Genomic DNA, 57671 nt, shown 5'->3' on the forward strand with positions numbered 1-57671 from the left:
GCCATCAGAGATGTGTATAAGAGACAGGGTTTCCTCGGAGGCCAGCTCGTCCAGCGATTCGTCGATATCCGCGTCGTCTGCGTAATCTGATTTCTGTTGAGACATGTTGTGTGGGTGTGTCAGCATCAATACGGAAGTGTAGCTCCCCCAAAAGTACTCGCGGACACCGGTGTCAGGTAGTTACATCGATGATACCTCGATTGCCTGTCAGGATGTGACACATGGCTGTACTCTGTCCGGAAACAGCACGGGGTATCCGATTGATAACTGCGATATCAAATACTGAAAACCGGGGGGTAGCATATATTGCCCTCCATTCATCATGTTACGCTATCAATGCAAATGGCTCGTAAGGAAACTACAGACACTATCGGGACACCCTCGAAAATGGTACTGTTCTGTCCGGACTGTGATTTTGAGAGTGGTATGATCGGGGGAGACTGGGACGTTTCGAACACTGGATATACGACGATTTATCACTGCCCGCAGTGCAAGCACTCGTTCAGCGTTTCCAATCGCCGGTGACGCCTGAGCAGAGCACGGACGACGGATAGCGGCTCGATATTTCACGGGCTAAACATCGTACACACCGTGTTAGGTCGAAAGGGAGGAATCACTAATCTGTTTTAGGTTCACGTGAAAAGCGATGACACGTAGACGTGAAGTTCTTGCAGGTAGTACCGGATTGGTGGCTTCCCTCGCCGGTTGTTCCAGTGTGGGTTCCGATGATAGGGGAACCACCAGAGGCGGGACCGTGAGTTCCCAAATAGACTAGGCCGAAGCCACGGTAGATACCGAGCAATCGACTCCGGAAAATCCAACGCCGTACACCGTCGAAATTGAGCCCCACGGTGAGTTCCCGTTCGAAGACGTTCCGGATACCAATCGGGAGCCATAAGCAGTGACAGCACTACTCAAGCAACACAGAATCGACATCACTGATCTTGTCATCAGACGGACCGGTGAGTACGACTACTTGTTTGTTGAGATAGCCAAACGGTTCCCCCGCTTCCGGCTTCTCTATGTCTGTACGGCCTGGTCGCTCACCGTTGGATGAGTGCATTTGATACCACCGAAAATTAGGTTCCCACGGGAAGCGAGTCTCAGTCGTCGCTCGGCACGGTCTCGACGGATTGCTGTCCGTCGTCCTGCCAGCTAAAGAAGCTTGCCAGCGCCGGCCCGGTGATGTTGTGCCAGACGCTGAACAGCGCCGGAATGAGTGCGGCTGCAGGCTCAAACAGCGTCGTCGCCAGCGCAACGGCTAGACCGCTGTTTTGCAGCCCCACCTCGAACGCACAGGTCCGAACGCGGTCTCTCGACATCCCAGTTGCTCGGCCGACACCGTATCCTGAGCCAAGCCCGATAGCGTTGTGCGTGACGACCGCCACTAGCACGAGTAGGCCAGCAGTGAGAATGTTGTCCACGTTCGCACCAACGACGCCAGCGACGATGGCGACGATGGCGGCGACACTGATAACTGGGAACACGTCGGTACCTATCTCAGCGGCTTTCGGCGAATAGCGATCCAGCAGATATCGGATTGTGAACCCGAGTAACACCGGAATGATGACGATTTGAATGATGCTCTGGAACATCTCCGCGAAGGTGACGTTGATCTGCTCACCGAGGGTAAACACTACCCAGGCCGGCATCACGATCGGCGCTGCAAGCGTCGTCAGTGTCGTGATCGCAACGGACAGCGCTACGTCTCCGCGACCGAGATACGTCATTACGTTCGATGCGGTCCCTCCGGGGGCGGCACCGACCAGAATGAGACCGATACCGACAGCGTCCGGAAGATCAAGGAGGACATACAGTCCGTACGCAGCGGCAGGCATCACCAGCCACTGCGTGACAGCGCCGATTCCGATATCCACCGGTTCCTCGATTAGCCGGCGAAAGTCCGTCGGCTGAAGCGTCAACCCCATCCCGAGCATGATTATCCCGAGTAACGGGGACACGTAACCTAAAACTGGGACAAACGGGTCCGGCCTGACGAGAGCGATTCCTGCCAGAAGGATTACCCAGACAACGAAGTACTTGCTCGCAGCCCGACTCACTGCTCGAAGCGTCGATATCGAAGTCACATCTCTGGATGATGAACAATGCAAAAAAGGTTTACTTTGCTTGTCTGTAATGTCAGATGAAGAATATACAATACAGGACAGCTGCTGGTTCATCGGGACGCTGGCCGATTCCGGAAGCTTGTGTCACCGAAATCTCGACTTGGACATCTGGTACTGAGTCCAGTAATACACCTGGCATCACACGTATTTAGATTCTCTCGTCAGAGTACGCCATTGAGATACTGGGAACGCGACAGATTGGACCAGCTAATTACGTTATTGAACGAGTGAGTACACTACAAAAATAATATAGTAAATCCATTACTACACAATTTCGACCTTCACAAATCTGCAGGACTTTTTTGTAATAACCTCTTGAAACCTCGGATAACGCGATGCACAATCTGAAACATTACCGCTGTGTTTTTGTATCTGGCTATAGTATTGATGATAAGAAACAATACCATGTCCAACCATGAACCTACTCACACACTGGATGTCACAGGGGAAATCTGTCTGATGCAGGTCGTCAAGCCGAAACAAACTATTGACGAGCCATTGTCGGGTGAAAAGGAGGTACGGACGTTCTCACGCACTACGTCCGCAGAACGGAGTAACACGATGACTACGGGACCTCAACAGGCGGCTACTGCAAATATAACACCTGACTACGACAGGAGTAATTCCGTCAATAGTGTCGACTCGGCGCTGGTCGTCCAGCACATGACTGAATCGAATCCCCAGTTGCTCATCTCCCACTCATGACACGGGTATCAACAAAGGATGTCGACGCCACCGACTCGACACATCGGGAAGTCGGCGTGGGCCTGCTAGAGGAGGATATGGGGCCGAGTTCAGCCATGGCCCATCTTTATCGCGGCGAGATCCATCGGATGAAGTTCTGGCGTGAGCGCCTCGACCGGACCACCAACTGGGCAGTGTTGGTAATCTCTGCAATCCTCACGTGGGCCTTTTCGCGGCCGGATATCCCCCATTACGTCCTTTTGATCGGAACGGCCACGCTGGCAGTGTTTCTGTTCATTGAGGCCAGGCGATATCGAGGATACGACATCTGGCGAAGCCGAGTCAGAACACTGCAAGCAAACGTCTTCGCCTACGGATTAGACCCCGCTGCAGGCGTGGCCGACCCGGACTGGCGCAAGTCACTGAGTGCCGATTACCGACAGCCGACAATCAAAATCAGCACCGAAGAAGCTATCGCGCACCGGCTCCGGCGAGTGTATCTGCCGCTTTTCACCGTCTTACTAACTGCCTGGCTCATACGAATTACCGTGTTCAGTTCCGGTTCGTGGACAGATAGCGCTGCTATCGGTATGCTTCCCGGCGTCGTCGTCATCGGCACTGTCGGACTACTATATGCCGCTGCAATCGTGATTGCTGTCCGCCCCAGAACATGGCACGCAAAAGGAGAGCTTCGGTCCGAAGACCTCCGCCAATAAGGTAGTGGCTGGAATTCATCGCAGTCCAACGGAAACGTGCGTCAATGGTGCGTGCTGTGGGTCAATTAGAGGATTTATCGCTATCCAAATGTAACCAACTGGAAACTACGATTAGTAGCACATACCAATCAGGCTGGGACATGACGACTCAACCTTCGGTACTGCTGTACCGAGAGAGGCACCAGTACAGCACTCCGGCTACAGCAGAGGCGGATCACCGATGACCATGCTTGCACGCAATATCAGTTCCTGGCTACTCATCGCTACTGTGGTGGCTACCAGTGGGACAGTCGGGACAACGGTTGCATTGCAGGATTCTGCACAGGACATACAAACAGAGAACGAAGCCCTCCACGCTGAAAACGAGGAATTGCGTGAACAACTGAACGAAACCCGAGAAGACCGAAAGGCCGCAAAAGCCCGTGCTGAAGAGCTCAACAAGCAGTTAGAAACACGTAACGAGGACGTAGACACACTTGTTTCGGAACTAAATCGGAAAGAAAAAATACTAAATGCCAGCCAAGCCCGGCTCGCGGAGTCCCGAGAAGCGGGCATGTCACGGTCCGAAATGGAAAAACGGCTCGATTATCTCTGTGCACAGCCGGAGAACAGGGATCGATTTGGGTGTCAGGAGTTCGGTCCCGGTGGGGACAACTGAGAACTTGGCCTTTGAGTAAGCCACATTTCAGAACCGTGGGTCCTGTTCTACACTATTGACTGTGGCCGTTGCACGATCTCTCCCATCTCTTGTGGTGAAATTCACCGCAGACGTATAGCCGACAGTAACCGTTACGGGAGCTACCGTACGTTACCCGGAATACATCCTGTCGCTCGATCTTACCTGCTCATGGGTGCTCTTGGAAGAGCGATGAGGGGCTGTTCCCACTCTGGTGGGAAATCTGTGCTTGAATCTACCACAGATTATTCAGAATTCGGGTGGAGAAGAGCCCTAACCCGCATAAAACTGAGATGGAACACTTCCACTGGGCCCGACAACGCAGAATTTCATATAGCGCTATATACTTTATGTGTTACAGTAATATGCCTATCAATGTTTGTCTTGTTCTGGGTTTCTGCATGAGAAAACAATACAAGACAACTTATTAGTTGTCCGATGGATATACGCTACATACGAAAAACCGGTGATTCAGACGAACCAGCTAGAACAGTTCGTCAGTTACCGCAGTTTAACCCCAAAACCCAATGAGTGAAACTCGCTACTCAACGATGGACTTAGCTGACTGCGAGTCTTTCTATCACGAGACAGTTGTACCGACGATGGGAACCGACGGCCTGGAGCCGGCCGCCGAAACCCCTCCGTATGCTTGGCTGAACCGACAGTTCCCAGGATTCGTAAAACATCTCCAACGGCGGTTCGACCTGTCACCGGGGCAGTTCTACGATGAAATCGGAGTACCAGAAGCCACGACTGCATCAGGATCATTTGACTTCCTCTCTGACAACACACAGCGGGCCATCGAAGCGTATCTCGACGAACTTTCGACTCGACGTGGGCGTGCTGACGCGACAATCGACACACGGCGGTCGATTCTACGACGCTTCGCGAAAGTATATACCAATATCCACGATACAAAAGATTTGCTCGCACCGCTGGAGAATCCCGATGAACGCGTTGCGGAGATGGACCGGGTGGCGGCGACGTTTGATGCGTTGGACCAACTGGACGATGCCCTGACGACGCTTGCGTCACGGCGTAAATACGTTCAGGACACACGGCAGTTCTACAAGCACCTGGTGATGTTCGGAAACGCCGCGTACAATCCACTCGCTGATCTCGAAATCCGGTTTGGGTGGGATACGACTCCATCTTGGGACAACAAAGCACTCGATAGAAACGCTGTCCAACAGCTGTATGCAGCAGCGACTGATCAACGAGACCGATTTATTGTGGTCGCATGCTGTGGTTGGGGGCTTCGCCCGAGTGAAGTCGCATCGCTACATGTCCGGCAGCTCAACCTAGATCCGGACGATGACTCCCATCCGTACATAGAGTTCGGTGATGGCGAGCGGAAAAACGGTCCTGGGACCGTGGCTCTACTGGCCAGTCTGGAGACAGTAGAGCGCCGTATAGAGACGCTTGGCGGTCCAGAGTGGAGTGGCTATCTCTTGCCCTCTCCGTCCGCAGCTACTGGCCATCTAACCGCCGAAACCGTCCGACGACGGTTCAAATCAGTGGCCGAGGCCGCAGATGTCACTGTTGACGGCGACACGCCAACGCCGAAAACTGGCCGTCGATTCTGGTATACTACGTACGGCGCTGCTGTTAGGCGGGTTGCGGAACGGTTTGAAGACGTCGCAGCGGAGCAGGGCTCGGCGTCTGCACAAGTCGTACTCGATAACTACCTCTCCGAGTCTGAAGCCCGGTCTCACCGCCGGGCTGAGATGCGCGAGACGCTTGCAGGGCTGTTCGTCGAGTAGCCTACGTTTTGTAAAAACGCCTTAAGACATACTGTATGGCTATACTATATAGCTATACCGTCTGACTAATCTTTATATCTGTGCAGTGAATCCGATACGGTATGCTGACCTACACTGTGTACAGCGAGGCCGGCGGTGTCGGCAAGACAACGATGGCAGCGAACCTCGCTGTCGCCGATGCCCGAGCTGGTCACGATGTACTGGCAATCGATATGGATCCACAGGAGGGAAGCCTCTCGTTCTTGTTTGACGTCGCGGACCGCCGAACGGACTCGGAGGCTGACAGTTTAGTTCGACACCTCGTCGAACGGCCACGCGGGCCGTTCGCTGACCTCATTGAGACCTCAGAGGGTGTCGATGTCCTTCCCGCACACAACTCTCTGGAGGTGCTATCGAAACATCTACGCCGTCGTGAGGAGGAAGCGGCGGACTTCGGTGAGAACTGGAACCCGAACGTCCAGCTCCTACGTGTGCTAAAGGACGCGGGCGTTCCGTCTCAGTATGACACTGTCATCATTGACCCGCCTGCGACCGCGGACGTAAAACTGTACAACGCACTGCACGCGACGCGAAATCTCGTCATCCCGTTCGAGCCGAGCGGGAAGGGCCAGCAGTCCGTCCAGGGCCTCGCAGACCTCGTTACCGGCCTTGAAGACACACTGGACATCAACGTGGGCGTGTTAGCTGCTGTACCGAACCGATTCAAAGGGACGAACGATCAAGAAGAGATGCTCAACCGGCTCCAGGCAGAATCGTACGATATCCCTGTCGTGTTCCGGGAACGAACGTCCTTGCTTGAAGGGTGTTGGCGCAAACAGTGTTCGGCGTTCAAATATATCGAAAAACACCGGAGTCGGGAACGTGATTACGAAATCGAAACGCTGGAGCAGTTTGAAGAGCTAGCTGCACACCTCCGTCAGACCCGGGAACAGGAGGCAACAGCATGAAATCCGGCTCCGGCGACGATCCCTTTGCAGAGACGGATGCGGATCCAGAGCCAGAAGCGGACGACCAGCAGGAGGAGGGAATGGATGTTGAAACTGAACCCACCGAAGTAGAAACTTCGACCCAACCAGATATCCCATACAAATTTCGGCGTGACTCAGTCAAGCAGGATCGCAAGCAACGGCCGATCTTCATTCGCCCCGAGGTCGAAGAGCGCGAATCCACGTTCCTCCGTAACTTGGAAGATGAAGTCGGTGAGGATGTGTACAAGACTGACGCGCTGGAGGCTGCCCTCGTTGTCGCTATGGACAATCCGGACCTTGTCGCCGAAAAACTCCGTGACTGGGGCTACGACTGGGAGCAGTCGACCGCGTCCCGATAGGACCCAATCGCTGTCCGGTACGATTTCCTCTCGCTCCGGTTGTGGTTTTACTTTCTGTGCTTACAGTCATATTCCGGCAGGGTTCGAACAGAACTGGACCTACCAACTGTGTCATCCGGCTATCCCTGCCCACTGATTTGTATGGTTTCCTTTACTGACTGACTCTATCAGCTATACTATTTAACTATACTATGTAACTAAACCGTATAGCTAATTTGCTTGGCTATTCGGAATGGCTGTAATATATAGCTAAATCAGGCAGCTGGTGATTCCGACGAGTCATTGTATTCGCTGAGGTGAGCTAATACGTACAGTCAACTCTACGAGATGACTGGCCACTCGCTGACAGCACTCTGTGGCGGGAACCGCTGACTCCTGCAGGGACCAGCAACGGACCCCCAGGCGGTCGCAACGCTTCAGGAGGGGATCGATACCTGGGAACAGTGGCCCGTCGACCTATGGACCTATCGCGCGGACGGCACACGCTTCAATAACCGGTGACGAGAGTGCTACTCACCGTTTCCGACGGCTCCATCACGAACTAGCTCGGTGTACAGGAAGCTATCGATACGCCGGACCGTTGACTACGGGTGGCACCACTCTGGTGACCGGCTACGTCTGTTCGACTGACAACCGAATCGAGACGCTACCTCTCGTCTACCTTTCCGTCGCGTCGGTCACGCTCTCTTGCACCCGGGTCCCGCTCTGCCGGGTCGCCGTGCCCGCCGCCACCGGGCGTTCGGACGGAGACGGTCGACCCGGCCTCGACGTCAACGGAGGCCTTCGCAGGGACCGATTCGCCGTCGACCAGATTCTCCCCCGTCGCGCCGTCTTCGCCACCGTCGATTCCAGCGGGGGCAGTCCGCCGGCGCTCCGTCAGGAGGGACACGGTGGCATCTGTCTCGACAGTGACGGTTCGTTCGAGGCCCAGACCGCCGCGGTATCGGCCGTCACCGCCGCTCGACGGACGTAGCGCGTACCGCTCGACCCGGAGCGGATACTCGGTCTCCATCGCTTCGACGGGCGTGTTGAGCGTGTTCGTCATGCCGACCTGTACGCCGTCCATCCCGTCTTTCCCGGGCCGGGCACCGAACCCGCCGCCGATGGTCTCGTAATAGGTGAAATCGCCGGTCCGATCACCGATGATAAGGTTGTTCATCGTTCCCTGTCCACCGGCAGGAACCCTATCGGGGACTGCCGTGGCGAGCGCCGCCAGCGTGACGTCCATGACGCGCTGACTCGTCTCGACGTTGCCACCGACGACTGCCGCCGGCGCGTCCGGGTTGAGTACTGACCCTTCAGGCGCGGACACGGACACCGGTTCGTAACAGCCGTGGTTCGGCGGAATCTCCGGGTCAGTGATCGCCCGGACAACAAAGTAGACAGCGCTCTTTGCCACCGAAAGTGGTGCATTCAGGTTGCCCGCCACCTGATCGGCGGTTCCGGCGAAGTCGACGGCTATCGAGGCCCCATCGATGGTGACGGCTACCTCTATCGGGATATCGTCGTCGGTCACACCATCGCCTTCGAGGATATCCTGCGCGCGATACGTACCATCCGGGAGCGCGTCGAGTTCAGCCTCGACTCGCTCGCGGGAGTACTCGATGACGGCGTCGAACGCGTCCAGCAGGGTCGACCCGTGCTCTTCGAGGAGTTCACCGATGCGTTCCTCCGCTCGTGCGTTCGCGGCGCGCTGGGCCCGGAGGTCAGCCTCGCGCTCGTCCGGCGTCCGGACGTTGGCACGGATAAGGTCGTGAACCGCCTCGTTGGGTTCGCCGCCGTCGACGAGCCGAACAGCAGGCAGGCGGAGGCCTTCCTCGTAAATCTCCTGTGCGCCCGGTGGCATGCTCCCCGGTGAACTCCCGCCAACGTCGGCGTGGTGTGCCCGCGAGACGGCGTATCCAATCACCTCGTCGTTTGGTGCGATCGTCGAGACGAGCGTGATATCCGGGAGGTGCGTTCCGCCGGCGAACGGGTCGTTGACGATGAACACGTCGCCCGGCTTCGGGTCCTTCTGGAGGACGATATCCACCGCATCGGGCATCGTCCCGAGGTGGACCGGGATGTGTTCCGCCTGTGCCACCATCCGACCCGATGCGTCGAAGAGCGCCGTCGAACAGTCCTGTCGCTCCTTGATGTTCGGGGAGTACGCTCCGCGGATGAGGACGTGGCCCATCTCGGTTGCAACACTCTCAAGCTGGTTCCTGAGGATTTCTAACGTTACGGGATCGATTGTCTCCTGTTCGTCACTCATTGTCGTAGCTTCGTCGTTCATTCGTTGCTCACCGCCGCTGTCAGTGTCCCGTCATCGCGGACCTGGACGTTCCAGGCCGGTGGGATGACGATCGTGCTCTCATCGCCCTCGACAATCGCCGGGCCGTCGATTCCGTCCTGCGGTGGCAGTTTCGTCCGCTCGTAAACCGGGGTTTCGCGGACAGCATCGGCGAACACCGCCTCGCGGGACCCCTTCCGTGGGTCGCCAGTGGCATTGTACTCGACTGGCGGCGCGTCCCGTTCGACGGTCGTCGTCACGCGACAGTTCACCAGTTCGACCGACTCGTCCGCTCGATAGCCGTAGGCGGACTCGTGGGCTGTTGCGAACCGCTCGCGGGCGTCCGTGGTGTCGAACGGCCGGTCGACGTCCACGGTAAGTTCGAAGCTCTGCCCGGCGTACCGGAGGTCGGCGGAGCAACGCACTGTCGCCGCCTCGCGGTCGCTAACCTCAGCTAACAGTTCTTCTGACAGCTCTTCGTAGACAGCGTCGACATCGTCTGGATCGACCGTGTCGAGCGACCGCTGATACGTCCGAACCGCGTCGCGCTTCTCGTCGGCTGCGAGCAGGCCGTACGCCGAGAGCACGCCTGAGGCGCGCGGAATCACCACCCGGTCGATATCCAGGCTGTCTGCGATTGCTGCCGCGTGCATCGGCCCGGCACCCCCGAATGCGGCGAGCCCGAACTTCCGCGGGTCGTAGCCGCGCTCGACGGTCACGGAGCGAATGGCTCTAGTCATGTTCGCGTTTGCGACGCGGTAGACGCCACGGGCAGCCTCTACGGGGCCATCAAGACCTGCCTCGTCGGCGAGGTCCGCAAGCGCGTCGTGGGCGGCATCTGCATCAAGCGAGAGTTCGCCACCCAGACTTGTGCTCTCGCCGATGTATCCCAGCACGAGGTTCGCGTCGGTGACAGTCGGCTCAGTTCCGCCCTTCCCGTAGCAGGCTGGACCGGGGTTTGCTCCGGCGGAACGCGGGCCGATACGGAGTGCGCCCCCGGCGTCGACCCAGGCAATGGACCCGCCACCTGCGCCGACTGTTTCGACGTCGACCATCGGCGTCTTGATCGGCCGCTCGTTGATGACGCCCTCCGTCGTCCGTTCGGCTTCGCCATCGCGAACGAGGCTCACGTCGCTAGACGTCCCACCCATATCGAACGTGACTAGCCCGTCCTGTTCGTCGGCCGCCATCGACCCTGCCCCAACGACACCAGCGGCAGGGCCAGAGAGGACGGTCGTCACAGCGTTCCGCCTGACGGTGTCGGCGTCGGTAATCCCGCCGTTTGCCTGCATGATCCGGGGTTGTGGGATCCCGAGGTCCCGCGCACGGTCGGTCAGGTTGCTAACGTAGCGGTCAATCGCCGGCCGTACGTACGCGTCGACGGCCGTTGTCGACGTTCGTTCGTACTCGCGGAACTCGGCGAGGACTTCGTGTGAGGCCGAGACGGGAACGTTTAGTTCGTCCCGCAGGATATCCGCAACACGCGTTTCGTTTTCGGGGTGTGCGTACGCGTGCAGGAGCGAGACGGCGACGGATTCGACATCCATCTCGCGTAACTGCTCGGCGATTGCCCGGACTTCGCCCTCGTCAACGGGCTGTTCGACACCGTCGGTGGTCGTTCGCTCGGACACTTCGAAGCGCCGGCGTCTGGGAACCAACGGTGTCGGCTTTTGGGCGGACAGGTCGTATAGCGACGGGCGGTCCTGCCGACCGATTTCCAGAACGTCCCGGAACCCGTCGGTCGTGACGAGTGCGGTCTTTGCGCCGTCCTCTTCAAGGAGCGCGTTGACCGAGACGGTCATCGCATGAGAGAACTCGCTTACCGTTCCAGGGTCGATGTCGGCCGCTTCGCAGGCCTTCTCGATCCCGGCGATGACGCCCTCGCTCTGGTCTTCAGTGCTCGGGACTTTCGCGGTCACGAGTTCACCATCGAGCGACAGCGTCACGTCGGTGAAGGTGCCACCGACGTCAACGCCGATCCGCCGGTCGCCCATCTACAGCACCCCCGCGACGCTGAGTAGCGTCCGAAGCCCGAGCCACACGACGATGAGCGTCACAATCGCGCCGAGGGCGTTCGCTACCGATCCGTTCGTGTACTCGCCGAGGAGGTCCCGCTGGTTCATCGCGTATATCAGGAATACCGCGACAATCGGCAATAAAATCCCGTTGACAACCTGTGCGAACACGATTATCTGGACGGGACTGCCACCCAGCAACACCGAGAGAACCCCGACACCAAGGATGGTCCCCCAGACGGCACGGAACTGCGTGCTCTGCATATCTGAATCCCAGCCGAGTGCACCCGTAGTTGCCCACGCACCCGCGAGCGGTGCCGTCGTCGCGCTCGTGAACCCGGCGGCGAAGATGCCGATACTGAAGAACAGTTCGGCGTACGGCCCTGCAATGGGTCGCAGCTGTTCGGCCATCCGGCCGATGTCGCTGATCTGGGTTCCAGGCTCGAACGCTGCGGCCGCGGTCACCATGATCGTAATCGTGATGACGCCACCCGCGACGATTGACAGCACCGTGTCGATACGGGAGTGGCCGATATCGTCGGGCCCGCTCCACCGCTCCTGGACGTTACTCGCGTGCAAGAACAAATTGTACCCCACGATGGTCGTTCCGATGAGCCCGGTGATGAGGTACAGCGACCCCGAGGGGATACCGGGGACGAACCCCATTGCAATCGCACCGGGATCGGGACCGATGAGGACCGCCGATGCCACGAACGAGAACGCCATCACGGCCACCAGCCCAATGAGCGCTCGTTCGATCAGCTTGTAGCGCCCAGTGTAGAGCAGGAGTCCGGCCACGAGTCCCATCACGACGCCCCACACCGTCGAGTCGATACCTGTGATCGTCGCAAGCCCCGCGGCACCGCCGAGGATGTTTCCGGCCTCGTAGGCGGCGGTCCCGACGCCGATTGCGCCGACGACGAGGAATATACTCACGTACTCGACGAGCTGATTGTCGAACCGCTCCCGAAGTGCTTCGCCGAGTCCCTCTCCCGAAACAAGACCCAGCCGCGCACTCATCTCTTGGAGAACAATCGTTGCGACGATCGAGAAGACCATTGTCCACAGCAGCGCGTAGCCGAACTCCGCCCCGGTGACGCTCGCAGTCGTGACCGTGCCAGGGCCGATGAACGCGGCGGCGACCATCGCTCCCGGGCCGACGGCTTTGAGTCGTTTTGTAATACTCATGATTGTTGGTTTTGATAGCTACTGTCACGGTCCCGGCAGGTAGTCAAAAACATTGTTAAGACCGGTGTGTAGCCGGAACATCGGTCGTATGAACCCTGTGTATGCGTCACCAAGTGTATGAACTGGTAAGAAACATCCAACCCGCGGTTCAAATCAATTTGCGTCCCGTGCGGGGGTATTCACGGCGTTCGTTCTCGCAACAGTACTTTGGATACGCTCTCTTCGATCTCGATTTCGAATGGGAGGTCGGTGATGCTACCGCGGATGAACCGGATCATCAACCACCGCACCGACTCGGATGGGAACACCACGTGAAAACTCCCCTTTTCGTCGCGTCGAACGGTCAGGAACCCACACAGTGAGAGCCATTCGAGAACGTCTTCGAGCGAATCGAATCGCTCGGCGTACTCCTGAGCGTGGTACTGCGCCACCTGATCGATCATTTCGAGAACCGCCTCGTCCCGCTCATTCGGGTCCGTAAACTGGCTCAGGAGTGCGTGAAGCAGGTCGATATCCAGCAGGACGTGCTCGCCCGTCGAGAGCATCTCGTAGTACGTCTGGAGGTGATCGCTGTCACTCGCGTGGGCTGAGTCGAAGTTTGCCGCGTAGAACGCGATTGCCTCGCGGATAAGTTGGCTCTGGCTTTCCCCAGTTCGGTCGGTCAGACTTTCTAACGTCTCCTTGGTCTCCTCGTCGAGAGAGACGGTGACGCGGTCGGTTGGCATAGTGTCCCTCGTCACTGGATGGCCTTAATATCGTGTCGTTTGGTGACAGAATACCCACAAACACGGCAGCGAGAACGGCGGCCAGATGTGGTCCGGAACTCTGTTACGGCCAGGTGCCGCGCTGCTCGCCGGCGTTCATGACTCGCTGGAGTGCGACGACGTACGCGGCGGTTCGGAGCGACGGGAGGTTTCGCTCCTCGTAAGCATCAACGAGGTTCCCGAACTGCTCCACGATAATCGAATCCAGTTCTTCGTTCACGCGCTCTTCGGACCAGTAGAAGCGCTGCCTGTTCTGGACCCATTCGAAGTACGACACGATGACGCCGCCCGCGTTCGCGAGAATGTCCGGGATAACCAGCGTCTCGCGGTCGCTGAGAACGTCGTCCGCTGCGGGAGTGATCGGGCCGTTCGCGGCCTCAGAGATGACGTCTGCAGAGATCTCATGTGCCAAAGACTCGTCGATGGCGTTTTCGAGTGCGGCTGGGATCAACAGGTCGACGTCGAGTGTGAGCAGTTCATCGTTCGTGAGTTCCGCCGCCGCGTCCGGATATCCGACGACGCTCCCGGTTTCGCGTTTGTAGTCCTTGACTGCGACGGGGTCGAACGACGCTTCGCTGTAGATCGCCCCGCTCGAATCGGATACGGCGACGACGTTTGCTCCCATCTCGTGAATGAGTTTCGCTGCGATCCAGCCGGCGTTCCCGTAGCCCTGGACCGCGACCGTTGCGCCTTCGATCTCCTTGTCGAGATACTCGAAGGCTTCACCCGCTGCGACGACCGTCGAACGCCCGGTCGCTTCGACGCGACCCTCGCTGCCACCGCTCGCGAGGTCCTTCCCGGTGATGACGCCGGGCTCGGTCGTGTTTTCGAGTGTCTCATAGGTGTCCTTGATCCAGTTCATCTCGCGCTGGCCCGTGTTGACGTCAGGTGCGGGCACGTCGCGGTCGGCCCCAATCAGTGGCGTCAGTTCCTTCGCGAACGAGCGCGTGACCCGTTCGAGTTCGCTCGCCGAATAGTTGCTCGGGTCGATGACGATGCCGCCTTTCCCACCGCCGAGTGGGATATCGCCCGTCGCCGTCTTGTAGACCATCCAGCCGGAGAGCGCCTTGACCTCGTCCCGGTCCACCTGCGGATGATAGCGGATACCGCCCTTGTACGGGCCACGGTCGCCGTTGAACTGGGACCGGTATGCACGGAACACTTCGACCGACCCATCATCCATCTCAACGGATAGGTTCGTTTCCAGTATCCGCTCGGGAGTTTTCAGCCGTTCCAGTTGACCCTCTGAAATGTCTAAATATTGTGCTGCTGCATCTATCTGTGTCCGTAGACTCTGGTACGGATTTACATCAGACATGTATCCACAGGATTCATCGAGATACCAAAAGCTACCTATTTCTACCAAGAAAGTTACTATACCAATTGATATAGTAAGGGCTAATAGAGGGACTTACAGCGGCATTGTGTCCAAAATACTTAGCCTATTTTCATATTTTTATCAAATTCTGTTACTATTATGTTTCCTGAATCATCTGCCACTCGAACAGTGGTATCCGTATCGAGTGCCACGGCGTCCGCAACCCGTTCCGTTCCACTTACTGGAACATCGACTTGGTCGACGTCCGGGATCAGACAGTCCCGATGCTCGGCACGTTCGAGCAAGATGTCTCCGCTGGGGAAGTGCCAGACCCGCGTCACGGATCGGAACACTGGCATCGACGTCGGCGCTTCGACGTGCCTGATAGCTCTCTTCTCCGTCAAGCGACGTTGTACGTCCATCATAGCTGAGCTGAATCGGCAGGGCGCTATTGCTCGCGACTGCCTGAACAACGGGCAGGGACCGACCGTGTCGGCGTCCGTGTGATATCCGTCATGTGTCTTCGCGAGTACCGGCCGTCGACCGATGGCACTCTATCGGAACGACCACGGGAATGAGGAAATACTAAATTGTTTAGCAACGAAGTTCACCGGACACCAGGTGTTTACTATTGAACCCTCCACCCAAGACACGGCAACTGAAGCACCCCTTCCCCAACCGGTGGCGACACCTCGCACGAGTATCCACGTCTCTGTCCAGTAGCCTCAATGATGGGTTTGTGACCGGGAGACGCAGATGAGCGACGCTGGGAGTCCACTCGACACGGCCCAGGTTCTCGTCGCCGGTTCGGCGAACTGGACCGAGCCGTTCTCAGAAGCTCTCAGAGCGAGTACCGAGGCCACTATTCTCACCGCTGGGATGCTATCGGACGCCCTGGATACAGTTCGCCAGCGCTCGGTCGACTGTCTCGTCACGGGAGAGGCACTCGACGACGGGAGTGGTACTGATCTGGTCCGACAGCTCCGGGACTCGGCTCCGGACCTCCCAGTTGTCCTCGGAACCACTGACGGGAGCGAGGCCCTGGCGAGCGAGGCAATCCAGGCCGGCGTTTCCGACTACGTTCCCCTCACAGGGACAGACGGCCTGCGGATAGACGAGCTGATCCAGCGAACCGGGAACGCGCTCCAGTCCGCTCGTCGAGCGATCACGCAGCGCGAACGAGCACAGCAGTTCGACGCCGTCTTTCACGACACACAGACGGCCACGTGGGTCCTCGACCCGGACGGCGCTCTCGCCCGTGTGAATCAGACGGGCCGGGCGATGATCGCCGAGGACGTGGACGAGGTCATCGGTGACCTGTTCTGGACGCTGCCGTGGTGGGCACAGTCCGAGGGGACCGAACGCGATATCCGGAAACTCGTAGAGGGCGCACGCGACGGGCAGTTCGGTAACGCGGTCGTCCACCGGCCGACCACGGCCACGGACCGCGTTATCGAGCTTTCAGTTCGGCCGGTGGAGAACGACTTCGGCGACGTTACCTCGATTGTAATCGAAGGGATAGACATCACGGACCAGGTCACCCTCGACCGTGACCTCCGTCAGTCCGAGGAACTCCATCGGGTCACGCTCAGCAATATGACCGACACCGTTCTCATGACGAACGAGGACGGGGAGTACACCTACGTCTGCCCGAACGTTCACTTCATTTTCGGCTACACCGACGACGAAATCCGCGAGCAGGAAACAATCGACACGCTCCTCGGCGAGGATCTGTTTGACCGCTCGGCGCTCGCAGAAAAGGGCGTTCTCAAGAACATCGAATGTACTGTCACCGACAAAGCAGGTCACGAGCACACGCTGCTGGTCAACGTCCGCGAAGTCGCGATTCAGGGCGGGACACTGCTGTACAGCTGCCGGGATATCACGAAACGGAAACAGCGCGAGGAAGCGCTGGCGACGCTGCAGGAAACCGCACGGAAGTTCCTCTACACGGAGACCAATCAGGAGATCGCTCAGCACATCGTCGATGACGTGCTCAGCGTGTTCGATGTCTCCGCGAACGCCATCTATCTGCACGACGCTGAGACGAACGAACTCCAGCCTGTCGCACAGTCACAGGCGATGACCGAACACCATGGGCCACTTCCGGCCGTCCGCACGAACGACGACACGCTTCCGAGCCACAGTTTCGTCAACGACGAGACACTCGTGTTCGACGATGTCCACACGTCGGACCGGCTGGACAACCGGGCGACCGACCTCCGTAGCGTCATGTTCATTCCGCTGGGCAACCACGGCGTGTTCGTCAGCGGCTCGACAGCCGTCGGGGTGTTCGACGACGTGACACAGGAACTCACCGACCTGCTCGCAGCGACCGCCGAGGCTGCCCTCGACCGGGTCGTCCGAGAATCTCAGCTCCGGGAACAGGACCGCGAACTCCAGCGGCAAAACGAGCAATTGACCGCCCTGAACCACATCAACAACACGATTCGGGAGATCGACCAGACGATCGTCAGCGCCGAAACACAGGAAGAGATCAACCACACTGTCTGTGAACGGCTGACTGACACGGACCGATTCAAGTTCGCCTGGATCGGGAGCGTCGACCCGGGCGGTAATACCGTCGAACCGCGAGCATGGGCCGGCAACGAACAGGGGTATCTCGACAGTCAGTCAATCTCCGTTACGGACTCCGAAACCGAGCCCGCGGGCCAGACAGCCGCGACCGGCGACGTGACGATGATCCCTAACGTCGCCGCCGACCTCCGAAACGCGCCGTGGCGGTCGGACGCGCTCACGCGTGACTTCCTCTCCGTGCTGAGCATCCCGCTGGTGTACAACGATCTCAGGCACGGGATCCTCACCATCTATGCGGACACGAAAGACGCGTTCGACGAGACAACGCGCACAGTGTTGCGCGAACTCGGCGAGACGATTGCCTCGGCGCTCAGCGCCATCGAACGAAAACACGCGCTGCTCACGACCTCGGTGACTCGCGTCGAGTTCGACATCGATGACGAGCGATTCCTCCTGTCGAGACTCGCCCGGTCGGCGGAGTGTACCCTTTCCTACGAGGGTGGCATCCAGCACGCACCGGCTGGTAACAGCGTGTTCGTCACGGTCGAAGACGCTGACGTGCAAACGGTTGCAGCGGCTGCGGCGGACATGACGTCGATTGACGACGTGACACAGATCAGTGACGACGACACCGAGAGTGGCGTCTTGCGGCTGGAGTTGTCACAGCCGTTCCTCGCCTTAGAACTGGCCGACCACGGTGCTATCTTCCGGGAAGCGACAGCGGACCCGAACGGGACGACATTCGTCGTCGATGTGCCACAGAGCGTCGACGTTCGAAACATCGCACAGTTGGTCGACAGCACGTTCTCCGGCGTCGAACTCAAGCGAAAGGAGACGCTCGAACGGGGTATCGAGCAGGACCGTAGTTCGGAGTTCCTCACGGACCTCACGGAGCGCCAGCTCGAAGTGATTCAGACTGCCTACTACAGCGGCTACTTCGAATCACCGCGGACAAAATCCGGCGAGGACATCGCGACGATGCTTGAAATCTCTCCGCCGGCGTTCTACCAGCACGTCCGGACTGTCCAGCGGAAGCTGTTCACCACACTGTTTGAAGATCGGAGCGTCTCGGGGCTGGAGTCGTAAACGGGGTTCAATAATAAACAACCCAATACACTACTGCTTCTTTGTTTAACCTCTGAATATTCCTTTGATGTCCTTCTATTCCTTAATCGAGTACTGGCGGTCGGACACCGCCACTCGTGAATACACATGAGAGATGTCGAGCAAGACCACGACGAGGAGACACCGTACGAGTGCTTTGCGTGTGGCAAAGTCATCACTGCAGAGAGCCACCCGGAGAACTGTCAGGACTGTGGCGGTGAAATGCGCAACCGACTGACACCGCTGGAATAACGATGGGACCGGAACTGAGTTCCGCTTCTCCTTCGGACGACTCGCCGCCGTCCGAACCAGAGTCAGCGCTCGAAACAGCCCGCCTACAACTCCACCGAGCCGCGGACCATCTCGATATCGACCCGAACATCGTCGAGCGACTGCACCACCCGCGAAACGTCCACGAAGTCACCGTTCCGATTGAGCGGGACGATGGCACAGTCGACGTGTTCACCGGGTACCGAGCCCAGCACGATAGCGTTAGGGGACCGTACAAAGGTGGGCTCCGCTATCACCCCGATGTGACGAGGGACGAATGTGTCGGACTCGGGATATGGATGACCTGGAAATGCGCGGTAATGGACCTCCCCTTCGGCGGCGCGAAAGGAGGTATCGCCGTCAACCCGAAAACGTTGAGCCGAGACGAGAAAGAACGGCTCACCCGCCGGTTCACACAGGAACTCCGCAAGGTCATCGGCCCGAACCTGGACATTCCCGCCCCGGACATGGGAACAGACCCACAGACGATGGCCTGGCTGATGGACGCCTACTCCATGCAAGAAGGCGAGACGATTCCGGGTGTCGTCACCGGGAAGCCGCCGATTATCGGTGGGAGCAAGGGACGCGAGGACGCGCCCGGTCGGAGCGTCGCTATTATCACACAGTTGGTCTGTGAGTACTACGACCAGCAACTGTCGGAGACCACGGTCGCAGTACAGGGGTACGGCAGCGTCGGTGCGAACGCAGCACGGTTGCTTGACGAACAGGGCGCGACCGTCGTTGCGATCAGCGACGTGAACGGGGCAATGTATGACCCTGCCGGAATCGATACGGCGACAGTGCCGTCACACGACGAGGAACCGGAAGCGGTCACCGAGTACGCCGACACCGTGATTTCGAACGATGAACTGTTGACGCTGGACGTCGACGTCCTCATCCCGGCCGCGCTCGGGAACGTCATCACCGAGGCCAACGCGGACGACATCGCAGCGGATTACGTCGTCGAAGGAGCGAACGGACCGACCACGTCTACTGCTGATTCCATCCTCGCTGACCGAGATGTCATGGTGATTCCAGACATCCTGGCGAACGCCGGTGGCGTCACGGTGAGCTACTTCGAGTGGCTACAGGACATCAACCGTCGGTCGTGGTCACTCGAGCGCGTAAACGACGAACTCGACGAAGAGATGCGGGCGGCCTGGGACGCAGTCCGGACAGAGTTCGAAAACCGCGACATCACGTGGCGCGATGCGGCGTACATCGTCGCCCTGTCCCGTATCGCGGAGGCCCACGAAGCACGTGGGCTCTGGCCGTAGCACTGTTCTGTCGGTGCCATCACGAGTTCCACCACTGTCACTGTCGATGCCGAAAAACGCAACCACCGCTTCCCGCAGTAGCAAAACTCGAACCGTGCCCCGCCAGCAGTGCTCTCCGTCACACGGACGGTCCAGCCGTGTGTTTTGGCGATGTCCGCCACGATAGAGTGCCCGAAGCCAGTGCCTCCTCGATAGACGTAATCCGTGTTTAAGTACGTCCTCACGTTTTGCCGGCGGAACCCCGTCGCCGTCATCCGCGATGTAGAACCCGTCACGGCCGTCTACTTGCCCGACGGTTACTGTGATATCTTCTCCACCGTCGAAGGGTTTCTCTCAGCCAAGATGTACCAGCTCCTCTGGCTCCTCCTGCTCGGCCTATACGTCGCGTAGAGCGGGGTGAACTCGTCACGGCGGCCGTCGAGACAGGAAAACTGGACATGCTGCTCGCGCCGCCAATAGCACGCTCACGGATCGCGGTCGAGAGCACGCACGCCGTCGCGCTCCCCGCGACCGCCAAGACAGTCGGCGGCGATGCGGTCCGCACGGAACTGTCCACTCATGCAAGTACCCATCGCGGAACCGCCGGGTCCGGGCGGTGATACCTACTCCCGGTGGAAACCCGTCTATTGCGGCAAAGTGATACTTTCTGTCCCCTGAACGTACAGAGTTACGAGGAGGGTGATCGTACTCGTTAAGCACGACACTGCGGATGAACGCTTGTAACTCGGACCAAGTGATACCATCGAGACACCACCGCAGAAGAACGTCGGGGATTATTTGAAAGCCCGGACTCGTTGACCCACACAATGGTGTCACTGCTAACCGTCGCCGGCATCGCTGTCGCCGTGTTTGTCGGCTTCAACATCGGCGGCTCGTCGACAGGTGTGGCGTTCGGGCCGGCGGTGGGCTCACGCCTCGTTCGGAAGGCGACTGCGGGGGTTCTGTTCGTCGGCTTCGGCTTCCTCGGGGCATGGACCGTAGGTCGGAACGTAATCGCGACGATGAGCAGTAGTATCGTGCCGGCAGCCCAGTTCACGCCCATTGCAAGCGTCGCAGTTCTGTTTTTCACGGGCGCGTCGCTATTGATATCGAATCTCTACGGCGTTCCCGCCTCAACGTCGATGACGGCTGTCGGCGCCATCGTCGGGTTGGGTCTCGCGTCGGGGACGCTCAACCAGGCGCTGATGTTCGTCATCGTTTCGGCGTGGATCGTCGCCCCACTGGTGAGCCTCGCCATCGGGCTCGTGGTCGGGCGCTACGTCTACCCGTATCTCGACCGCTACGTCGCGTTCACGAAGTTCGATCTCCACTTCGTCCAGATTGACCGATCAGGGACAATTCCACGCCCATATCTGAACCGGAACGCGTCGCCACAGGACGTCGTCGGGTCACTTTCTGTGGTCTTCATCGGCTGTTATATGGCGTTCTCGGCGGGTGCGTCGAACGCGGCGAACGCCGTGGCACCCCTCGTGGGGGAAGGTGGTGCACTCACCGTCAACCAAGGAGTCCTGCTCGCAGTGGCAGCCTTTGGGCTAGGGAGTTTCACCATCGCCCGGCGTACACTGGAGACAGTCGGGGACGACATCACGGAACTCCCGATCCTCGCATCGCTGATCGTCTCCGTCGTCGGTGGGACTGTCATCACGATCCTCTCATACTTGGGAATCCCTGCGAGTCTCGCGGTCAGCACTACCTCGGCGATTATCGGACTTGGCTGGGGGCGGGCCAGTCGGGCCGCGACGCTTTCGGAGTTAGCCACACCGACGCCCGAGCGGTCGGAGCTCGATGTCGCGACGGGGGCGCTGGTTACGTCACGCGCCGAGGAGGCGCCCGCGAGTCCGACCATCGGGGACATCGCTCGACAGGAAGAGCCCGCGGAGGAGTCAAAAGAGATCCCGGATGTTCCGGACATCGGTGCGGAGGGGCCGGCCGATCTCGACGAGCGGAGCCTCTTCGACCCTGCGGCAGCCAAGCGAATCGTCACGATGTGGGTCTTGACACCCTCGCTGGCAGTTGCCGTTTCCTACCCGGTGTTCGTAGTGCTGCTGTGAGCGGTGATTGGACGCTATACGAGCGGTGATGCACACCCGGATTGGACGGTCCGAACGACGCCGGTTGCACCCCGGTCACTCGCCAAGCGGTATAAAAAGCGAACCGGGTACTGAAACCGCTTTTTTGTTTGTGAGTAGCCAGGTACCTTCCCGGTCAGCCCAGCAGGAGTTTGAGCCACTTGTTGTTCTGTACGACGGACAAATCTTCGATGTAGCTGTCCAGGCCCAGGATGCGGCCCGAGCCGAACGCACCTAATCCGAACAGCAACACAGCATAGACCATGTGGTCGTCGACGACCCAGCCGTGTGCAACCGGGAGGCCGGCCAGCAGCCCGCCCTGTAATGCAGCCAGCCAGTAGAACAGCATCATCACTGCGCCCCAGAACGCGCTGAACCGAACGAACAGGCCCAGCAAGAGGGCAAGGCCCGTCAAGGTCAGTCCGAGCATGTTCAACCAATCGATGATCGGCATCCCCGCCATTGAAGCAAAAAAGCCTGTAAACGGGTTCCCTGCCGGCACCGCGTTCTGCAAGAACCCTGCCGCAGTCCAGTTGTTCGCGGGGTCGCCGTCGATGTACGTGACGAGTTTCGTGATTCCGCCTTGGAACAGCGTCCAGCCCATCACGATGCGCATGAAGAATAGGGAGTAGCCGACCCACATCTCCGAGTAATCGAACGTGACGCTGCGCCCGAGCATCTCCGACTGTAGAGTCTGTTTGGTACTCATGTCTATCTCTTTGATAATTGAATATATATCTGTTTGGGGAATTCTTTAAATCAGAGAACTCGGAAAAAGTAATAGAGATGCTGAAATCCCTTTTTCGCTCCGGTTTCGGTCGATAATATCAGTTCGCTCACTGATTTCAAAATCACTCTACAGCGCTATCCAACAGAAACTGCTATTGACAGACATTGTTGGTTAGCCATGGAGCGCGAGTCCGTCACCGGACTCTCCGACCGGCTGGAAGACAACCCAGAAATGGCTGAAGCCTTCGGATTCGGCCCAGACGATATTCCGCGCGGTGTTATACGTTCGCTCACCGTGGCGAGAGCGATTCGAAGCCCTACAGACACGATTAACAGACCGTTTTCACTGAATCGTGATCGCGTTCGTGTGTCTCCTGTACTCAATCTGGCGAGCGGTGGATCTGCTCGCGCAAGTCGAATTAACTGGTGAGTCTGAACACTCGTCAATTGTGATCGCCGATAACACGCTGTCGCTGTTGAAAAAGGAAACCGAAGTCGGGTAGTGGGCTTCTCCATCCATGATAGCCGGTGTCTGAGTGGCTACACTCTTGGAAGTCTTTGGAATTCAGCGATATAGTCAGTAGTACAATAGGAACGAGTGCTTCAGAGCTATTCTGGAGCGGTTTCCGCTCGACGATCCGTCCATAGACACGCATTACAGCCCCGCTACACCCGCTTCAGTCTCAACTCCCCACAACCTCGGAGGATGGTATTGATGCGTGCCTTTGCTTTTCCAAAGTCAAATATGAACCACCCGTCAGTATGCGTGCGGACCGAACGCTGGAATGTTTGCTCATGATATTCCAGTACTGGTCTACGGGCGACTCGATATTTCGCTGAGCGTCCAAACCGGTATCACTTATGTAACGTGGTTAGTAGCAAATGATGATGCAACTTGAGGCGAGTTCTTGGACTGATATCAGAGACGCAGCGCCGACGGTAGCGCTGCTCCCTATTGGAAGCACGGAACAACACGGGCCACACGCACCTGTCGGTACGGACATGATCATCGCAGAGGAACTGGCTAACGAGGCAGACCGGCGCAATGATTTCGACTCGGTCGTCCTACCGCCCGTTCCAGTTGGCATTGCACCGTATCATGGCCATTTTCCAGGAACACTATCGGTCTCCGCGGAAACGCTTCGACAGTACGTCTCTGATATCCTTAACTCGTTGTCAGACTCAAGTGTGGAGATAGTCATGTTCGTCAATGGCCACGGTGGGAACGGTGAAACGCTCCGAAACCTAACTCGTACCGTTGCAGACGACTCAACGGTTGACCTCGACGCATTCCTCTGGGAGTGGATGAATGCCGTTGAAGACCACGTCGACCACGCCGGCGAACTCGAGACGTCCGTACTCCTTCACATCTGTCCTGACGATGTCGGCAAACTAACCGACGGCGATGCCGCAACCTGGGACGACACGGTTGATGGTGGCGTCGTCAATCGGTTCACCGAAGAGTTCAGCAAGAACGGTGCAGTCGGGGATGGGACGGCTGCTTCCGCCGAGCAGGGCGAACAGTTGTTCGAAACGGCCACCGACGCACTCTGTTCGTTCCTGAATCGGGTAATATGAACTCCGAGTGAATCCGTTGAGCCGAATTTAACTGATCCACTCTCAAATCAAAATTTCCAGCGGGAATTTGCCCGTGTCAGTGAGTGTGGTGACAGTCATCCTCATGTGGACTGAGAATCAGTATTTTCACACGGCCAACAGTGTCAAAATCGCGGAGTTGATATACTAATTCTCGAACCTGCGATGCTTCACCGTGACAGAATATGGTTTCTAAGCACCAGTCGCCTTGGTGCGTATGGCTGGTCGTTTCGATAACGTCCTGAAAGTCGTGTTGGATGCTATGGAGGTCACCAATACTCGGCTCGTGCTCGTAATCGAACGCCAAGACGGCCGTTATTTCCCCAGAGAGCTCTTCAAGTTTCGTGTGTGATTCGATATACTCGTTCATCGCCTCTCGAACGGCCCGTGACCGCGAGTCAAACCCTTCGTGTTCCCACGTGTGGTCGAACTTCGTGAGTAGGTCATCAGGGATATTGAAACTGGTACGCATATCTACTCTCAATTTCCGACCGAAAAGGTTGGAAGTTGCGATTCTTAGCTGGTATTACGCGGACGGCAGAACCGTGCTAACAGTATTTTTGTACCTTCCCGTCGTGTAAATAGATGCAATGTGTCACTGTTTCGGCTCGGTCGATGAACTGAGCGAACAAGAGCGTGAAGAACTGGTCGAAAAACACAGTGTGGAAGAACTCCGCACTGACCATACTGAGGACGAACTCAAGAAGCTCGGCGTCACTGCCTGAAACGGAAGCTGTCCCTCGGTCGGTAATTTATGTGTAAACCTTCTCAGAGATTCCCTTGGACGATTTCTGCGATGCGTTCACGGTCAAACAGTGTCACGTCCTCGAACGAATCCGGGTAGATATCTTTCGCCGCTCGGTCGGTATGGTAGAAATTGATAATTGGTCCCTGATCGAGGTAGCCAGCGCTGTAGATGGCACCGTTCTGAATTGCCTGTACACCGTTCGATCCATCTTCTGCCTGCAGCGGTTCGACAACCTCGCTCTGGAATTCAGATTCCGACGCTCCACCGTGGTTTCGTACGAGCAATACCTCGGGATCGATCTCAATCAGGGACTCTAGATCGAGCGTCCCCCTGTCAGAGAAACTGTAGTGTCCCACGTCCGTCGCCGAGAGTGCATCGGTTAGACCGAGATCGCGCCACTGTTTGGTGCTGATACCGCCGTCATCAAATCGGAACGGGAAGAACTGGAAGCCAGAGCCGCTGGCTGGGTAGATCAGTAGGGCAGTCGGCCGCTGGTCGGCCGACGGCAATCGCTCATCGATGGACTCGAGCATCTCCTCGTGGAGTTCGACGTACGCCTGATAGCGCTCCTGTGCCTGAAAGACCTCAGCCACCAGCTCGAAGGCCTCGTACAAGGTGTAGTATTTGTAATCGTGCCAGTCGTCACTATGGCGGCGAATGAAGTTGCCGAAGAAGGGGCCGAGATTGTCCGAAATCTCGTCGACATCGGCTTGATCCCAGTCGTACCAGAGTCGCAGCAAATGCGGATCTATGAAGTGGACATCCGCGTTCATTTCATAGAATAATTCCTTACTTACGCCATCGTTTACCAGTTCCACGATTTCGTCCGCGTTGAATTCCACTCCGGGAAGCGCTTCGAAGACTTCGTTCGCAAACCGAGCGTGATCCTGAATGCCGAGCGTCTGTCCACCGCCGAGCGCGAACGCCATGTCGGCGAACGTCGGTAACAATGCGGTCCACCGCTCGGGCGGGCTATCGAACTCAACCGAACCCACCGGCTCGATCTCGACAGTGTACGAATTATTCGTTTCCGTCCCAGCGTCCGTTTCAGAGACGGCTTCCTGTGTCGATGACGTGCTTGATTCTGTCGGCGAACCCGTTGACTGGGAGGTGCTCGAACAGCCCGCAAACAGACCGCCACCGATAATTGCTCCGCCGTACGTCAGATAGTCACGCCGCGTCGGTTCCTTGTGGCCGCTGGAGTCGTCTGACATATTTTTTAGGCCACCCTAAACATTAATAGTGGTTCCGATTTTGGCTCGCCAAAACATTCTCCGGGGAGTAGGTTTCGAATTCAATCTGAGAACTGTCCAGAGGAAGGCCATCAGTACTCGTAGCGTTCAGATGGGGATTGAAGAGTGGGGCGTAGCGTTTCTGAGTACTTTATGTCCGAAAACGCTGCCCCAACGGTAGTCTCGACCAGCTCAATGATGAGCAGTACTGGCTGTACGCCGCCGTGTTTCTCGTCGAGGACTCCACATCGGTACAAACTGCGTGTCACCGACACGGATTCGATTTCAGATGCGAAAAACATGCAAATCGGAACGCCGTCGAACGTGTCTTCAGAGAAGCAAAACGGCGAACTATCTGGTTCTCAAACTGTTTCAGCAACGCCGAAGCAGAAACAGTCGACGATTGGCTCAGGTCGTTCAGCTTTGCATAGAGTCAGCTAGTCCGAACGCGATGTCCTGTATCTTCGGTTCTCCCAGCGGGCAGGCGGAGGATTTCTTCTCGCGGTGCGGCCGCCGGATCGACGACTGGGCGCGGTTGTCGGTTCCATCAGATACTTTGGACCACCCGGCAACCCCGAACGTAATGGGTGATGGTCGCACCGACGGCACGGGACTGCTGGCCGATGTCCCAGTGGTGCAGGTCAGTGGGCTGGTCGTGATGGCGCTGTTGCTCGGTGGGGGCCTCGCCGGGCCGACGCCGCCCGGGATGTCGCCGTCGATCCGACGCGTCCTCTCGGTGTTTCTCATCGCGCTGGTCCTGTGGCTGACCGAGCCGGTTCCCTACGTCGTGTCCAGCGTGCTCAGCGTGACGCTGCTGTACGCACTTGGCGTCGTCGACACCTTCGCAGCGGCGGCTACCGGCTACGCCTCATCACTCGTCTTTTTTCTCCTGCTGTTGCTCCTGCTCAGTAACTCCATCTCCAGCGTCGGACTGGACCGCCGCATGGCCCAGCGACTACTTTCGGGCGAGCACACGCCCCGGCAGACCCACCGGTCGCTGGCTGCCCACATCCTCCTGCTCGCCGTGCTCGTTCCCTCGGCGATGGCTCGCGCGGTGACCTTTATCCCCATCGTCAAGCGACTGGTCGACGCCTACGGACTGGCGGATGGCAGCGGCTTCGAACGCGGGGCGTTCCTCCTGCTGGGCCACGTCAACCCCATCGCGTCGATGGCGCTGATGACTGGCGGCGGGATGGCGCTGGTCACCTCGGAGATCGTTACCTCGACCGTGCGCCCGGTCACGTGGGTTGAGTGGGCCGTGCTGATGATCCCGCCAACGGTCGCGCTGTTCGGGCTGGGGACCGTGAGCGCGGCGGCGTTCAGTTCGGTCGACGGCGAGAAGACTGTCGCGACCGCTGACGGGAACGGTGCGCCGGCTGAGGAACCTCGACCCTTCGGGACAGAGTCGGCCTCGGAGGTGGGTTCGACCCGCGAGCAGCGACTCGTCGCCGGCGTGATGGGTGCGACCGTGCTGGCGTGGATCGTCGGCTCGTTCGTCGGTATCCCGACGGTTGTACCCGCCGCCGCGGCCGTGTTCGTGTTATCGCTACCTGGTGTGGGCGTCATCAAAGCGGACGACGTGCGGGACGTAAGCTGGGGCATCATCTTCCTCATCGGCGCGATGCTCTCAATTCTGGACGTCATGGAGTCGACGGGTACGCTCGACTACGTGGTCGAGACCCTCACTCGCGCGGTCCCGTTCGCGGCGCTCGCTCACTGGCAGGTCGTCGCCGTCCTGTTGGGGCTCGCGGTTGGGATCCGTGTACTGTTTTCGACTGCCTCGGCCGCTATCGTCGTCGCGCTCCCGATAGTGCTTGAGTTCGCCGACGCGTTCGGCGTCGCCCGTCTCCCGCTCGCGCTTTCCGTGCTGCTCGTCGTCGGGTCGACCACGATATTGCCGTTCAACACGTCTGCAGTCCTCGTCTCGATGGACCGCGGTCCGCTCTCGCACCGCGACGTGGTCTCGTTCGGGCTGGTGACGATGGCGCTGTCGCTGGTAGTTGTCGTAGCGTCGTGGCTAGTCTACTGGCCGGTTATCCTATCGTGCTGTTGAGAGGCGGTGCCGGGTGGAGACTCCCGGCCGTCCGAGAGAGTTTGACAGCCAATGCTACGAACTGAGCACGACGACTTTGAAAAACGAGGGGTTAATAATTATGAAGTGACTGTGTTCTACCCATGATCCGACGCGGGCGTGATTCCGAAAGGAGGGTAGAAGGGAGCGGTCGCTGCCCGACATCGGCTCACTTTTTGATATCACTCGGTAACAACGGAAACGAAAAATGACGCTCATCAATGTCGACGATTTGGTGGTGCGATACGACAAGGAAGACGAGCAACTCCACAGCGTCAACGGCCTCTCGTTCACTATCGAAGACGGCGTCAACTACGCGCTATCGGGCGAATCGGCTTCGGGTAAATCGACCACTGCGAAGGCGATTCTCGGCCTGTTGCCCGACCATGCTGTAATCGAGTCCGGTGAGATCGAATTTGAAGGGCGAGACCTCCGGTCGATGACCTCAGCGGAGCGCCGTGACCTCCTCTGGGAAGAGATTGCTTTCATCCCGCAGACGGCTATCGACGCGCTTGACCCCATCATGACTGTCGGTGCACAGATCCGCCAGGCCATCCAGACCCACCGTGAGGTCTCTGATCAAGGCGCCCGTCGACAATCCCGTGAACTGTTCGAAACTGTTGGGCTGGACCCGGAACGGATCGACGAGTATCCACATGAGTTTTCAGCTGGGATGCGCCAGCGGGTCGTCATCGCGATGGCGCTCGCACTCGACCCGAAACTGATTATCGCCGACGAGCCGACAACCGGGCTCGATGTCGTCGTTCAGGACAAGATTATCGAGAACATACTGCAGATTCAGGAGAAGACGGACAGTTCGCTTCTGCTGATCACCCACGATTTGAGTGTCATCGCCGAGACCTGTGACGAGATGTCCGTGCTCTATGGCGGGATGGTCATGGAACAAGGCCACGTCGATAATATACTTCTCAACCCTTCGAACCCGTACACGATGGGGCTACAGAACGCGTACCCTGGGCAGAACGACGGCAGCAACGAGCTCATCTCGGTCCCCGGCGAACCGCCAACGCTGGATGAGGTTCCGAAAGGCTGTATCTTCGAACCGCGGTGCCCCTTCGCCACCGAGGAATGTGAGAGTACACGCCCTCCGTTGGAGAAACTCCCGTACCGGAACCAGCGAGTCGCCTGCCACCATACTGATCGGGCAGCCCGAATGAGACACAGCGCTGACGACCCGTCGACGTGGAGTGGAGCCACTGACGGCACCCGGTCTGTCGACAAAGAGGTACTTCTGGAAGTCGACGGACTGTGCAAGTGGTACGACCGCAAGCGGTCACTCCTCGGCCGAATTCCTTTCGACCACGGCTCACCGTCGATTGCGAGAGTCACGAGCACCATCCGCCAAGCGTACGAGCAGCAAGGAGATGTCCTCCGTGACGTTTTCGATAGCGGGAAATCGCAAGTACGCGCTGTCGATGGAGTATCGTTTTCGGTCGCTCGCGGCGAAATACTTGGTATCGTCGGCGAATCGGGCTGTGGCAAGTCGACGCTCGCCCAGACGCTGGGGCTCCTCGAGGAACCCACCGCGGGGGAGTTCGTGTTCGATGGCCAGTCGCATGAGTACTATCAGGACGGGAATCTCAAGTCGTTCCGTCAGCGGCTTCAGGTTGTTTTCCAGAACCCGTACGAGTCATTGAACCCCCGGCTCACTGTCAAACAACTCGTCAAGGAACCGTTGACGATTCACGACTACCGCCTCGGCGAGCGCGACGAGGCTGTCAGAGAAACGCTCGAACGGGTCGGACTGGCACCAGCTGAGCACTATTTAGATTCGTACCCGAACGAGCTTTCCGGCGGGCAGCGTCAGCGGGTCGCCCTCGCTCAAGCATTGGTTATTGACCCGGACTTCCTCATCTGTGACGAACCCGCCTCGATGCTCGACGTATCGCTGCAGGCGGAGGTCCTGAACCTACTCCGGGGGCTGGCAGACACCGAAGGGATCGGCGTCCTGTACATTTCACATGACCTGGCCAGTCTCACACGGGTCGCCGACCGCCTGGCGATTATGTATCTCGGTCGGTTCATCGAGCGTGGTGAAACCGACCGTATCGTCACCGACCCGAAACACCCGTACACGGAGGCGTTGCTCGCGGCGATTCCGGAGATGGATCCACGAGGGACCCGCGACCGCGTCACACTCGAAGGGGAGCCGCCCAACCCCGTGAACTGCGGGACGGGGTGTCGGTTCGCCCCCCGCTGTCCGAGAGAGACTGACCGGTGTCATAGCGAAGAACCCGAACTCGACACTTGGGTCGGTGAGAGCCACGAATCGGCCTGTTTCCACCCTATTGAGAATGCAGCTGACGGTGGTCACGGGCGGATAGACGAATCGATCAAAAACGAGTGACCGGTCACGGTGCTGCCGCCACGATGGCGGCCGTTCACCGGGTTGCGCGAAGCAACAGTTTGAGGTTCGCAAACGACTCGATCTCACCCTCTGATTCGGTGATTTCGAATATCTCGGTCGCACTGGGTGGCCGGTCGGCGAAGGCCGCCGAAAGGCGCTCGCGGCGCTCGGCCGACAGATCGACGTTTGCGACCCACTCGTCGTAGTCGAGTGTTTTCGTGATGACTCGCGATATCTTGACGGTAAAGCCCGCCTTCTCAACCCACCGGAGCCAGTCGCCGACGCGGTGTGAGCGGACGTGCGTCGGGTCCCGGATCCGCTCGACTCGGTTGAGAAAGTCGTCGAGGGAATCGTCATCGGGTGCGACGTTGTCTTCGAAGGCGAGGGTTCCTCCGGGTTCGAGGATTCGAGCGACTTCCTCGACGAATTTCGTGGGCTCGGGGAAGTGGTGGGCGGCGATACGACAGGTCACCGAGTCGAACGAATTTGCGACGAACGGGAGGCGCTCAGCATCGCACACGACGCCCGTCACGCCGGGAAATGCCCGAGTTGCAGTCCTGACCATCTGGGGCGCGGCGTCAGTTCCGATGACCTGGCCGACGCCGCTTTCAGCCAGTGCACCGGCAGTGTGACCCGCACCTGTGGCGACATCCACCGCACGATTAGCGGATCCGACCCACTCGACTAACTGGTCAAGGTCGTCGCCCGCCCGGTGGACGCGACTGTGTAAATAGGATTCGGCGTGTTCGTCGAATAGCGCCGCTGCCGACCGCTTCTGCTCCGCTCCGTCGTCCATACCTCCGTATGATGCCGGGTCGTCAAAGTGGTTCGGGCGGCTGTGGGTTTTTCTCACCGCCGGACGACATCGTCTCATGGTCAGACGTTCGATGCTGTACTGTCCAGGCGACGAGCGGGAGATGATGGAGAAGGCTGTCGACTCCGGTGCCGACGTGGTGATATTTGACCTCGAAGACGCCGTAGCGCCGGCGGCACGCGACGAGGCTCGTCGGGCAGTCAGAGAGACGATAGAGGCGCTAGAGAATCCCGCCCAATCCATCAGTGTCCGTATCAATCCCTTGGACCGCGATGGATCAAAGGATGTCGACGCTGTCATCCGTGATGCCGAGACACTCCCCGACAGTGTGGTGCTCCCGAAAGTCGAGAGTAGCGAGATGGTGGCGGCGCTCACCGACCACCTCGCTGACGTTGGGGCGGAGTCTGTCGACGTCATCCCACTCATCGAGACGGCGGCAGGACTGGTTGCTGCAGAGGAGATAGCGGGCGCGCCGGGTGTCGTTGCCGTCGCCTACGGCGACCAGGACTACACCGCCGACGTTGGAGCCACCGTCACCGACGAGAAAACGGAGTCGCTGTACGCTCGCCAACGCGTCGTCGCTGCCGCAGGTGCGGCTGGCGTCGATGCGCTGGATACCGTCTACACGGACATCGACGACGCTGACGGTCTCCGCGAGCAGACCGAGACGGTCATCGCGTTCGGGTTCGATGGGAAATTGGCTATCCATCCCGCTCAAGTCGACATCATCAACGAGGCGTTCACGCCCGACCCTGAGGAAATCGAGTGGGCCGAGAAGGTAATCGAAGGGCAAGAGCAGGCTAGCGAAACGGAAACTGCCGTGTTCACCGTCGGTGGACAAATGATTGACCCCCCGCTGGTCGACCGCGCACGGACCATTCTCGATCGGGTCGACGCTGCGGAGAACCACTGACTAGGGCTCGCCTGCACGTCGATTCAGTCCTGAGATATTGTCCCGCATATAAATGGCGATTGTCATTGCCGGCATTCGGGAGTATGGTATTGTCCTTCGGCAGTGTCTCGATAACCATGCCGGTCGATGATGTACATGATGGAAACGGCCCGCCTGACAGTTCCCAACCGGTCCCCGACCTGGATCCGCTATTCGACCCGAAGTCGGTCGCGGTCGTCGGCGCGAGTCCCGACTCCTTCTACTCGGGGAATCTCGTGGAGAACCTGCTCGACTACGGGTTCGACGGGACGCTCTATCCTGTCAACCCCGGTCGCGACGAGGTCTGGGACCGGCAGTGTTACGACGACATCGACGACATTCCCGAAACGGTCGACCTGGCAGTCGTCAGCGTCCCGCGGGAGCACGTCGTCGGGGTCGTCGAATCGGCGGGCGAGCGCGGCGTCCCAGTCGCGTTGGTACTGACTGCGGGGTTTGCCGAGGCCGACGAGACGGGCACAACCCTGGAAGCGGACCTCGGCGAGGTAGCCAACGAGGCTGGGATTCGGGTCGTCGGCCCGAACTGTATCGGTGTGATGGCCAGTGAGGGGGCGACGCTAACCTCGACGTGTTCCCGCGAACCGCAACCTGGCGGTATCGGCCTCGTCAGTCAGTCAGGCGCGCTGGCGTTCACGACGTTCTTCGAGCGGGCCGCCGACAGCGACGTTCACTTCAGCCACATCGTCTCCACCGGCAACGAGGTCGATCTCACGGCCGCCGACTATGTGGCTTACCTCGCCGACCAGAACGACGTTGACGTCGTCTGCACCTACATCGAGGGGGTCGACGATCCCGAGCGGTTCCTGCGAGTCGCCGAGGACGCTGTCCGCAACGGGACCCCTGTCCTAGCGGTGAAAATCGGGTCGTCCGAGTTCGCGGAGGCAGCGACGCTGAGCCACACCGGGTCACTCACCGGCGATGACGATGCCTGGGAAGCGGCATTCGACCAGACGGGTGTCGAGCGAGTGCCGGACATCCCTGACCTGCTCGCTCGCGCGAGCGCTCACACTGCCTACGACGACCCCGACGGGAACAGCGTCTGTATCGCCTCGACCAGTGGCGGACTCGCGAGCCTGCTCGCCGATATGGCCGCCGACCGGGGATTCGCGCTCCCGGACATCGACGGTGAGACCGAACGGGAACTGCTGGACATCGACGAGCTGTTGACCTACGGCGGATTCAACAATCCGGCTGATATCCGCGGCTACGGCGCCCACGTTCTGCCCGAGATCGCCGACGCAGTGACCGACGACGACGCGTTCGACGCGTACGTCTTCGCCATTGGCCTGCCCGGAGTAGACGAGCGTGCGGAGACTATCGCCGAGGACTTGGAGACAATCGCCGCCGAGGCTGATGACTCCGTCTACGTGCTCTGGACCGGACGCAAAGAGCCCGATGACCCGACAGAGACACCACCGTACGTTCGCTTGCGGGAGTCAATCCCGGTCTACGAGGATCCCAGCCGGTGTCTGGACGCACTCGCGTCGACGATGGACTTCGTTACCGCACACGACCATCTGACCGACCAGCCGTCCCGAGGTGCCCTCGATGCCGACGCGCGTCGGGCCGCCGCCAACGTCGACCTGCCGCGGGGACGCGTCCTCACGTGGGCAGAGTCCGAAGATTTGCTAGACGCGTACGACATCCCCGTGGTCGAGTCTCGGCTGGCGACCGATGTCGACGAGGCGGCCGCGGCGGCCGACGATCTTGGGTTCCCGGTCGTACTCAAGATCGACTCACCGGCACTCCCCCACCGAACCGACATCGGTGGAGTGCGACTAGGCATCGACTCGGTCGAAGCAGCTCGTGACGCGTATGAGGAAGTGATGAACGCCGCACGGACAGCTGTCGATGACGACGATATCGAAGGCGTGCTGGTCCAGCCGATGCTCGATGACGGCGTCGAGGCTATCGCGGGCATCGCCCCTGACGAGGTGTTCGGCTCACTCGTCTCCGTCGGTCCGGGCGGTGTCCTCGTGGCGGCGCTCGACGAGAGCGCCACGCTGGTTCCCCCCTTCTCGCGGGCCGACGCGCGAGCGGCCGTTGCGGAGACGGCTCTCGCGTCGTTACTCAGAGACCGGCGTGACGGGCCTGCACTGTCTGTCGACGCCTTCGTCGACGTACTCACTCGCGTCGGTGACTTGACCGCGGGCGTTGACGCCGTTGCAGAACTGGACCTCAACCCCATTGTTGTCACCGAGGACGGCCCCATCGCGGTGGACGCCCTCGTGCGGACCCGTGAGTAGCCTATCGATGCAGGCCACAGATACCTATCGGGGGGCGGTGATCGCGGGCCGCGGACAGCGACTGCGTGTCGCCACGGCCACCGTCGACCAAATCCAGCCACTCGTACCATGACAACCGACGAGATCATGACCGGGCGATTCGCCTCACTGTCACATCTCCGTCGCTACGACGCGCTGGCACTGACTGCACTCGTGTGGTTCCTGGGCAAGTTCCTTCGTTACGCGTTCCCGCCCCTGTTCGGGCAGTTCCAGACGATATACGGTGTCTCTCGGACTGCACTCGGGGCGGCGTTCACCGGTCTCATGCTCGTGTACGCCGCGATGCAGTTCCCGTCGGGGTTTGTCGCTGACCGGGTTGGATCGGTGGGCGTCATCGCTGTCGGCGGCGTCGTAACCGGCCTCGGGGCACTCGCGCTGGTGGTGGACGCGCCGTTTGCGGTGTTAGCGGGCGCGATGTTGCTGATCGGCGCCGGCACGGGGACGTACAAGACTGTCGCTATCGAGTTACTGGCGCGGATTTACCCCTCGGAAACTGGCCGGGCGCTGGGTGTGTTCGATACGGTCGGGAGCTTAGCCGGTGTCGCAGCGCCCGCAGCGGTCGTGGCCGCGGCCGCCCTCCCTGGCGTGTTCGGAGCGCCGTGGCGGACGCTGTTTCTTGCTGGTGGTCTCGCAGCGCTGGGGATAGCCCTCGCGTTCCTCGTTCGCGTACCGCGCCATCTGGAGGGACAACAGACCACTGCTGACGGGAGCGACGGTGCGCCACAGCTTTGGGAGTATGTCAGCCTGTTTCGCCGACCGAAGTTCTCGGCATTCGTCGCCGTAACGATCATGTTCTCGTTTACCTACAATGGCCTCGTGGCCTTCCTGCCGCTGTATCTCACCAGTGCAGGTGGCCTCCCCTCGGTGACCGCGAATCTGCTGTTCAGTAGCCTTTTCGCGGTCAGTCTGGTCCAACTGATAACCGGAGAAGCGAGCGACCGTGTCGGTATCCTCCCACTCCTTGCTGGGACGCTCGTCGCGGCGACGGCCGGCCTCGTCGGTCTCGTCGTGCTGTCGGGAACCGCGGGAGCAATTGGACTCGGAGCCTCCGTGGTCGTGCTCGGCCTCGGTGCCCATGGGTATCGGCCGGTACGCGGCGCTTATCTGGTAGCTGTGCTTCCGGAAAGCATCGCGAAGGGATCTCTCGGCGTCGTTCGAACGCTGTTAGTCGCCGCAGGCGCCGTCGGTCCCGCAGCCGTGGGGTACATCTCCGAGGTAAGCGGGTTCAAGGTCGCCTTCGGCGTCCTAACGGCCGTGCTCGGCGCCGCGACTGCACTGACGGTGCTCCTGTGGGTGATTGACCGATGAGAGCGGCCACTACAGACACGCCATCGTGTTCGAGCCCATACGCTACGTTTTCCGGCCGAATTAGGTCCCACATCCACGACTATCAGACAATGTCGCAGCCCGACGATACCGCAACCTGCAAATCGGATGGCGAATCGTGCCGTACAACCAATCGATAACCACAACACAGCTATGAATACAGACGACCAGACTACAACGACCTACGACATCGAACTGATCCCCGGCGACGGCATCGGTCCAGCAGTGGTCGACGCCGCGCTCCCACTTTTCCGAGCGGTAGCCGACGACCACGGACTCGCGTTCGATATCACCCGACGCGACTGGGGAACCGAGTATTACCTCGAACAGGGTGAGATGATGCCTGAAGACGGGGTCTCCCGGATTGCCGATGCCGATTCGATCTTCCTTGGCGCTGTCGGTCACCCCGAAGTGCCCGATCACGTGACACTCCACGGCCTCTTGTTGCCGATCCGGAAAGAGTTGGACCAGTACATCTGTAAGCGGCCGAACGTCCTCTTCGAGGGTATCGAAAGCCCGCTCCAGGAATATGGTGCCGGCGACATCGATTTCGTCGTCTACCGCGAGAACACTGAAGGCGAATACGCCGATATCGGTGGCCGCGAGCACCGTGGGTTAGACCACGAAACGGCCGTCCAGTCGGCGTTATTCACTCGGGAAGGCACCGAGCGCATCGTCCGTGCGGCATTCGAGGCTGCGACCGAACGAGACGGGACCCTCACCAGCGTCACCAAATCCAACGCTCAGGCCCACAGCATGGTGTTCTGGGATGACATCGTCGAAGAAGTGAGAGAGGAATACCCCACCGTTACCGTCGAGCGCCTGCTGGTCGACGCCACGGCGATGGACTTGATCCGCCGCCCACACGAGTTCGACGTCGTCGTTGCCTCAAACCTCTTCGGAGACATCTTGACCGACATCGGTGCTCAGATCACCGGGAGCATGGGGCTGGCACCGTCCGGGAATATCAACCCGAGTGACGATATCCCCTCGATGTTCGAACCCGTCCACGGGAGCGCACCGGACATCGTTGGTGACGGGGTCGCCAACCCGCTAGCTACTGTCCTCTCGTGGTCGATGCTGCTAGAGGATTTAGGGGAAAAGACGGCTGCTGACGCTCTTTGGGACGCGGTCACCAACCAGCTCGCCGACGGGTCTGCTCCACGGACGCCTGACCTCGGCGGCGACGCAGGCACCGAGGCTGTCGTTGACGACCTCCAGTCGCGATTGTGACGGGGCGTTCGCTTCGTGACGGTGCAACTATGGACTCGCTTGCACAAGCGTGAACCTTGGTAATCAATTCCTACTCCTTCGGACGGCAAGGAGAACAACCGGTTTCAGATGTGGCTCTCGCTGATCCACTATTCTCTTTATTCGAACTTCATAGGTTTATTTACGAGTTGGAGTAAGAGCATACGCACGATTGATCAGGGTGATTTGGTATTCTACGTATCGAATTTAAAACTGCGCCGTCCGGTGTCGCTGACCTGCTTGTATCGCATCTTCCGGATATCCGGCGTATTGAATTCGAGAACGCTTTCTACGCGGCCGATGGTGACTGGATCGAATCGCTACTGGTCATTTCAGAGACGGGGTTCGATCCCGAGGCTGAGATGGCATCCCTCTCACGGGTTGATCTATTCCACTCTGAACGAATCTCGGATGACCGGAGTGACAAACAGATCTATCGGCTGACGGTGGTCGCTCACGAGCCCTATCCGTTCCTTCTGGGCTTAATTCTTCGAGAACGGGGGATTCCGAACCGGCTGCTGCTAACTTCCGACCACTTCACTGGCGTCGCCACCCTCGCTGAGTGGGATGACTTCCGGCGACTCGCCGACGAGATACAAGAACAGTTTGGGCATTTTGAACTCGTGAGCGTAAACCAAACCGAGACGGCAGGTGTCCCACTGGGCGGTGGACAATTCGGTCGTGCCATCCGAAATGAACTCTCTCGCGAGCAATTGACTGTTCTCCAAACAGCCTACCAGATGGGATACTTCGAAACACCACGGAAGACCTCAGCGGACGACATCGCGACCGAACTCGATATCGCCCAGTCTACGTTCAGTGAACGCCTGCGACTCGCCGAGAGTCAGTTGTTCGACCTCGTTTTTTCCGGCGATGAGGACTCGGTCACTACTGACTGACAACGACGACAGCTGCGTGTCTCGTGGCTCGGTCAATCGGTGACCATCCAGTATATAAATATTAGTGATATAACAAATCGGGCCTGTCAATTCAGCGACTATTTAGTGGGTAATCCGGGGTGATATAGGAATAGTATATAAAGAATGATTATGATTGGCGGGTTTCGGGGGTAGGTTCAGGCGGATATGGGGGGAACAGATGTGGTGTAATGTCGCGCAAAAACCCGTTCGAGATCGAGACAGGAACGATATCGCGTCGACGATTCATTAGCCTCGCGAGCGCAGCAGGGATTACCGGGCTAGCCGGGTGCAGCCAAGGTGGCGACGGCGGTGACGGCGGTGACGGGACCTCGTCTGGCGACGGTCGCTCCCTGGAGACGAAGTTCTGGGAGGAGTGGCCGGTCGAAACGAAGGGACCGTCGGTCGACCCCGAATTCGAGTACACGGCAGTCGAGGGCCAGTCGGTTCCATCGGTAACGACCCAGTTCGCACAGTCGGAGACTCCGTGGATGCGAGAGCACGCCTTGATGATCCAGGAATCGTTCGAGTCCATCGGGGCGCCGGTCGAGCTGGTCAACGTCCAGCCCAGTACGCGATACGGTGAATTCTGGCGGGCCGACATCGGACACCCGGTCCCAGTCGTAATGAATCTCCACGGACCAGACCCACAGCGCGGGCTCGACCCCAACCCGTTCCTGATGCGGGCCCACCCAGCAACAGGTGGCAACTACTTCAATTACCAGAACGACGAGATCACGGAGTTGCTCGAAGAACAGGCCCAGACGATTGGGGACCAGCAACAGCGTGCCGAGATCTGCCAAGAAATCCAGCGGAAACTCAGCGAGGACGCCTACCTCATCGCCTCGAACTTCCCGGACGTGATCAACGTCGCGAACACGGCCAACTGGGAGGGGTACGTGCCGACGCCCGGGAACGGGACGACGCGCGACTCGTTCATCTGGACGCAGGTCAACCTCCAACCGAGAGGCGACTCGACGACATGGGTCAAAGGTGTTACCTCCGGGATGCAGGGGACGAACCTCCCCTGGTCGACCGGCGGCCAGGAGGAGAAGCGCTTGCTGAACGTCTACGACGGACTATACGATGCCTCGCCGCAGTTGGAGATCGTTCCCGCGCTGGCGACTGGCCACGAGGTCATCGACGACACAACTGTCGAGATGGACCTCCGAGAGGGAGTCACCTGGCACGACGGCGAGTCATTCGGACCGGAGGACGTCACGTTCAGCGTCCAGAAGTACAAGCAGCACACGGCACCGCAGCAGGGGCCGTTTTATCGGACCATCGAAAGCGCCGAAGTGGTCTCGACCAGCGGTGGCGGCCGTGTCCGGTTCAACCTCACGGAACCTGACGCGTCCTTCCTCACCCAACGGGCCGTCCGCAGTGTCATTATCCCGAAACACCGCTGGGACGACATCGATAGCCCCGGCCAACACAATCCCGACAATCCGGTCGGAACCGGGCCATTCCAGTTCGAAAGCTGGGAGCAGGGCCAGGAGCTCCGACTCTCGAAATACGAGGACAACTGGATGTGGGACGACGATACCCGGCGAGAACTCATCGGCGAGGAGCACTTCGTTTCCGGCGACGGCATCGACGCGATGGTCCATGCCAACGTCGGCAACGTCTCAACGCTCATCGGCGCGATGCAGTCGGGGGACATCGACGCCATCGGGACGACAGTCTCGAACCAACAGGCGAACCGTGCATCTCAGGCCGAAGGCATCGAGAAGCAGATCTCGCGCAACTACGTCCCGACGGACGTCCACCTCAGTCACCTCGTCCCGCTGTTCCGCGACAAGACGTTCCGCGTCGCACTGAGCCACGCCGTCGACAAACAGGGCTTCGTCGATAATACCCTCGGCGGGCGCGGTCAGGCTATCGAGGGACAGAATCTCATTACGCCGCTGCTGGAACCCTATTACGGCGAGACCGAGCCCTATGAATACAATCCCGAGATGGGCCGAACGATGCTCCGGCAAGCCGGGTACACGTTCGACAGCGACGACATGCTCGTCTGGCCGCAGGGCGACGCCTGGGACGCTTTCGCAGAGCGCGTCGAAGACGGGCATTCGACGCGTTCCGAACTCGACCAACAGGACTTCTCGTAAGCACCACCTAACACATGACTTTTCGACGATTCTTGATAAAGCGAACGGCGATAGCCGCGATACTGACCCTTGTAGCCGTTAGCGTCATCTTCGCGACGCTGCGGATGCTGCCCAGCGACCCGTTCAGCGGACTCGTAGCCTCTGGTGCGCTCACACCGTCACAGGTCGAGGAGTTACGCGCGTTGTACGGACTCGACGAGCCGATCTGGGTGCAGTATCTGAAATACATACAGAACCTGTTCACCTTCCAGTTCGGGCTCTCGCTCACCCAACAGCGACCGGTCAGTGAAATCATTGGTCCGGCGCTGCTGAACACGATGGTGTTGCTCCTCCCCGCGCTGATTACGACCGCAATCGTCAGTTCTCTGGCCGGTATGTACGCCGGTTGGAACCGCGGGTCGTGGTTCGAGCAGTTCAGTATCATCACCACGACCTTCTTCCGCGCGACCCCGATCTTCGTTACCGGCATCTTCCTGCTCATCATCTTTTCGTATGGGTTGGGCTGGTTCCCGGCCTTCGGGATGCGCAGCTCGATGGCCAATCCGGAGGGGTTGGCGGCCACGTACCTCTCGGTGGACTTCTTGAAACACTATATTCTCCCGTTCACCGCGACAGTGCTGTTCTACAGCGGGGACTTCCTGATGCTCGCGCGCAACTCCGTCGTAGAGCGCAAGGGCTCGGAGTTCCTCAAGCTTCACCGGGCGAAGGGCCTTTCGGAGATGGAACAGCTTGGCCGCGCTGGGCGTAACTCGCTGCTCCCGTTGGTGACGTACTTCGCACTCCGGACCGGGATGCTCTTCCAGGGCGTCATCACCCTGGAGGTCGTGTTCGCGTGGCCGGGGATCGGCCGTGCGCTCGTCCAAGCGATTCTCAATCAGGACTACCCGACGGTACAGGCTGCCGTGTTCATCATGGCGCTGGCGGTTATTGTGATGAACTTGACGGCGGACATCGCCTACGCGCGACTGGACCCGACCGTCGAGGCAGGTGATGTCTGATGTCGGGATACGCGCTCGACGCTGAAACGGCGAAAGACCGCCTGCAGTCGGAACTGTCACGAGCACGCTACACGCTGCGGAAAGTCCTCGAAGACAACGCGGCGAAGATCGGGTTTGCGATCATCGTGGCGTTCGTCTTCATGGGCCTGTTCGGCCCGTATCTGGCGCCCCATCATCCCATCGAACACACCATGCGCGCCGACGGGTCGATGATGCGTCTGGAAAGTCCCACTACGACGGCACCGATGGGGACGACCTCCTTCGGTAAGGACGTGCTCAGCCAGTTCCTCGCGGGTGCACGCCCGACACTCATCGTTGGGGTGTTCGGTGGGATCGGCACGGGCGTGCTGGGCTTCCTCGTCGGACTCACGAGCGGGTACTTCGGTGGCCGCGTCGACGAGGCACTGATGCGGCTGACTGACCTGACGTTCGCGCTCCCGTTCCTTCCGATGGCACTACTGATTCTGTCGTTCGTTACGCCGAACATCTGGCTGATAACCGGTGTACTGGTCATTTTCCTCTGGAAGATGCCCGCCCGCGTCATCCGCTCGGAGGTGATGACAGTGAAAGAGCGGACGTTCGTCAAATCCGCTCGGGCACGCGGCGCTGGCCACCTGCGGACGATGTTCCTGCACGTGGCGCCGAACGTGCTCGGCATCGGCTTCCTCTACACCGCCTACGCGTTCGGCTGGTCAATCGTCGCCGGCGCGTCGCTGGCCTTCCTTGGCTTTGGCGACCCGACGATGACTTCCTGGGGCCGGATGCTCCAGCAGGTCTACCGCTCGGGCGCAATGCGGGTCGCATGGTGGTGGGTCTTCCCGCCTGCCGTCGGTATCGCGGCCGTGACGACCGCCGTCTTCCTGGTCGGTCGAGCGTTCGAGGAGCTAGTTAATCCCGACTTACAAACGGAGCAAGAATGAGTCTACTCGAAGTCAACGATCTCAAGATCAAGTATCGAACGTCAGAGGAGGACGTTCACGCCGTCAACGACGTGTCCTTCTCTATCGGAGAACAGGACAACTACGGCCTCGTCGGCGAGTCCGGCTGCGGGAAGTCGACCATCGCGAAGACCATACTCGGCATGCTGGACGACAACGGCGAAATCGCGGCCGGTAGCGTCAAGTTCAAGCACCGGGAACTGGCCGATCTCTCCGAGAGCGAGTGGCAAGACATCCGCTGGGAGGAGATCTCTTACATCCCCCAGAGCGCGATGGACTCGCTGGATCCGGTGATGACCGTCGGTGCCCAGATCCGACAGGCAATCCACAAACACCGGGATACCACCAAAGCGGAAGCCGACGAGCGCGTCGCCGAGGTGTTCGAGATCGTCGGCCTCGACCCAGCCCGGACGAGCGACTACCCCCACGAGTTCTCCGGTGGGATGCGACAGCGCGTTACTATCGCGATGGCGTTAGTGCTCGACCCAGACCTCATCATCGCCGACGAGCCGACTACTGGCCTCGACGTCATCGTCCAGGACAAGATCATCGACAAACTGCTGGAGATCCAGGACGAAGTCGACAGTTCGATGCTGCTCATCACCCACGACGTCGGGGTCGTCGCCGAGACCTGCGACGAGGTGTCGGTCCTCTACGGCGGGAAAGTGATGGAGCAGGGTGCGACGTACGACGTGTTCATGCACCCCACCAACCCCTACACAATGGGGCTACAGAACGCCTTCCCAGTAGTCGACGAATTCGATGAGCAGGCCATCTCTATCCCGGGATCACTGCCGGAACTGACCGAGGAACCGACGGGATGTGTCTTCCGCAACCGGTGTCCGTTCGCGACGGAGGAGTGCGAGGACGGCCATCCGCCACTGACCGCGAACGGCGGCCAGCTGTCGGCTTGCTACCACACTGACAAGGCAGACGAGATGCGCGAGGCGGCCGCCGAACCCGAGACGTGGGGTCTCGAAGGCGGGGATGACCGAGAGACGTCCCACGAGCCGGGCGACGTGATCCTCGAGACGGACGGCCTTGAGAAGTGGTTCAAGCAGACGCAGTCGTTCATTGATGACATGCGCGGTGCTGAACCCGACTACGTCAAGGCCGTCAACGGCGTGGATCTGACGGTCCGTCAGGGCGAGATCCTGGGCGTGGCCGGCGAGTCCGGCTGTGGCAAGTCGACGCTTGGCGAAGTGATCGCCGCGCTCCAGCCGCGAACCGGTGGCGACATTTACATCGACGGCACGTCGGTTGACGACCTGCTCGCGGAGAGTACCAAGAAGTTCCGCTCGCAGGTACAGTTCATCTTTCAGGATCCGTTCGACTCGCTGAACCCGCGCCAGCGGGTCAAGGCTGCCGTCGCCGAACCCCTCAAGATCCAGGGCTACGACCAGGAGACGATCAACCGCCGGGTCCGCGAAACCGTCTCCGATGTCGGCCTCAATCCGCCCGAAAAATACCTTGACCAGCTCCCAGCCCAGCTGTCGGGAGGGGAGCGCCAGCGCGTCGCCATCGCGCAGGCACTTGTGTTGCAACCGAAGCTCCTCATCTGTGACGAGCCGGCGTCGATGCTAGACGTGTCGCTGAAGGCCAATATCCTCAACATCCTGCGGGAGATGGCCGACAAGCGTGACATCGGTATTGTCTACATCTCCCACGACCTCGCCAGTCTCACGCAGATCGCGAACCGGTTGGCAGTGATGTACCTCGGTCGGGTCGTCGAAATCGGCGATACCCGCGATGTCGTCCAGAATCCGAGACACCCCTATGCGGCATCGCTACTGGCTGCGTCGCCACAAACAGACCCCAGCGTCAACCGCCAGCGGGTGTTGTTGCCGGGCGAACCCCCCAATCCCGTCAACCTCCCCGGGGGCTGTAACTTCGCACCGCGATGCCCGAAGGCCAGTGAGGAATGCCGCCAAGCCGAACCCAAACGGTCGGCCTTCGAAGACGGAGGTCACGAGGCGGCCTGTTACTTCCCGGTCGAAGACGTCGAGACCGAACTGCTAGCACAGTACGCTCGTAATCGCGGACAGGCGAAGGTACAGTCCGCCAAAGAGGAGTCGATAGAGGAGTCGGTTGAGGGGGAGTAATCGATGCAAGTCCCCCCGTTGCGAGAGGCGGTATTCGAAACGGCGACGCTGTCCGTCCAACTCGGCGGCGTCTCCGTCCCCGATAGCGCCGTCGCAATCGGTGGGGTGGCCCTTATCGGCGCTCTCATCGCCCTCTCCGCGTTCTTCTCCTCGTCAGAGATAGCGATGTTCTCGCTGGCTGACCATCGGATCGAGGGACTCGCTAATGACGGGGTTCCCGGATCCCAGACCCTCAAGGCACTGAAGGCTGACCCGCACCGTCTGCTCGTGACGATCCTCGTGGGTAACAACCTCGTCAATATCGCGATGTCCTCTATCGCGACTGGGCTGCTGGTAGTGCTCGGATTCGGTCAAGGGCAGTCGGTTGCATTCGCAACCTTCGGTATCACCGCCCTGGTCTTGCTGTTCGGCGAGAGCGCACCCAAGTCCTATGCGGTCGAGAACACGGAATCCTGGGCGCTGCGCATCGCTAGACCACTCAAACTCACCGAGTACTTCCTCCTCCCGCTGGTCGTCCTATTCGACTACCTGACGCGTGTCATAAACAGAGTCACCGGGGGACGCTCGGCCATCGAGACCTCCTACGTCACCCGCGACGAAATCCGGGAGATGATCGAAACCGGAGAGCGGGAGGGAGTCCTCGACGAGGAAGAACGCGAGATGTTCCAGCGTATCTTCCGGTTCGACGACACCATCGCCAAGGAGGTGATGACCCCCCGGCTGGATGTCAGTGCTGTCGACCGATACGATGATATCGACGAAGCGATTGCGACGTGTATCCGGAGCGGCCACCAGCGTCTCCCCGTGTACGAGGGCAGTCTCGACAATGTTGTCGGCGTCGTGACGTTATCCGACCTCGTCCGGGAGTATCGCTATGGAGAAAGTGATCTCGATAGCCTCGATCACAGCGTCACTGAAACGCTCCATGTGCCGGAGAGTAAGAGCGTGGACGACCTGTTCGAGGAGATGCGCCAGGAGCCGGTTGAGATGGTCGTCGTCATCGACGAGTTCGGAACGACAGAGGGGATCATCACAACTGAAGACCTTGTCGAGGAAATCGTCGGCGAGATCCTCGGTGCCGAGGAGGAGGAACCGATTACGGTCATCGACGAGACGAGCGTCAGCGTCCGGGGAGACGTAAACGTCGAAGCGGTCAATGACGCACTCGGCGTCGACCTCCCTGAGGGAGAGGAGTTCGAGACGATTGCCGGGTTCATTTTCAACCGGGCTGGACGGCTGGTCGAAGAGGGAGAGTCGCTCAGGTACGGCGATGTCGAACTCAGCGTCGAACGGGTTGACGACAGTCGTATCAAGCGGGCTCGAATCACTGAACAGTACGATAGAGCATCTACGGGCCGATCGGTGGAGTCACGGAGTTGATGCCACTGATCGTCCCACAGCGACCAACTTACGGAACACACATGACGATACTCACCCCGATTGGAGAGGAACTACACTCGAACAAGATACTCGAAGTCGGATATGACCTCGCGACGGCGTACGACGAGCAACTGCTCGTCCTTCACGTCATCCCGAAGGAGGACTTCAACGACCACAAGGCAGCGCTCAAGGGCACGTCAGCGTCCGACAGTTTCACCATCAGCCGGGAGGAGCAAAGTGCTGCCGAAATCGCCCGTCAGGCTGTCTACGAATCGCTTGACGAGTACGATGCTGACCGAATCGAAACGCAGGGGCGCGTCGGCGACCCGACCGACAAAATACTGGCTGAGGTCGAGAACACCGACCCTAGATACCTCGTCATCGGTGGAAAGGGACGGTCTCCCGTGGGGAAAGCCATCTTCGGGAGCACAGCACAGACCCTGCTACTGAACGCCTCCTGTCCCGTCGTTTTGACGAGCAAACAAGGATAGGGCCCCTGTCATCGGAAGACGGTGTTCTCGAATCTCACCGACAGTTACCGCCGGGCGTAGTAGCACCCTGTAGCGATACCGACGTGAAGCATATCGATTCGAATATCAAATGAAGAGAGCAGTTCACCGACGCGACCGCGACCGTTGCTTATCATGCCAAGAGTCTTTTGAGGACGGCGATGAGTTACATGCCCACCATATTCTCCCCGAGGTGATGGTGGGCCGACGACCCAGGCTAATCTGGCGTTGCTATGTTCGCGATGCCATGAAGCGGTCCATGGTGAGCGAGACTACAGATTGACGATCCGGTTTCAGTGAGACTACTTCGTAGACAGACACACTGGAGCGACTTCTAGTCAGTCGGTGATGAACCGGTATCCTCGTGACCGCGGTGACGCCACCACCAGTAGAGTCCACCACTGCCTGCAACAAGCAACACGATAGCAACTCCATCAAGTACGTAATTGAGGGGTGTTCCAGTTGGAACTGGTCCACCCTGTGTTACCTGCAGCAGACTATACGAGAGCCACGTCGCACACATCCCGAGCAGCATCGGGAGCTGTCGAGATACGATTCTGCCACGTCGATATTGGATTCCGATGAGCCCAAGGAGGAGCAAGTAGCTACTTCCGAGGGCGAGGTTGAAAACCCCGGGGACCATCTCAAGTCGAGTTTCTGACCCCACTCGTGAATTTCTTTCGTCTTTCTATATCCTGATATCGAACCGGTTTCGAGAGTGATGGCCGACACGTCCTTTGTATCGGTCACAGCAGGCACTCACATACTATGTTTCACATCTGTTATTAGATTACGAAATATATCCGAACAACTACGCGGCTCGCGACGGCGAAGCAGTGACCGTTCCAATGCTTGACCGGCTATCATTCCGTGGGCAGACCACGTCTAAAGCGACCTGAAACGGTGGTCATCGGCTTAAAAACTCAAATTTAACCACTACTCTGGACTTTTGTTGGTTAACGCACTAAATCTGGAAATTGTGTGTTCCTCTTGTGGATGAGAGGATGTCCACGCACTCAGCGTCGACGCGAAGTCGTTCCAGCATCGCCCGCCAGCGGAGACAGAGCAGTGTTCTTGTCCGACCCACGCCGACGGAGACCCGTTCACCGCCCCTTTGGGGATTCGATTTGCCGATCATGTCGCTGTCGAACCAACCCAATCAACACTTGCACAGTGGTTTCGGTGAGCGGCGTCCAGCCCGAGGCAACGGCCGAGTACTGTCGATTCTGTGGAGACCGAGCTGATCTCTCCGGTGAAACGTACACGTACGTCCGGTGGCCCAATGAAGTGGATCGAGCGGAGGGCGTGTTCCGATTCACGATCTGCCGGGACTGTGCGCTTCAGGACCGCGACAACGTCGAGCAAGCGGCGTGCTCTTCTACGAGGCAGATAGAGACCACCTTCTCACCTGCGACATCTGTGGGGCCGTTGCTGCGGGTCTGCTAATACTCGCCGTCCAGCAGCGGAGACGTATCGGCTCGTAAGCGCCATCCCCTGGTCGGTAAGTATCAACGGCTTCGACGGGACAGCCACTTTTGCACTGAGTGCAGCCCCATCGTGACGGTCGACTGTGTGAAACGTCCCGACCGGACATACGACGAGGAAGTGCCCCGTCTCGTTGAGCCACCGTTTGACTCAGCTACGAAGACTGCGGATAGCGCTCCGGTAGACAGTACGCAGGTTGAGATTGGTGGGTGGATTGGATAGCAGACGATAGCACCGTGAAACAGCGAGTCCGCTTATCCGCTAATGAGCAGTACAGAAGATACACATATCGTTCAACAGACATCTATGTTGCGGTGAACAACACAATTCTGTCTGAATGACTCCCCTCCATCATCTCCAAGACCGAATCCGTCCGGGAGCCCTACTGGTTATGTTAGCAATCGTCGGGGCGGGGACCTACTTTGAATTCGTGTATAATGGACCACCAACTCTCTATGCAGTTACCCTCTGGATAATCGTCGTTCCAATGTTGCTCATCTCAACAGTCGAGGGTGTCCGAAGCCACCCACTCTACCAGCCACTCACGTATGGCGGCTTTATGGCAATTGGTGCACTACAGTATCTCAACGGGAATTGGTTTCTTCTCTCCGGGCTATTCATCCTTTGCGGGATAATCGGATTGGTTCTTGAACTTCGCAATCGAAGCAACTGATTATTCTCACAACGGTAGCTTCAGGAGTACCACTTAGCGGTAGGTACGGACGGACAATATTTCGGATCGTCAGACGGCTGGTTCTGACTATTTTCTCATTCGACGCGATGACGCTGTCCGCGGAGAATCAGTATTGCACCAGCAATTCCGAGCAGCCACTGGAGTACGACGACTGTTAGGCCCCGCTCTGTCCCCTTATGTTCCTGAACTACGGTTGGATAGACGACGTAGTAGCTGTCGTCGGCCTGAACAAGTTCGTGAGCGCCGGAGAGTTCGTCGGACGTTTCGTAGGCGCCAGTTTCGATAGCGGTTCGGACACCGTTGTCAGTTCTTTCTATGGGAGTTGCAATATATTTGAGTGCCTCTTCTTGAGAGACGGCCTCAAGTCCGTACCAGACAGTACCATTTTGCCGCTCCTCGCTAACAGGCTGGAAGAATCCTTCGTCCCAGATGTGGACATAGCTGTATTCATTGTGTATGAACAGCTCTGTAGGTCCATCGTACGTGATACCGCCGTTGGTGTGGATGGCTTGCTCAAGCACGCAGGAACGACTCGGAACGTCGCCAAAACATGCCACATCGGAGTTGAGAGGGACGGGATGAGTTGAGAACGTGTAGGTACCGCTCGCAGAGAACGAGACTTCACTGGCTTCGTATCGATACCTGTCTGGATCTCCGATGTCAAACATGCCCACAATTAGCGGGTTCAGCAGCAAAATGAAGCCAACAACGATCGCAGCCTCACCGCGGTATCGTGTGACGGAGGACCAATCCATAAGAACCGCTTTTCCTTACTTAAGTGAAAATCCTACGGACGAAGCGGATACATCCAATATTCAAAAAAGGTCGCGAATAGGTTCGGAGAACTCGAAAATACGCCCTGAATTCAGTCATCCAAAACCATAGATTCACAGACTTATTGAGCAGGTATTTCAGCAAACACAGTAAGTAAAAAATCAAATCCACAGCAGCAAGTCCCAATTTTGTGTTCCTCTTGTGGATGAGAGGATGTCTCGAAATATGTCCTGCCGTCGTTCGGAAGGCCTGTCTCAGCCAACCACTCCGCAGTTCGTCGAGTCCATCGCGACAACCGTTCAAGCGCAGTCCGGGAGCGCCGATGTTGAAGCGGTCGCCCTCCGTGCGGTGGCCCAGCGATCGGACAGCATCACCCTCCCGGATATACTCGAACTTCGTTCGCTTCTAGACGTTGACGGTGAGCAGGCAGACACGGTAGAGTCTCGAATTGTGAGCATCATCAGCGCCATCGAAGCCGAACTCGCTGGCTGGGACCGTCGGGAGGTCCTTGCATGAACTCAGCAGGAACAGCGACGTTAGGCGATTTCGGCGCTGGTGGCCCACGCTCGGCTACGCTGATTGACACGCAAAGCGCGGCACAAGAGGCCGCTGTCGGTGAATGGGAATTTCCCGCCGCTGGCAACGACACGATTGGCTGGCACGTCCCCGACACCGGGGCAACAGTCCTGCTCAAGCGAAGCGATACTGGTTGGGCGCTCGACCGAGCTCTGACTGGGCGGTGAGAAGGCAGGTTCTTTAGTCATGGTGCTGGCTGCAACGCCTGCTCAGTAAGCGTACATATTGTTCAGCTAATTCAGTAAAAACAGAAAACATATATCAGAACTGTCTCCACTATCTGTATCTTGCAAGGAAGGGGTTCAACAACGTCATTCACCCGAGCACGCTTGGTACTCGGATTCGGGAGCACCCTCGGGATTGCATATTTTTTCTATCGGCTAACTATTACTCCCGATCAATTTGGAACTGACTTTGAAATCTATCGGGCTGCCGCTGCGGATCTACATTCAGGTAAGGTTGTCTACGGGCGTTCCCCTGTCGGCATCCCAAATCTCACATACCGATACCCAATCATACTGTTGGTCCCGTTTTCACTGTATCTCCTGGTTTCACCTGTTACCGGTTTTGCTATCCATGTTGCCGGGACAATTCTGGTCAGCATCTTACTTGGACTCGCCATCGCAAAGGCAACTGAATCATACGGGCTGCAACTATCAAACTGTGATCGGATCCTGATCTGTGGATTTATTATAATCAGTCCAATTAGCGCGCCCTCATTGGTAACGGGTAATATCAACCACCACATCGCATTGGCGCTGGGAGTCGGACTAATATGGTTGGAACAGGATCGACAACAGCGCGCTGGTGTTGCTCTTGGATTAGCAGCACTTCCAAAGGTTTTCCCTGCTGCCATCGGATTTTGGTTAGTCTGGCGACGGAAGTGGTATGCTAGTTTGGTTGCTATAATCACCGGTATCGGAGCGCTTGCCGGTGGTGCCGTACTTTTTGGTTTAACCCGTACGCAGAGCTATTTTGTTGAAGAGCTACTCCCACGAGGGACTGCGAACGCTGTCTCAGGTGGGCTCTCACCGTCAAGTCTATACGTCACACTTCAGCGGCCTCTTTCGGTTATTTTTACCGACGTAAGTGGGACGGCTCTGGCAGGACTCTCATTGATAATAGTCGCCCCAGTAGTAGCCTACATATATCTACATAGTGACGGTCGTATTCAACGGCTCGTTGCTCTCCTCTCGACGCTGTGCGGAATTTTGCTAGTGATCCCCTCGTATACTATGTATTTCGCTTTCGTTTTTTATCCACTAATCCCGTTATTATATATTCTCTCAGAATGGCCCGGTAGGATCTTTGCTGGGGGTGTGATTTTCATGCAACTCACGTTGAAACTCCATGATGCGACTATGCTAGTTCGCATCCTCAACTTACCTGTGTCTGGGACTGAAACGCTGGCTGCTAGCCTTCGAACCTTCTATACACTATGTACGCCCGTCCTGTTGGGAACCGCTGCTGTTTTAATAGCTGGCATTTGGCAGATCGATGCACAACATCCTGAAAAGTAGTATAAACATAACATACCTAACCAACCACATCTCTACCGAGCTGTTGATTCGATAGGATATACACTCTCTATAGTTGCATGCACTGTTTGAATCTATACATAACCTACAAAACCAAATTTTTGATCACATCTTCTGTACTGCCCACTCCCGCCTGAGAATGGACCTATACCTTCACAAACTCTAATCCTCGAATTTTCTGTGCCCCAGTTGGGTGAGGGGCGTCCCACAGAGGGCGTGCCGCCTGTCATTCATGGCTACCACAGAATCCAGTAGCGACGCCGGCAGCATCGACGAGAGTGAGATCGCAGAGGCCAGCCCGAACAGCCTCACTGTCTCGGCGCTGACAGAAGTGATGACCGTGATGGACTCGGTCGGCCGGGCACGAAACGCTGACGACCTTTTCCTGGTCAACTCTGGCTCTGGTTCGGAGTACCTTACCGACACTCGAACAGGGAGTTGCGAGTGCCTGTGGAGTCAGTACAATCCCAACAAGGAATGCAAACACAGGAAGCGAGTCGCCTTCGCGACCGGCGAGCGACCCATCCCAAGTGGGTTGACGACGACGCTCTCGACGACCAGTTCGGCTTGCACGTCGACGGCGAACCTCGAAAAGCGGTCGCTGACGGCGGAGTCATGCAGTTGCGGTTCAACGACGGCGGCGTCACGGACCCCACGGAGGACCCATTAGCCGTCGCTTCTGAGGACGAGCCACGCACGGAGCGGGCGAAACGGGAAGACATCGACGCTTCCTTTCTCGCAAAGCCCGGTTGCTATGAGGTCCACTCAGCGTCGGATAGTCGGTACGAGGTTGACGTACTTGAGGAGACGTGCAGTTGCCCAGATATCGCCGAACGATGTAAGCACCGTCGCCGAGTCGAGATCGAGCCAAAATCGTGGGCCGACAGGGGTCACACAGAATCTCCCGAAGAAGACGAGGTGCAGCTGTACGCGATCCAGTGCCGGGCAGGGCTCCGGCTTGAGTGGTTGGTCAATACACGAACCGGGAAGTTACACAGAGGACCACTGAGCGAGAAGCCGGGGCCTCGCGTACTGTACGTCACCGCTGATGGTGAACACGCGCTCATGAAAGAGTTGGATTCCCGGGAAACAGACGACAGTTGGAAGCCGCCCAAGCAGTTCCCCAGTGTCATCGCGAAGGACAGAGAAGAGGTCGATCCGGTTCCGGACTCCAGTCAGGACTACTACCGACGCTCGGTTGAAGACCTGTACGACTCGCCGTAGCCGCTGTGGAAACAGTTTCTTTGCTCATGAACGCGATTGAAACGACCGCTCAGTAAGCCTGCTTTCTGAGCATCGGTGACTGATTTTCGTCCAAATTCGGCTATCCAATCGATACGGACTTATCTCGAATACATTGCTTGTCTTGATAGAGAGCTATCACAAGCATCTTTGCTGGGAACTGATTTGCGCTGATATGGTCAACCGCCCTCAAGATTCCCTCCCTGCGGTAACCCTGGCCGTTGTCATCCTCTTGGCTGGCTGTGCTGGGGTGCCTGCCACAGACCAACAGGCCCCGACTCCTGAATCGACGGTGGAGAACTTTTCCTATCCACCGGGGTGGTCTCAGGAGGGGATAACAGTCTCAAACGTCTCTACTGCACTGCAAACACACTCTGCGACAGTGAAGAACACCTCTCACAAAAGCCGGTTGGTTACTATCAGCGGAGGCACGAACCGCACGGTAGTGCGAACGCTCGATGCCGATGCTGGCACCGCCGAAATACGGTTTGTCGATACGAGGTTCGATACTGACTCACACACATATTATAACGCTGATGGTGTGTACAAGTATGATCGGATAACAGGCGAACTGGACCGGCGTCCCGGCGAGGATTGGGAACGAGACCGTGTCGCCTCGCACGAGGGACTTCGACGACCCTTGCTGAGTCTCGAAATAAACGCGACAGAGACTGTCATCGTTGAGGGGACGACAGCTGTCAGATACACTGTGACTGGTCTCAGAAATCCTGACTTTGCCCCAGCCAATACCGCAACCGGGCACATCATTGTTGCCGAGGAAGGATACATCGCAGAATTCAACATCACGAGAGGAAACGATGAGTTCACCCGACAAACGATATACGACGTTTCTGAGTTCGGAAACGCGACGGTAACCCGGCCAGCGTGGATGCCCGAGGAGTAGCCTCAGTAGCACTGTTGAACTCTATTGGTCAGACACTATTCTCGGTGAAATAGCCGTTCAGAGAGTCTGCGAACCGACCTTTTCCTGCCTCGGGTGTGTGTTTGATTCGCTCGCGTTCAGGATACCGCACTCACTCCGCTCGTGTGGATACTCACTGCACCACCTGCATTGACCAGATCACTCAGCGAGTAGAGCTACTGTAGTGACGCTAACCGGCAGGCCAGATTTTGTGCCTCTCTCTGGGCTGAGAGAGCATGGCTTCGCCACAGATCGACGTCGACGAGATTGTTGAAACGCTTGAACGAATCCGCCAGCGCAGGCATAGCGCCCACACGGTCTTCCGAGATTGGGTTAATCTCATGCTGTTCGCACTGCAGCGCCGGGACGACCCATATCTGGAGATCGTCGACGACTACCGCGAGCGCGGCGATATGGACCATCCCGAGGGACAACGGTCTGTCGACCTCTTCTCGAAAGCGTTCGGTCAGCTCCAAGAGCGAATGGCAGCCACCGACGCGGACGTTCTGGGCGCTGTCTACGAGGAGTATGGCATGTCAAGCGACGCCTTCGGCCAGCACTTCACGCCACACAATGTCTGCGAGATGACGGCTGAAATCGCCGGCGTTGTAGATGAAGGTGATACCGATGACCGGCAGACAGTTCTCGATCCGGCCTGTGGGAGCGGTCGGATGCTATTGGTCGCCGGCCGAAAGCAGCCAGACGCGCTACTTTTCGGGCAGGACAAGGACCCGCTGTGTGCCCGGATGACAGCACTGAATTGCTGTTTCCTGAATCTGGACGCCTATATCATCCAGGGCGACTCGCTGACCGTCGAGTTTCAACGAGCGTGGCAGACCTCGTACTCTTCGTTGGGTGGCAGCGTTCGCGAGCTAGACGACGAGGAAGTCTCTGAACTTCGTGAGTGGGTGACCGACGCCTTCGAGAATACGGTTGAGGACAGCAACGATCCCAGTCCAGAGCAACAGAGGGATGCGGGCTCGAAGGATCGAACAGCTCCAGTTGCAACATCCGTCCCGAGCGAGCAGGCCGGTCTGGATGCGTTCAAGAGCAGCGATTAGCGGCTGTTTTGTGTCCCCCAGTCGGGTGAGGGGCGTTCCAGTGAGAGCGTCCTGAAAAGAACCATGTCAAACGAATCTGACGAAGATCCAGACTCAGTTGAAAAGGTCACACGAACAGATGTCGGCTGTAGTATGGAGGCCCGGCTGAAACGAGGAACCGAAACACGGGACGAAGACAGAATGACGATTGAAGCGAAAGGTGAGACAGCCGAGGAGACGATTGCAGAATTCTATGAACTCTTAGAAGAGTACGAGCAGGAGATCGGTGGTCGGCTTCGGGATATTCAGCCCGAAGAAGACGACGAGGAGGCCGACGAGTAGGATTCTCGGCCTTGTTCAGATGTGGAGCAACAACCCGCTCATGTTGCCAGTGACATCCTTTACCAGCGGTAACGGCCTGTAATCGGTTAAGATTCCAAGCGAGTGCTTGCTGTCTGATTTAGACGTCGTGAGGCTGCTGCATCGAACGGTGAATATCCCAGACAGTGCTGGTGTCGAAGCCTACCAACTCTGTCAGCTTGACCGATCTGAAAGCGTAATCTGTCCGTTTTGCGTAGTGGTGACTGGCCAATTGGCGGTCGAAGCCAGTTTCGTCAATGGCCTGCAGATCTCCGGTATCAGGAAACTCAGCGGAGAATCGAAGGAGTGGTACCCAGACCGCCACCTTGAGGTACTGTTTCTGTGCGTAGATGGTCGGTCGGTCCTCTCGAGTCCGCGCGACTCGGTAAAGAGTCCATCCTCAACCTACCGAATAATATGATAACTGCCTCTGATCTCTCGTCGTTCGTGGCTAACACATTACCAACGCATCGAAAAGCACGAAGCAATCACCAATTTCAATCGATTAGTTCGTCCGCTTAGAGTTCGATGGCCGCTAGAACGCAGTATCGTCGACAGCAATCCCGTCGAAGCGGTCGATCTGTTTCTGGAACGACTGTCGGCAGTCCTCGATATATTCAGGGTCTGGGTCGGGTTCGCTCCGTGTCTGGTGAAGATATTCGAGTTCGATGGTCAGATACTCGTATTCGGAGGCGTCGTGGCCGTCCCACCACGAGGAAAAATGGAGGTGTCTGACCAGGAGCAGCCCGTTATCGTCCCGGCCTCGAACTTTGATATGCTTGTCCCGATCAAGTATTTCAACAGGGAGTTCGGCGGTGGAAACAGTACCGCCGATTTCATTTGGTGTGTCAGTCGGCTCTGCACTCAACCGAAGGTCGATCGAATACAGAGCGCTGTGATGGCGCCCCTTCATCGGTAACAATGTATAGTGAACATCGCAAAACTCGTATGGGGCGACATCCTCGCTCTTTTTCTCTAACATTTCCGGATGTTTGAATTCTGCCCGGTACCCGTCAGATATCCCTTCGAACCGCACAATATATGTTTCCTCATTGAGGAGCTCGCGCATATATACTACTCCGCTGAGATGGACCCAGCCGGCACCCGAAGGTGGTCTTTCAGATAGTCGGGCTGGGGAAGGGTAATCCGCTCATCGATACTGTACTGTCGGATAGCGTCGGGCAGGTACTCGCTCTCGATATCGATTTCTAGCCCGTAGTCTCGTGCCACAAGGACGTACACAGATGCCGAGAGTGGAAGCAGTTCCCGCCAGCGTGGCATATCTTCGACATGCTCCTTGTGGTAGGCGACTATCCGTTCGATACCGTTGGTAACTCGGCCCGAGTCACGCTCGATGAGCCCGATCTGGACATCCCGTGTTCCACGCCAGTGGTCATCTGGGTTATCCAACACCTGCTCAAATTTGTCGCGAGCGTGCTTGGCCCGGCGTTGCTGAGTACCGTCGAGGTCGTCGACTTTCCGGACAGCCCGGTCAAGCTGTTTGTAGGAGTCGAAGTGCAGTATCAGAGAGAACACCGCGTTTCTAGGCCCGAAGCGACGTTCGTACGGTCGTAGTCGCCTCGGAGAGTTGCAGCAGTGCAGCCCTGCCGTTGACGTTGATTCACTTCCAGGTATCCGAGTCCATCTCGCGCAACTGCTGAGTCGTCTGCTGGCGGACGGGCAATCAGTCGCGAAATTCGTCAAAAGAGGGGACCGATCAGCTACTTCTCGGTGCCGCCGAGTCTCTCACGCAACTCATCTAACAGCGGTTCGACGTACTCAGAACCAGCATCGGGATCGTACTCACGGATGGTATCAAGATATGTCTGGGCCGCGCCAGCAATGGCCTCGGCGAGCGCTTGCGTCGGCGCGACGGCTTCCGGCTCGGGGAGTTTCGGTGATTGTTCCCCGCGGTAGTCGGGGTTTTCGACGGCCTCTTCGCTGTAGCAGAACGCGAGATTCGTCCGTCCATCGCCGGCTGGTTCGAACACGAGATACATCGCGTCGATGTAATAGTCATAGACATATCTCTCCTGATTGAGAGCGGCCAATGCGCCTTCGAGGAGGCCGATTACATAGGGTTCAATGAAATCCCTAGTATAGGCATCAGAGCTTCCCAGAATATGTGTCTGATCGACTTGCAGCCGTGCACCCACCGAAATATCTACATTACCCTGTTGAAAGGCATCATGCGCTCGTTCGTCGAAGTCAAACACTAACGAAACCTTAGTCATACCCAATCACCAGCAGGGAAAGACCATTTTTCTACTGACCCACCCGATTTCGGGTAAGCGGTATGAATCGACCCATCATCTTTCACGATCACTTTCATGCGCTCAATACCGTAATCGTGTCCATGATCAGATGGTTTTAGTGTATATTGTATTCGATCTCCACGCCCAGCATCTTTTGACCCCTCTTCGACCGTTTCGTATATCAGCTCTTTCACGTCTTTGCCGTTCATCTTATCAGGCAACTTGTTCGTTTTCCCGTCGACCTCGATCTTTCGGCCAGTCGGGAAGAACGAAGCAGCACCAGAGTCCTTTCCATTGGCTTGTTGTCGGCGGACAATATCTCCGTTGACATGACGGCCCTCGATATGTTCCAGG

At 58.2% G+C, this 57671-nt stretch carries 46 protein-coding genes and 5 pseudogenes (1 of these 51 running past the window's edge); 34 read left to right on the top strand and 17 right to left on the bottom strand.

The features are described 5' to 3' along the window. Positions 1–1103: 1103 nt before the first annotated feature. The gene (locus tag C444_RS20255) at positions 1104–2060 is read right to left on the bottom strand and encodes a bile acid:sodium symporter family protein (RefSeq protein ID WP_049909692.1); all 957 of its coding nucleotides are present in this window, start codon (positions 2058–2060) and stop codon (positions 1104–1106) included. A 767-nt stretch (positions 2061–2827) separates the two neighbouring features. Here C444_RS20255 and C444_RS20265 point away from each other — a divergent pair. The 5 genes from C444_RS20265 (at position 2828) to C444_RS20285 (ending at position 7292) form a co-directional block, all read left to right on the top strand. Continuing rightward, positions 2828–3526, top strand: coding sequence for a DUF2270 domain-containing protein (locus C444_RS20265; RefSeq protein ID WP_004594988.1), 699 nt, complete (start codon positions 2828–2830; stop codon positions 3524–3526). Positions 3527–3746: 220 nt separating this feature from the next. Continuing rightward, positions 3747–4184: a hypothetical protein gene (locus tag C444_RS20270; RefSeq protein WP_004594989.1), complete on the top strand. Its 438-nt coding sequence runs from the start codon at positions 3747–3749 to the stop codon at positions 4182–4184. Between the two features lie 545 nt (positions 4185–4729). After that, entirely contained in the window at positions 4730–5965 is a 1236-nt protein-coding gene (locus C444_RS20275) for a tyrosine-type recombinase/integrase (protein ID WP_049909679.1), read from the top strand. A 101-nt stretch (positions 5966–6066) separates the two neighbouring features. Continuing rightward, on the top strand, positions 6067–6912 hold the full coding sequence (locus tag C444_RS20280; protein WP_004594991.1) for a ParA family protein: 846 nt from the start codon (positions 6067–6069) through the stop codon (positions 6910–6912). Next, on the top strand, positions 6909–7292 hold the full coding sequence (locus C444_RS20285) for a hypothetical protein (RefSeq protein ID WP_004594992.1): 384 nt from the start codon (positions 6909–6911) through the stop codon (positions 7290–7292). The genes C444_RS20280 and C444_RS20285 overlap by 4 nt, the downstream gene beginning before the upstream one ends. Before the next feature lie 646 nt (positions 7293–7938). Here the strand turns inward: C444_RS20285 and C444_RS20290 are convergent. The 5 genes from C444_RS20290 to C444_RS20310 form a co-directional block, all read right to left on the bottom strand. Beyond that, positions 7939–9567 carry a hydantoinase B/oxoprolinase family protein gene (locus C444_RS20290; protein WP_004594993.1) on the bottom strand — a complete coding sequence of 543 codons (1629 nt, stop codon included), beginning with the start codon at positions 9565–9567 and terminating at the stop codon, positions 7939–7941. Then, positions 9564–11558: a hydantoinase/oxoprolinase family protein gene (locus C444_RS20295; protein WP_004594994.1), complete on the bottom strand. Its 1995-nt coding sequence runs from the start codon at positions 11556–11558 to the stop codon at positions 9564–9566. Before C444_RS20295 ends, C444_RS20290 begins: the two co-directional genes overlap by 4 nt. Then, positions 11559–12767, bottom strand: a complete 1209-nt coding sequence (locus C444_RS20300) for an Nramp family divalent metal transporter (protein ID WP_004594995.1) — start codon at positions 12765–12767, stop codon at positions 11559–11561. It abuts the gene before it with no gap. A gap of 179 nt (positions 12768–12946) precedes the next feature. After that, positions 12947–13492 carry a ribbon-helix-helix protein, CopG family gene (locus C444_RS20305; RefSeq protein WP_004594996.1) on the bottom strand — a complete coding sequence of 182 codons (546 nt, stop codon included), beginning with the start codon at positions 13490–13492 and terminating at the stop codon, positions 12947–12949. Between the two features lie 103 nt (positions 13493–13595). Next, positions 13596–14849: a Glu/Leu/Phe/Val family dehydrogenase gene (locus C444_RS20310; RefSeq protein WP_049909680.1), complete on the bottom strand. Its 1254-nt coding sequence runs from the start codon at positions 14847–14849 to the stop codon at positions 13596–13598. 756 nt (positions 14850–15605) lie between these two features. Between C444_RS20310 and C444_RS20320 the strand changes: the two genes are divergently transcribed. From C444_RS20320 to gdhB, 3 genes are all read left to right on the top strand, one after another. Beyond that, entirely contained in the window at positions 15606–18473 is a 2868-nt protein-coding gene (locus C444_RS20320) for a bacterio-opsin activator domain-containing protein (RefSeq protein WP_004594999.1), read from the top strand. Between the two features lie 126 nt (positions 18474–18599). Continuing rightward, positions 18600–18743 carry a rubrerythrin-like domain-containing protein gene (locus tag C444_RS21930; RefSeq protein ID WP_004595000.1) on the top strand — a complete coding sequence of 48 codons (144 nt, stop codon included), beginning with the start codon at positions 18600–18602 and terminating at the stop codon, positions 18741–18743. 2 nt (positions 18744–18745) lie between these two features. Further along, the gene (gdhB, locus tag C444_RS20325; RefSeq protein ID WP_049909681.1) at positions 18746–20038 is read left to right on the top strand and encodes a glutamate dehydrogenase GdhB; all 1293 of its coding nucleotides are present in this window, start codon (positions 18746–18748) and stop codon (positions 20036–20038) included. A 77-nt stretch (positions 20039–20115) separates the two neighbouring features. Here gdhB and C444_RS22835 read toward each other — a convergent pair. After that, positions 20116–20356 (bottom strand): annotated as a pseudogene (locus C444_RS22835) (sensor histidine kinase); the annotation flags it as partial. Between the two features lie 488 nt (positions 20357–20844). Between C444_RS22835 and C444_RS20335 the strand changes: the two are divergent. Beyond that, positions 20845–22089, top strand: coding sequence for an inorganic phosphate transporter (locus C444_RS20335; protein ID WP_004595003.1), 1245 nt, complete (start codon positions 20845–20847; stop codon positions 22087–22089). Between the two features lie 154 nt (positions 22090–22243). Here C444_RS20335 and C444_RS20340 read toward each other — a convergent pair whose 3' ends face one another. Beyond that, complete coding sequence (locus C444_RS20340) at positions 22244–22816, bottom strand: DoxX family membrane protein (RefSeq protein WP_049909682.1); 573 nt, start codon at positions 22814–22816, stop codon at positions 22244–22246. Between the two features lie 908 nt (positions 22817–23724). Between C444_RS20340 and C444_RS20345 the strand changes: the two genes are divergently transcribed. Continuing rightward, positions 23725–24414 carry a creatininase family protein gene (locus C444_RS20345; RefSeq protein ID WP_049909683.1) on the top strand — a complete coding sequence of 230 codons (690 nt, stop codon included), beginning with the start codon at positions 23725–23727 and terminating at the stop codon, positions 24412–24414. 76 nt (positions 24415–24490) lie between these two features. On the opposite strand, the gene C444_RS20350 is transcribed toward C444_RS20345, so the two are convergent. Beyond that, the gene (locus C444_RS20350; RefSeq protein WP_004595007.1) at positions 24491–24904 is read right to left on the bottom strand and encodes a CopG family ribbon-helix-helix protein; all 414 of its coding nucleotides are present in this window, start codon (positions 24902–24904) and stop codon (positions 24491–24493) included. A 118-nt stretch (positions 24905–25022) separates the two neighbouring features. On the opposite strand from C444_RS20350, the gene C444_RS23015 reads away from it, so the two are divergent. After that, positions 25023–25157: a hypothetical protein gene (locus tag C444_RS23015; RefSeq protein WP_004595008.1), complete on the top strand. Its 135-nt coding sequence runs from the start codon at positions 25023–25025 to the stop codon at positions 25155–25157. A 43-nt stretch (positions 25158–25200) separates the two neighbouring features. On the opposite strand, the gene C444_RS20355 is transcribed toward C444_RS23015, so the two are convergent. Continuing rightward, the gene (locus C444_RS20355) at positions 25201–26175 is read right to left on the bottom strand and encodes an ABC transporter substrate-binding protein (protein ID WP_049909695.1); all 975 of its coding nucleotides are present in this window, start codon (positions 26173–26175) and stop codon (positions 25201–25203) included. Positions 26176–26600: 425 nt separating this feature from the next. On the opposite strand from C444_RS20355, the pseudogene C444_RS21550 reads away from it, so the two are divergent. From C444_RS21550 to C444_RS20370, 3 genes and pseudogenes are all read left to right on the top strand, one after another. Beyond that, positions 26601–26843 (top strand): annotated as a pseudogene (locus tag C444_RS21550) (IS6 family transposase); the annotation flags it as partial. A gap of 152 nt (positions 26844–26995) precedes the next feature. Continuing rightward, positions 26996–28465 carry an SLC13 family permease gene (locus C444_RS20365; protein ID WP_004595011.1) on the top strand — a complete coding sequence of 490 codons (1470 nt, stop codon included), beginning with the start codon at positions 26996–26998 and terminating at the stop codon, positions 28463–28465. 226 nt (positions 28466–28691) lie between these two features. Continuing rightward, positions 28692–30851, top strand: coding sequence for a dipeptide ABC transporter ATP-binding protein (locus C444_RS20370; RefSeq protein WP_004595012.1), 2160 nt, complete (start codon positions 28692–28694; stop codon positions 30849–30851). Between the two features lie 34 nt (positions 30852–30885). Here C444_RS20370 and C444_RS20375 read toward each other — a convergent pair whose 3' ends face one another. Further along, the gene (locus tag C444_RS20375) at positions 30886–31647 is read right to left on the bottom strand and encodes a class I SAM-dependent methyltransferase (RefSeq protein WP_004595013.1); all 762 of its coding nucleotides are present in this window, start codon (positions 31645–31647) and stop codon (positions 30886–30888) included. Between the two features lie 76 nt (positions 31648–31723). On the opposite strand from C444_RS20375, the gene C444_RS20380 reads away from it, so the two are divergent. The 12 genes and pseudogenes from C444_RS20380 to C444_RS23175 all read left to right on the top strand — a co-directional run. Then, entirely contained in the window at positions 31724–32578 is an 855-nt protein-coding gene (locus C444_RS20380) for an HpcH/HpaI aldolase/citrate lyase family protein (protein WP_049909684.1), read from the top strand. 116 nt (positions 32579–32694) lie between these two features. Further along, complete coding sequence (locus tag C444_RS20385; protein ID WP_004595015.1) at positions 32695–34860, top strand: acetate--CoA ligase family protein; 2166 nt, start codon at positions 32695–32697, stop codon at positions 34858–34860. Between the two features lie 108 nt (positions 34861–34968). Then, positions 34969–36207: an MFS transporter gene (locus tag C444_RS20390; protein ID WP_004595016.1), complete on the top strand. Its 1239-nt coding sequence runs from the start codon at positions 34969–34971 to the stop codon at positions 36205–36207. A gap of 171 nt (positions 36208–36378) precedes the next feature. After that, positions 36379–37458: an isocitrate/isopropylmalate dehydrogenase family protein gene (locus C444_RS20395; RefSeq protein ID WP_049909685.1), complete on the top strand. Its 1080-nt coding sequence runs from the start codon at positions 36379–36381 to the stop codon at positions 37456–37458. Positions 37459–37838: 380 nt separating this feature from the next. After that, on the top strand, positions 37839–38375 hold the full coding sequence (locus C444_RS20400) for a helix-turn-helix domain-containing protein (RefSeq protein WP_004595018.1): 537 nt from the start codon (positions 37839–37841) through the stop codon (positions 38373–38375). Positions 38376–38584: 209 nt separating this feature from the next. Next, a complete protein-coding gene (locus tag C444_RS20405) occupies positions 38585–40504 on the top strand; it encodes an ABC transporter substrate-binding protein (RefSeq protein ID WP_004595019.1) in 1920 nt (639 codons plus the stop codon). Positions 40505–40518: 14 nt separating this feature from the next. Then, positions 40519–41502, top strand: a complete 984-nt coding sequence (locus C444_RS20410; RefSeq protein ID WP_049909687.1) for an ABC transporter permease subunit — start codon at positions 40519–40521, stop codon at positions 41500–41502. Beyond that, positions 41502–42422, top strand: coding sequence for an ABC transporter permease (locus tag C444_RS20415; RefSeq protein ID WP_004595021.1), 921 nt, complete (start codon positions 41502–41504; stop codon positions 42420–42422). Before C444_RS20410 ends, C444_RS20415 begins: the two co-directional genes overlap by 1 nt. Next, entirely contained in the window at positions 42419–44542 is a 2124-nt protein-coding gene (locus tag C444_RS20420; protein ID WP_004595022.1) for a dipeptide ABC transporter ATP-binding protein, read from the top strand. The genes C444_RS20415 and C444_RS20420 overlap by 4 nt, the downstream gene beginning before the upstream one ends. Positions 44543–44545: 3 nt before the next feature. After that, the gene (locus C444_RS20425; protein ID WP_004595023.1) at positions 44546–45922 is read left to right on the top strand and encodes a hemolysin family protein; all 1377 of its coding nucleotides are present in this window, start codon (positions 44546–44548) and stop codon (positions 45920–45922) included. Continuing rightward, a complete protein-coding gene (locus C444_RS20430) occupies positions 45922–46413 on the top strand; it encodes a universal stress protein (protein WP_004595024.1) in 492 nt (163 codons plus the stop codon). The genes C444_RS20425 and C444_RS20430 overlap by 1 nt, the downstream gene beginning before the upstream one ends. Before the next feature lie 213 nt (positions 46414–46626). After that, positions 46627–46731 (top strand): annotated as a pseudogene (locus tag C444_RS23175) (HNH endonuclease); the annotation flags it as partial. A gap of 34 nt (positions 46732–46765) precedes the next feature. Here the strand turns inward: C444_RS23175 and C444_RS23180 are convergent. Then, entirely contained in the window at positions 46766–47074 is a 309-nt protein-coding gene (locus C444_RS23180) for a hypothetical protein (protein WP_004595025.1), read from the bottom strand. A 539-nt stretch (positions 47075–47613) separates the two neighbouring features. Between C444_RS23180 and C444_RS23065 the strand changes: the two are divergent. Then, a pseudogene (locus tag C444_RS23065) lies at positions 47614–48138 on the top strand (hypothetical protein). Positions 48139–48684: 546 nt separating this feature from the next. Here the strand turns inward: C444_RS23065 and C444_RS20440 are convergent. Next, a complete protein-coding gene (locus tag C444_RS20440; RefSeq protein ID WP_004595027.1) occupies positions 48685–49365 on the bottom strand; it encodes a hypothetical protein in 681 nt (226 codons plus the stop codon). Positions 49366–49609: 244 nt separating this feature from the next. Here C444_RS20440 and C444_RS20445 point away from each other — a divergent pair, with 244 nt between their 5' ends. The 7 genes and pseudogenes from C444_RS20445 (at position 49610) to C444_RS20475 (ending at position 55044) form a co-directional block, all read left to right on the top strand. After that, complete coding sequence (locus C444_RS20445; protein WP_004595029.1) at positions 49610–49900, top strand: hypothetical protein; 291 nt, start codon at positions 49610–49612, stop codon at positions 49898–49900. Then, a pseudogene (locus C444_RS20450) lies at positions 49897–50112 on the top strand (hypothetical protein); the annotation flags it as partial. The gene C444_RS20445 and the pseudogene C444_RS20450, both read left to right, overlap by 4 nt. Positions 50113–50289: 177 nt before the next feature. Then, the gene (locus C444_RS23185; RefSeq protein WP_004595032.1) at positions 50290–51480 is read left to right on the top strand and encodes a glycosyltransferase family 87 protein; all 1191 of its coding nucleotides are present in this window, start codon (positions 50290–50292) and stop codon (positions 51478–51480) included. Positions 51481–52323: 843 nt separating this feature from the next. Further along, positions 52324–52722 (top strand): hypothetical protein, encoded by a 399-nt coding sequence (locus C444_RS23070; protein ID WP_049909699.1) that lies wholly within the window; start codon positions 52324–52326, stop codon positions 52720–52722. Between the two features lie 193 nt (positions 52723–52915). Further along, positions 52916–53644, top strand: a complete 729-nt coding sequence (locus C444_RS20465) for a hypothetical protein (RefSeq protein WP_049909689.1) — start codon at positions 52916–52918, stop codon at positions 53642–53644. Positions 53645–53898: 254 nt separating this feature from the next. Further along, a complete protein-coding gene (locus C444_RS20470) occupies positions 53899–54723 on the top strand; it encodes an N-6 DNA methylase (protein ID WP_004595035.1) in 825 nt (274 codons plus the stop codon). A 63-nt stretch (positions 54724–54786) separates the two neighbouring features. After that, the gene (locus C444_RS20475) at positions 54787–55044 is read left to right on the top strand and encodes a DUF7389 domain-containing protein (RefSeq protein WP_004595036.1); all 258 of its coding nucleotides are present in this window, start codon (positions 54787–54789) and stop codon (positions 55042–55044) included. Positions 55045–55597: 553 nt separating this feature from the next. Here the strand turns inward: C444_RS20475 and C444_RS20485 are convergent. The 4 genes from C444_RS20485 to C444_RS20500 form a co-directional block, all read right to left on the bottom strand. Beyond that, complete coding sequence (locus C444_RS20485) at positions 55598–56131, bottom strand: hypothetical protein (protein WP_004595038.1); 534 nt, start codon at positions 56129–56131, stop codon at positions 55598–55600. 5 nt (positions 56132–56136) lie between these two features. Next, positions 56137–56598, bottom strand: coding sequence for an Imm49 family immunity protein (locus tag C444_RS20490; protein WP_004595039.1), 462 nt, complete (start codon positions 56596–56598; stop codon positions 56137–56139). 185 nt (positions 56599–56783) lie between these two features. Then, complete coding sequence (locus tag C444_RS22855) at positions 56784–57296, bottom strand: hypothetical protein (protein WP_239641355.1); 513 nt, start codon at positions 57294–57296, stop codon at positions 56784–56786. Next, positions 57293–57671 carry the end of a VWA domain-containing protein gene (locus C444_RS20500; RefSeq protein WP_161607615.1) on the bottom strand. Its footprint extends 4232 nt past the window's final position, so 379 of the gene's 4611 nt are visible here — the last part of the coding sequence; its start codon lies off the right edge, out of view — the gene reads right to left on this strand; the stop codon is at positions 57293–57295. Before C444_RS20500 ends, C444_RS22855 begins: the two co-directional genes overlap by 4 nt.

The sequence above is a fragment of the Haloarcula japonica DSM 6131 genome (genome assembly GCF_000336635.1).
Classification (GTDB): domain Archaea; phylum Halobacteriota; class Halobacteria; order Halobacteriales; family Haloarculaceae; genus Haloarcula; species Haloarcula japonica.

Excerpts from the sequence above, each read along its gene's own strand:
- C444_RS20265 (WP_004594988.1), top strand. The coding sequence starts at position 2,828 with ATGACACGGGTATCAACAAAGGATGTCGACGCCACCGACTCGACACAT.
- C444_RS20270 (WP_004594989.1), top strand. The coding sequence starts at position 3,747 with ATGACCATGCTTGCACGCAATATCAGTTCCTGGCTACTCATCGCTACT.
- C444_RS20275 (WP_049909679.1), top strand. The coding sequence starts at position 4,730 with ATGAGTGAAACTCGCTACTCAACGATGGACTTAGCTGACTGCGAGTCT.
- C444_RS20280 (WP_004594991.1), top strand. The coding sequence starts at position 6,067 with ATGCTGACCTACACTGTGTACAGCGAGGCCGGCGGTGTCGGCAAGACA.
- C444_RS20285 (WP_004594992.1), top strand. The coding sequence starts at position 6,909 with ATGAAATCCGGCTCCGGCGACGATCCCTTTGCAGAGACGGATGCGGAT.
- C444_RS20290 (WP_004594993.1), bottom strand. The coding sequence starts at position 9,567 with ATGAACGACGAAGCTACGACAATGAGTGACGAACAGGAGACAATCGAT.
- C444_RS20295 (WP_004594994.1), bottom strand. The coding sequence starts at position 11,558 with ATGGGCGACCGGCGGATCGGCGTTGACGTCGGTGGCACCTTCACCGAC.
- C444_RS20300 (WP_004594995.1), bottom strand. The coding sequence starts at position 12,767 with ATGAGTATTACAAAACGACTCAAAGCCGTCGGCCCGGGAGCGATGGTC.
- C444_RS20305 (WP_004594996.1), bottom strand. The coding sequence starts at position 13,492 with ATGCCAACCGACCGCGTCACCGTCTCTCTCGACGAGGAGACCAAGGAG.
- C444_RS20310 (WP_049909680.1), bottom strand. The coding sequence starts at position 14,849 with ATGTCTGATGTAAATCCGTACCAGAGTCTACGGACACAGATAGATGCA.
- C444_RS20320 (WP_004594999.1), top strand. The coding sequence starts at position 15,606 with ATGAGCGACGCTGGGAGTCCACTCGACACGGCCCAGGTTCTCGTCGCC.
- C444_RS21930 (WP_004595000.1), top strand. The coding sequence starts at position 18,600 with ATGAGAGATGTCGAGCAAGACCACGACGAGGAGACACCGTACGAGTGC.
- gdhB (WP_049909681.1), top strand. The coding sequence starts at position 18,746 with ATGGGACCGGAACTGAGTTCCGCTTCTCCTTCGGACGACTCGCCGCCG.
- C444_RS20335 (WP_004595003.1), top strand. The coding sequence starts at position 20,845 with ATGGTGTCACTGCTAACCGTCGCCGGCATCGCTGTCGCCGTGTTTGTC.
- C444_RS20340 (WP_049909682.1), bottom strand. The coding sequence starts at position 22,816 with ATGAGTACCAAACAGACTCTACAGTCGGAGATGCTCGGGCGCAGCGTC.
- C444_RS20345 (WP_049909683.1), top strand. The coding sequence starts at position 23,725 with ATGCAACTTGAGGCGAGTTCTTGGACTGATATCAGAGACGCAGCGCCG.
- C444_RS20350 (WP_004595007.1), bottom strand. The coding sequence starts at position 24,904 with ATGCGTACCAGTTTCAATATCCCTGATGACCTACTCACGAAGTTCGAC.
- C444_RS23015 (WP_004595008.1), top strand. The coding sequence starts at position 25,023 with ATGTGTCACTGTTTCGGCTCGGTCGATGAACTGAGCGAACAAGAGCGT.
- C444_RS20365 (WP_004595011.1), top strand. The coding sequence starts at position 26,996 with ATGGGTGATGGTCGCACCGACGGCACGGGACTGCTGGCCGATGTCCCA.
- C444_RS20370 (WP_004595012.1), top strand. The coding sequence starts at position 28,692 with ATGACGCTCATCAATGTCGACGATTTGGTGGTGCGATACGACAAGGAA.
- C444_RS20375 (WP_004595013.1), bottom strand. The coding sequence starts at position 31,647 with ATGGACGACGGAGCGGAGCAGAAGCGGTCGGCAGCGGCGCTATTCGAC.
- C444_RS20380 (WP_049909684.1), top strand. The coding sequence starts at position 31,724 with ATGGTCAGACGTTCGATGCTGTACTGTCCAGGCGACGAGCGGGAGATG.
- C444_RS20385 (WP_004595015.1), top strand. The coding sequence starts at position 32,695 with ATGCCGGTCGATGATGTACATGATGGAAACGGCCCGCCTGACAGTTCC.
- C444_RS20390 (WP_004595016.1), top strand. The coding sequence starts at position 34,969 with ATGACAACCGACGAGATCATGACCGGGCGATTCGCCTCACTGTCACAT.
- C444_RS20395 (WP_049909685.1), top strand. The coding sequence starts at position 36,379 with ATGAATACAGACGACCAGACTACAACGACCTACGACATCGAACTGATC.
- C444_RS20400 (WP_004595018.1), top strand. The coding sequence starts at position 37,839 with ATGGCATCCCTCTCACGGGTTGATCTATTCCACTCTGAACGAATCTCG.
- C444_RS20405 (WP_004595019.1), top strand. The coding sequence starts at position 38,585 with ATGTCGCGCAAAAACCCGTTCGAGATCGAGACAGGAACGATATCGCGT.
- C444_RS20410 (WP_049909687.1), top strand. The coding sequence starts at position 40,519 with ATGACTTTTCGACGATTCTTGATAAAGCGAACGGCGATAGCCGCGATA.
- C444_RS20415 (WP_004595021.1), top strand. The coding sequence starts at position 41,502 with ATGTCGGGATACGCGCTCGACGCTGAAACGGCGAAAGACCGCCTGCAG.
- C444_RS20420 (WP_004595022.1), top strand. The coding sequence starts at position 42,419 with ATGAGTCTACTCGAAGTCAACGATCTCAAGATCAAGTATCGAACGTCA.
- C444_RS20425 (WP_004595023.1), top strand. The coding sequence starts at position 44,546 with ATGCAAGTCCCCCCGTTGCGAGAGGCGGTATTCGAAACGGCGACGCTG.
- C444_RS20430 (WP_004595024.1), top strand. The coding sequence starts at position 45,922 with ATGCCACTGATCGTCCCACAGCGACCAACTTACGGAACACACATGACG.
- C444_RS23180 (WP_004595025.1), bottom strand. The coding sequence starts at position 47,074 with ATGGTCCCCGGGGTTTTCAACCTCGCCCTCGGAAGTAGCTACTTGCTC.
- C444_RS20440 (WP_004595027.1), bottom strand. The coding sequence starts at position 49,365 with ATGGATTGGTCCTCCGTCACACGATACCGCGGTGAGGCTGCGATCGTT.
- C444_RS20445 (WP_004595029.1), top strand. The coding sequence starts at position 49,610 with ATGTCCTGCCGTCGTTCGGAAGGCCTGTCTCAGCCAACCACTCCGCAG.
- C444_RS20465 (WP_049909689.1), top strand. The coding sequence starts at position 52,916 with ATGGTCAACCGCCCTCAAGATTCCCTCCCTGCGGTAACCCTGGCCGTT.
- C444_RS20470 (WP_004595035.1), top strand. The coding sequence starts at position 53,899 with ATGGCTTCGCCACAGATCGACGTCGACGAGATTGTTGAAACGCTTGAA.
- C444_RS20475 (WP_004595036.1), top strand. The coding sequence starts at position 54,787 with ATGTCAAACGAATCTGACGAAGATCCAGACTCAGTTGAAAAGGTCACA.
- C444_RS20485 (WP_004595038.1), bottom strand. The coding sequence starts at position 56,131 with ATGCGCGAGCTCCTCAATGAGGAAACATATATTGTGCGGTTCGAAGGG.
- C444_RS22855 (WP_239641355.1), bottom strand. The coding sequence starts at position 57,296 with ATGACTAAGGTTTCGTTAGTGTTTGACTTCGACGAACGAGCGCATGAT.